The sequence below is a fragment of the Streptomyces sp. NPDC058671 genome, assembly GCF_042716475.1.
Classification (GTDB): domain Bacteria; phylum Actinomycetota; class Actinomycetes; order Streptomycetales; family Streptomycetaceae; genus Streptomyces.
Genome location: NZ_JBHXSA010000015.1, coordinates 56,893 through 100,539 on the forward strand (window position 1 = coordinate 56,893; position 43,647 = coordinate 100,539).

Annotated in this window: 40 protein-coding genes and 1 pseudogene; 31 read left to right on the forward strand and 10 right to left on the reverse strand. The window is 72.4% G+C overall.

The annotated features are described in order from the left end of the window. Positions 1–23 precede the first annotated feature (23 nt). The 12 genes from pafA to ACFWV2_RS19895 all read left to right on the forward strand — a co-directional run bounded on the left by pafA (position 24) and on the right by ACFWV2_RS19895 (position 12,550). Positions 24–1,385 carry a Pup--protein ligase gene (gene pafA, locus ACFWV2_RS19840; protein ID WP_359214521.1) on the forward strand — a complete coding sequence of 454 codons (1,362 nt, stop codon included), beginning with the start codon at positions 24–26 and terminating at the stop codon, positions 1,383–1,385. A 114-nt stretch (positions 1,386–1,499) separates the two neighbouring features. Further along, complete coding sequence (locus ACFWV2_RS19845; RefSeq protein WP_384406299.1) at positions 1,500–2,441, forward strand: FKBP-type peptidyl-prolyl cis-trans isomerase; 942 nt, start codon at positions 1,500–1,502, stop codon at positions 2,439–2,441. A 43-nt stretch (positions 2,442–2,484) separates the two neighbouring features. Further along, positions 2,485–2,865: an FKBP-type peptidyl-prolyl cis-trans isomerase gene (locus ACFWV2_RS19850; RefSeq protein ID WP_384406300.1), complete on the forward strand. Its 381-nt coding sequence runs from the start codon at positions 2,485–2,487 to the stop codon at positions 2,863–2,865. A gap of 154 nt (positions 2,866–3,019) precedes the next feature. Beyond that, a complete protein-coding gene (locus tag ACFWV2_RS19855) occupies positions 3,020–3,976 on the forward strand; it encodes a WYL domain-containing protein (protein ID WP_360792388.1) in 957 nt (318 codons plus the stop codon). Between the two features lie 16 nt (positions 3,977–3,992). Then, positions 3,993–4,958 carry a helix-turn-helix transcriptional regulator gene (locus ACFWV2_RS19860; RefSeq protein WP_384406301.1) on the forward strand — a complete coding sequence of 322 codons (966 nt, stop codon included), beginning with the start codon at positions 3,993–3,995 and terminating at the stop codon, positions 4,956–4,958. A 57-nt stretch (positions 4,959–5,015) separates the two neighbouring features. Continuing rightward, on the forward strand, positions 5,016–5,279 hold the full coding sequence (locus ACFWV2_RS19865) for a hypothetical protein (protein ID WP_384406302.1): 264 nt from the start codon (positions 5,016–5,018) through the stop codon (positions 5,277–5,279). A gap of 82 nt (positions 5,280–5,361) precedes the next feature. Further along, positions 5,362–5,559: a hypothetical protein gene (locus ACFWV2_RS19870; RefSeq protein ID WP_384406303.1), complete on the forward strand. Its 198-nt coding sequence runs from the start codon at positions 5,362–5,364 to the stop codon at positions 5,557–5,559. Between the two features lie 185 nt (positions 5,560–5,744). Next, positions 5,745–6,041, forward strand: a complete 297-nt coding sequence (gene tatA / locus ACFWV2_RS19875) for a Sec-independent protein translocase subunit TatA (RefSeq protein ID WP_384406304.1) — start codon at positions 5,745–5,747, stop codon at positions 6,039–6,041. Between the two features lie 106 nt (positions 6,042–6,147). After that, entirely contained in the window at positions 6,148–7,050 is a 903-nt protein-coding gene (tatC, locus tag ACFWV2_RS19880) for a twin-arginine translocase subunit TatC (protein WP_384406406.1), read from the forward strand. 41 nt (positions 7,051–7,091) lie between these two features. Then, complete coding sequence (locus ACFWV2_RS19885; protein ID WP_384406305.1) at positions 7,092–8,090, forward strand: diacylglycerol kinase; 999 nt, start codon at positions 7,092–7,094, stop codon at positions 8,088–8,090. Between the two features lie 44 nt (positions 8,091–8,134). Further along, complete coding sequence (locus tag ACFWV2_RS19890; protein ID WP_384406306.1) at positions 8,135–10,963, forward strand: DEAD/DEAH box helicase; 2,829 nt, start codon at positions 8,135–8,137, stop codon at positions 10,961–10,963. 189 nt (positions 10,964–11,152) lie between these two features. Continuing rightward, positions 11,153–12,550, forward strand: a complete 1,398-nt coding sequence (locus tag ACFWV2_RS19895; RefSeq protein ID WP_384406307.1) for a cytochrome P450 — start codon at positions 11,153–11,155, stop codon at positions 12,548–12,550. A gap of 25 nt (positions 12,551–12,575) precedes the next feature. Here ACFWV2_RS19895 and ACFWV2_RS19900 read toward each other — a convergent pair whose 3' ends face one another. Beyond that, a complete protein-coding gene (locus ACFWV2_RS19900) occupies positions 12,576–13,514 on the reverse strand; it encodes an ADP-ribosylglycohydrolase family protein (RefSeq protein WP_384406308.1) in 939 nt (312 codons plus the stop codon). Between the two features lie 4 nt (positions 13,515–13,518). Then, positions 13,519–13,806 (reverse strand): annotated as a pseudogene (locus ACFWV2_RS19905) (abscisic acid-deficient protein Aba4 family protein); the annotation flags it as partial. Between ACFWV2_RS19905 and ACFWV2_RS19910 the strand changes: the two are divergent. Further along, positions 13,775–14,320: a MerR family transcriptional regulator gene (locus ACFWV2_RS19910; RefSeq protein WP_384406309.1), complete on the forward strand. Its 546-nt coding sequence runs from the start codon at positions 13,775–13,777 to the stop codon at positions 14,318–14,320. The pseudogene ACFWV2_RS19905 and the gene ACFWV2_RS19910 overlap by 32 nt on opposite strands. A gap of 293 nt (positions 14,321–14,613) precedes the next feature. On the opposite strand, the gene ACFWV2_RS19915 is transcribed toward ACFWV2_RS19910, so the two are convergent. After that, positions 14,614–15,450 (reverse strand): siderophore-interacting protein, encoded by an 837-nt coding sequence (locus ACFWV2_RS19915; protein ID WP_384406310.1) that lies wholly within the window; start codon positions 15,448–15,450, stop codon positions 14,614–14,616. A gap of 198 nt (positions 15,451–15,648) precedes the next feature. After that, positions 15,649–16,554 carry a 5'-3' exonuclease H3TH domain-containing protein gene (locus ACFWV2_RS19920; RefSeq protein ID WP_384406407.1) on the reverse strand — a complete coding sequence of 302 codons (906 nt, stop codon included), beginning with the start codon at positions 16,552–16,554 and terminating at the stop codon, positions 15,649–15,651. Positions 16,555–16,864: 310 nt separating this feature from the next. Here ACFWV2_RS19920 and ACFWV2_RS19925 point away from each other — a divergent pair, with 310 nt between their 5' ends. From ACFWV2_RS19925 to ACFWV2_RS19940, 4 genes are all read left to right on the forward strand, one after another. Beyond that, complete coding sequence (locus ACFWV2_RS19925) at positions 16,865–17,917, forward strand: glycine betaine/L-proline ABC transporter ATP-binding protein (protein WP_384406311.1); 1,053 nt, start codon at positions 16,865–16,867, stop codon at positions 17,915–17,917. Then, positions 17,910–19,721, forward strand: coding sequence for an ABC transporter permease/substrate binding protein (locus tag ACFWV2_RS19930; RefSeq protein WP_384406312.1), 1,812 nt, complete (start codon positions 17,910–17,912; stop codon positions 19,719–19,721). Before ACFWV2_RS19925 ends, ACFWV2_RS19930 begins: the two co-directional genes overlap by 8 nt. A 162-nt stretch (positions 19,722–19,883) precedes the next feature. Then, the gene (locus ACFWV2_RS19935) at positions 19,884–20,435 is read left to right on the forward strand and encodes an XRE family transcriptional regulator (protein WP_360792418.1); all 552 of its coding nucleotides are present in this window, start codon (positions 19,884–19,886) and stop codon (positions 20,433–20,435) included. A gap of 134 nt (positions 20,436–20,569) precedes the next feature. Continuing rightward, positions 20,570–21,298, forward strand: coding sequence for a helical backbone metal receptor (locus ACFWV2_RS19940; RefSeq protein ID WP_384406313.1), 729 nt, complete (start codon positions 20,570–20,572; stop codon positions 21,296–21,298). Here the strand turns inward: ACFWV2_RS19940 and ACFWV2_RS19945 are convergent. Continuing rightward, positions 21,246–22,397, reverse strand: coding sequence for a TDT family transporter (locus ACFWV2_RS19945; RefSeq protein WP_384406314.1), 1,152 nt, complete (start codon positions 22,395–22,397; stop codon positions 21,246–21,248). The two genes, ACFWV2_RS19940 and ACFWV2_RS19945, sit on opposite strands and share 53 nt — an antisense overlap. Positions 22,398–22,467: 70 nt before the next feature. On the opposite strand from ACFWV2_RS19945, the gene ACFWV2_RS19950 reads away from it, so the two are divergent. After that, on the forward strand, positions 22,468–23,520 hold the full coding sequence (locus tag ACFWV2_RS19950; protein WP_384406315.1) for a LysR family transcriptional regulator: 1,053 nt from the start codon (positions 22,468–22,470) through the stop codon (positions 23,518–23,520). A gap of 44 nt (positions 23,521–23,564) precedes the next feature. Here the strand turns inward: ACFWV2_RS19950 and ACFWV2_RS19955 are convergent, their stop codons facing one another. From ACFWV2_RS19955 to ACFWV2_RS19965, 3 genes are all read right to left on the reverse strand, one after another. Further along, a complete protein-coding gene (locus tag ACFWV2_RS19955) occupies positions 23,565–24,251 on the reverse strand; it encodes a gamma-glutamyl-gamma-aminobutyrate hydrolase family protein (RefSeq protein WP_384406316.1) in 687 nt (228 codons plus the stop codon). 54 nt (positions 24,252–24,305) lie between these two features. Continuing rightward, on the reverse strand, positions 24,306–25,790 hold the full coding sequence (gene eat / locus ACFWV2_RS19960; RefSeq protein ID WP_384406317.1) for an ethanolamine permease: 1,485 nt from the start codon (positions 25,788–25,790) through the stop codon (positions 24,306–24,308). 254 nt (positions 25,791–26,044) lie between these two features. Continuing rightward, a complete protein-coding gene (locus ACFWV2_RS19965) occupies positions 26,045–26,773 on the reverse strand; it encodes a FadR/GntR family transcriptional regulator (RefSeq protein ID WP_384406318.1) in 729 nt (242 codons plus the stop codon). Between the two features lie 89 nt (positions 26,774–26,862). On the opposite strand from ACFWV2_RS19965, the gene ACFWV2_RS19970 reads away from it, so the two are divergent. Genes ACFWV2_RS19970 through ACFWV2_RS19980 form a run of 3 tightly spaced genes read left to right on the forward strand, consistent with a single transcriptional unit; the run spans position 26,863 to position 30,403 of the window. Beyond that, positions 26,863–28,227, forward strand: coding sequence for a glutamine synthetase family protein (locus tag ACFWV2_RS19970; protein ID WP_384406319.1), 1,365 nt, complete (start codon positions 26,863–26,865; stop codon positions 28,225–28,227). 32 nt (positions 28,228–28,259) lie between these two features. Then, positions 28,260–29,624, forward strand: a complete 1,365-nt coding sequence (locus ACFWV2_RS19975; RefSeq protein ID WP_384406320.1) for an aldehyde dehydrogenase family protein — start codon at positions 28,260–28,262, stop codon at positions 29,622–29,624. Beyond that, a complete protein-coding gene (locus tag ACFWV2_RS19980; protein ID WP_384406321.1) occupies positions 29,621–30,403 on the forward strand; it encodes a 3-oxoacyl-ACP reductase in 783 nt (260 codons plus the stop codon). Before ACFWV2_RS19975 ends, ACFWV2_RS19980 begins: the two co-directional genes overlap by 4 nt. An 87-nt stretch (positions 30,404–30,490) precedes the next feature. Here the strand turns inward: ACFWV2_RS19980 and ACFWV2_RS19985 are convergent, their stop codons facing one another. After that, positions 30,491–31,693: an amino acid deaminase/aldolase gene (locus ACFWV2_RS19985; RefSeq protein WP_384406322.1), complete on the reverse strand. Its 1,203-nt coding sequence runs from the start codon at positions 31,691–31,693 to the stop codon at positions 30,491–30,493. A gap of 110 nt (positions 31,694–31,803) precedes the next feature. Between ACFWV2_RS19985 and ACFWV2_RS19990 the strand changes: the two genes are divergently transcribed. The 3 genes from ACFWV2_RS19990 to ACFWV2_RS20000 all read left to right on the forward strand — a co-directional run bounded on the left by ACFWV2_RS19990 (position 31,804) and on the right by ACFWV2_RS20000 (position 35,188). Continuing rightward, positions 31,804–33,183 carry a hypothetical protein gene (locus ACFWV2_RS19990; protein ID WP_384406323.1) on the forward strand — a complete coding sequence of 460 codons (1,380 nt, stop codon included), beginning with the start codon at positions 31,804–31,806 and terminating at the stop codon, positions 33,181–33,183. Continuing rightward, entirely contained in the window at positions 33,180–34,358 is a 1,179-nt protein-coding gene (mycP, locus tag ACFWV2_RS19995) for a type VII secretion-associated serine protease mycosin (protein ID WP_384406324.1), read from the forward strand. Before ACFWV2_RS19990 ends, mycP begins: the two co-directional genes overlap by 4 nt. A 98-nt stretch (positions 34,359–34,456) precedes the next feature. Continuing rightward, entirely contained in the window at positions 34,457–35,188 is a 732-nt protein-coding gene (locus ACFWV2_RS20000) for an SseB family protein (protein WP_384406325.1), read from the forward strand. A 56-nt stretch (positions 35,189–35,244) separates the two neighbouring features. Here the strand turns inward: ACFWV2_RS20000 and ACFWV2_RS20005 are convergent, their stop codons facing one another. Then, complete coding sequence (locus tag ACFWV2_RS20005; protein WP_360792446.1) at positions 35,245–35,622, reverse strand: DUF1844 domain-containing protein; 378 nt, start codon at positions 35,620–35,622, stop codon at positions 35,245–35,247. A 356-nt stretch (positions 35,623–35,978) separates the two neighbouring features. Here ACFWV2_RS20005 and infC point away from each other — a divergent pair, with 356 nt between their 5' ends. From infC to pheT, 7 genes are all read left to right on the forward strand, one after another. Further along, positions 35,979–36,650 (forward strand): translation initiation factor IF-3, encoded by a 672-nt coding sequence (gene infC, locus ACFWV2_RS20010; RefSeq protein ID WP_384406408.1) that lies wholly within the window; start codon positions 35,979–35,981, stop codon positions 36,648–36,650. A 121-nt stretch (positions 36,651–36,771) separates the two neighbouring features. After that, positions 36,772–36,966, forward strand: a complete 195-nt coding sequence (gene rpmI, locus ACFWV2_RS20015) for a 50S ribosomal protein L35 (protein WP_030316087.1) — start codon at positions 36,772–36,774, stop codon at positions 36,964–36,966. A 107-nt stretch (positions 36,967–37,073) separates the two neighbouring features. Then, positions 37,074–37,460, forward strand: a complete 387-nt coding sequence (gene rplT, locus ACFWV2_RS20020; RefSeq protein WP_351164937.1) for a 50S ribosomal protein L20 — start codon at positions 37,074–37,076, stop codon at positions 37,458–37,460. A 142-nt stretch (positions 37,461–37,602) separates the two neighbouring features. Next, positions 37,603–38,442: a TrmH family RNA methyltransferase gene (locus tag ACFWV2_RS20025; RefSeq protein ID WP_384406326.1), complete on the forward strand. Its 840-nt coding sequence runs from the start codon at positions 37,603–37,605 to the stop codon at positions 38,440–38,442. Between the two features lie 81 nt (positions 38,443–38,523). Next, a complete protein-coding gene (locus tag ACFWV2_RS20030; RefSeq protein WP_384406327.1) occupies positions 38,524–39,702 on the forward strand; it encodes an ATP-binding protein in 1,179 nt (392 codons plus the stop codon). A 144-nt stretch (positions 39,703–39,846) separates the two neighbouring features. Further along, on the forward strand, positions 39,847–40,986 hold the full coding sequence (gene pheS / locus ACFWV2_RS20035) for a phenylalanine--tRNA ligase subunit alpha (RefSeq protein WP_384406328.1): 1,140 nt from the start codon (positions 39,847–39,849) through the stop codon (positions 40,984–40,986). Continuing rightward, positions 40,986–43,514: a phenylalanine--tRNA ligase subunit beta gene (gene pheT, locus ACFWV2_RS20040; RefSeq protein WP_384406329.1), complete on the forward strand. Its 2,529-nt coding sequence runs from the start codon at positions 40,986–40,988 to the stop codon at positions 43,512–43,514. Before pheS ends, pheT begins: the two co-directional genes overlap by 1 nt. Positions 43,515–43,647: the final 133 nt, after the last annotated feature.

The window sequence follows — 43,647 nt, forward strand, 5'->3', positions numbered from 1 at the left end:
GCCGTCAGGCGTAATGTTCAGACATGGACCGCCGCATTTTCGGGCTGGAGAACGAGTACGGCGTCACGTGCACGTTCAGGGGACAGCGCCGACTGTCTCCTGACGAAGTGGCGCGCTACCTCTTCCGCCGTGTCGTGTCATGGGGCCGCAGCAGCAATGTCTTCCTGCGGAACGGCGCCCGCCTGTACCTGGACGTGGGATCGCATCCGGAATACGCCACACCGGAATGCGACGACGTGACCGAACTGGTCACCCACGACAAGGCCGGCGAGCGCATTCTCGAGGGCCTGCTCGTCGACGCCGAACGCCGCCTGCACGAGGAGGGAATCGCAGGCGACGTCTACCTCTTCAAGAACAACACCGACTCGGCCGGAAACTCCTACGGATGCCACGAGAACTATCTCGTCGCCCGTCACGGAGAGTTCTCCCGGCTCGCGGACATCCTCATTCCGTTCCTGGTCACCCGGCAGCTCATCTGCGGCGCGGGGAAGGTCCTCCAGACCCCGCGGGGCGCGGTGTTCTGCGTCTCCCAGCGCGCCGAGCACATCTGGGAGGGCGTCAGCTCCGCGACCACCCGCTCGCGGCCCATCATCAACACCCGCGACGAGCCGCACGCCGACGCCGAGCGCTACCGCCGGCTGCACGTCATCGTCGGCGACTCGAACATGTCCGAGACGACCATGCTGCTCAAGGTCGGCGCCACCGACCTGGTGCTCCGCATGATCGAGGCGGGCACGGTGATGCGCGACCTCACCCTGGAGAACCCCATCCGGGCCATCCGCGAGGTCAGCCACGACATCACCGGACAGCGCAAGGTCCGGCTCGCCAGCGGCCGCGAGGCCTCCGCCCTCGAGGTCCAGCGCGAGTACTACGAGAAGGCCGTCGACTTCGTGGACCGGCGGGGCATCCGGACCGGCACGGTCGCCCAGGTCCTGGAGCTGTGGGGCCGCACGCTCGACGCGATCGAGAGCGAGCGCCTCGACCGCATCGAGACCGAGATCGACTGGGTCATGAAGCACCGGCTCATCGAGCGCTACCGGGCCAAGCACAACATGACCATGTCGAACCCGAGGGTCGCGCAGATAGACCTCGCGTACCACGACATCCACCGCCGTCGTGGGCTCTACTACCTGCTCCAGAAGAACGGGCAGGCGGCGCGGATCTGCAACGACCTGAAGATCTTCGAGGGCAAGTCGGTGCCCCCGCAGACCACTCGGGCCAGGCTGCGCGGCGATTTCATCCGCCGCGCACAGGAGCAGCGGCGGGACTTCACCGTCGACTGGGTCCACCTCAAGCTGAACGACCAGGCGCAGCGCACGGTGTTGTGCAAGGACCCGTTCCGCTCCGTCGACGACCGGGTCGAAAAACTGATCGCCGGAATGTAGGCAGGTCGTACCGGCCAGGGCCCCGCACGTTTGGCGTGCGGGGCCCTCGACGTGACAGGAGGGTCCCCTAGAGTGTCGGCACAACTACTGTGCCGTCTGAGATCTGAGGAACACGTGCGCCGACTTGCCGGCCTTCTCGTCGTCCCGCTGCTGCTGCTCTCGACAGCGGCGTGCGGCAGCGACGACAAGGGCTCCGATTCCGCCTCGATGAAGAACGGACTGCCCGCCATCACCGCGGGTCAGAAGTTCGGGGAGAAGCCGACCCTCTCCAAGGGCGAGGGCGACCCGCCCAAGGAACTCGAGGTCAACGTCATCAGCGAGGGCAAAGGCGCGGTGACGAAGAAGGGCGACTCGATCCAGGTGAACTACCTGGGTCAGGCCTGGGACTCCACCACCCCCTTCGACAACAGCTTCGACCGCGGCGAGCCGTTCAGCCTGACGCTCGGCGAGGGCGGCGTGATCAAGGGCTGGGACCAGGGCCTGGAGGGCCAGAAGGTCGGCAGCCGCGTCGAGATCGGCATCCCGCCGGAGCTCGGCTACGGCGAGAAGGGTTCGCCGCCGAAGATCGGGCCCAACGCCACCCTCGTCTTCGTCGTGGACATCCTGAAGGCCGTCACGATCCCGAAGTCCGCCACGGGCACCCCGGTCGCCCAGGAGAACAAGGACCTGCCGAAGGTCGGGGTGAACACCGACGGCAAGGCGCCCACGCTGACCGTCCCGAAGGTCGCCCCGCCGACGAAGCTCGTCTCGAACTACGTGATCGAGGGCGGCGGCGAGGCCGTGAAGGCCACCGACACGGTCGTCGTGAACTACGTCGCCGCCCTCTGGAAGGACGGCAAGGTCTTCGACTCGACGTACACCGGCGGCAAGCCCGCGACCTTCCCGCTCGCCAACCTCACGCTGAAGGGCCTCAAGGACGGCCTCGTCGGCAAGAAGGTCGGCAGCCGCGTCCTGATCGTCGCCCCGCCGGCGACGGCGTTCGGCGACAAGGAGCAGCAGGGGATTCCGAAGAACTCCACGCTGGTGTTCGCCATGGACATCCTCACGAAGGTGTAAGACTGTCCCGATCACGCAGTTCATCAGCATGAGGAGCAGTTCAGTGAGCATCGAGAAGCCCGAGATCGACTTCCCGGGTGGCGAGCCGCCGAAGGACCTGGAGATCAAGGACATCTGGGAGGGCGACGGCGAGCTCGCCGAAGCCGGTGACTTCGTGAAGGTCCACTACGTCGGTGTGTCCTTCGACTCCGGCGAGGAGTTCGACGCCTCCTGGAACCGCGGCGCCCCGCTCGACTTCAACCTCGGCGCCGGCCAGGTCATCCAGGGCTGGGACCGTGGCGTCCAGGGCATGAAGGTCGGCGGCCGCCGCCAGCTGGTCATCCCCGCGGACCTCGCCTACGGCGACCGCGGTGCCGGCGGCAAGATCGCCCCGGGCGAGGCGCTGATCTTCGTCTGCGACCTCGTGGGCGTCACCAAGCGCTGACCCCCAACCCGGCCGGGCACCGTCCCGGCCCGTGACGGTCCTGTGAGGGCCCCCGCCGTCCACGGCGGGGGCCCTCGGCTTGGGCCCCGACACCCCGGGGCGGTACGGTCGGACGTCCGACAAGTGGATCCGGCAAAAGAGGTGCGGGGCGTCGATGGCGATTGCCAAGTCCGAGCGGCTGATGAATCTCGCGCTGTGCCTCCTCGGGACACGCCGTCCGCTGAGCAAGCGGGAACTCCGCGGCTCCATCGAGGCCTACCTCGAAGCCGGCGGCGACGACGCCTTCAACCGTATGTTCGAGCGCGACAAGGACGATCTGCGCGAGCTCGGCCTCGTCATCGAGACCGTGGAGAACCTGGAGGGCGAGACCGGCTACCTCGCCCGCCGCGACTCCAACCGGCTGCCGCCCATCACCCTCGACGCCGAGGAGGCCGCCGCACTCGGCCTCGCCGCGAAGGTCTGGCAGCAGGCCCGCCTCGCCGGCGCCGCCAGCGGCGCCCTGCAGAAGCTCCGCGCCGCCGGCATGCCGGAGGCGGAGGACTCGTACGACACCCAGCCCAGCGCCCTCGAACCCCGCATCCCCGTCCACGAGGCCGCCTTCGAACCGCTGATGCTGGCCTGCCGCGACCGCCGGCCCGTCGTCTTCGACTACCGCAAGGCCAACGCCGCCCGCCCCGGCACCCGCCAGGTCGAGCCCTGGACCCTCGAATGCTGGCGCGGCCACTGGTACCTGGCCGGCTGGGACCGCGACCGCGGCGCGGAGCGCGTCTTCCGCCTCTCCCGGATCACCGGCAAGGTCCGCTCCCGGGCCGGCGCCTTCACCGCACCCGTGCCCGACGTCGTCACCGTCCGGGAGACCGTGGAGAGCTGGGCGGGGGAGACCGCCACCCGCTCGGCCAGGATCCGGCTGCGCACCGGCTGCGGTTACCCCCTGCGGGCCCGCGCCCAGTCCGTACGCGAGGGCACCGACGGCTGGGACGAGCTGGAGATCCCGTACGGGCACGGGCTCGACGCCTGGCTCGTCGAGTTCGGTCCCGATGTCGTCGTACTGGAACCGGCCGATCTGCGCGCCGATGTGGTGGACCGGCTCCGTGCCGTGGCCAAGGGCTGAGGGGAAGACGAACCGCATGGCTGCCAACGCGATCGACCAGACGAGGCGGATGCTCTCGCTCGTCACCTACCTCCGCGAGCGCCCCGGCGCCCACGTCGCCGACGTCGCGCGCGCCTTCGGGATCACCGAGGACGAGCTGATCTCCGACCTGGACGTGCTGCCCATGTGCGGGACCAGTTTCCGCGGCGGCGACCTCCTCGACATCGACACCGACGGCGACCGGATCTGGTGGCGCAACCCGAGCGCGCTCAGCGCGGAGGCCGCCGCGCCGCTGCGGCTGGCCGCCGACGAGGCGACGGCCCTCCTCGTCGCCGCGCGTGCCGTCGCCACCCTGCCGGGACTCCGCGAGAGCGACCGGGAGGCGCTGCTGCGCGCCACCGCCAAGCTGGAGGCCGCGGCAGGCGAGGCAGCCGGGGCCAGCTCCCGGCTCTCGGTGACCTTCGAATCGGAGGGCGGGGTATTCGCCGAGGTCGACCGGGCGATCTCGGAGCGCCGCCGCCTGTGGGTGCGCTACTACTCGCCGGCGCGCGACGAGCTCACCGAGCGCGAGGTCGACCCGATCCGCCTGTTCGCCGTCGGTCACACGTACATGGAGGCGTGGTGCCGGCTCTCCGAGGCGCGCCGCACCTTCCGGCTGGACCGTGTGGCCGAGATCCGCATCCTCGACGAGCACGCGGCGCCGCCGGAGCTGGAGCTGCGCGACCTCTCCGCGGGTCTCGTCCAGCCGTCCGCCGACGACCCCGAGGTGGTGATCGAGGTCGGCCCCGGCGGCCGCTGGGTCGCGGAGTACTACCCCCACGACCGGGCCGACGAGCTGTCCGGCGGAGGGCTGCGGATCACCCTCCGTACGCCGGACCCGGCGTCGCTGCGGCGGCTCGCGCTGCGGCTCGGCAGCGACGGGCGGATCGTCGCGCCGCAGGAACTCGCCGACAACGCGAGGACGGCGGCCGCCGCCGCGCTCGCCGCCTACGAAGGCGAGTGACGTTCTCCCCCGAGGGGACGCAGTGACGGACGTAGCCGCTGACGCGGGAGTCGAGAGATGAGGGAAATCTCCGTGATGCACGGTTCTGTGGCGACGATGGCCCCGGTCCTCTTCAAGGCCGCCTGTCCCGACTGCCGCTCCCGCTTCGAACTCTCCGCGAGCGCCCTGCGCCTCGCCATCGGCGCCAGCAGCCGCACCACCTTCTACTCCTTCACCTGCCCCGAGTGCGGCAGCTCCGTCCGCAAGCCCGCGGGTGAACGCATCGTCGAACTCCTCACCGGCGGCGGCGTCCGGACCCTGCGCCTCCACACCACCGTCTGAGCGGCCCACCACGGCCCCTCCACCCCTGCCCGAGCGGGCCACGCCCCGGCCGCCCCCCCCGCCCAACGTCTAGGCTCACCACATGTTCTGGCCCATGCTCGCCATCGCCCTCGGCTTCCTCGGCCTCGCCGTCCTCGGCGTCCTGGCCGTCAAGGTCTTCCTCGAAGTCCAACGCCTCGGCCGTCAAGTGGCACTCACCACACAGCGGATCAACCAGGCCGCCGAAGAGCTGGAGACCGCCGCCGCCGGACTGGCCGGATCCGCCGAGAACCTGCGCTGAGTCCGTGCCGTACGCTGCACGAAGCGGCCCTGGACCGGGCACGCGGGACGCAATCGGGAGTATGCACGGGCATTGCCCTGTGTTTACTCCTGCGGGTTACGATCGCAGGCAGCGCGGTGGCCGGACACCCGTCCGACCCGCCGGGCACGCACTCCATGTCGCCTCGGTGAAGAAGGTACACAGCTATGGGTAGGCTCGGCCCCACCGAGATCATTCTGATCCTCGTCGTCATCATCCTGCTGTTCGGCGCCAAGAAGCTCCCGGACATGGCTCGCTCGCTCGGCAAGTCCGCCCGCATCCTCAAGAGCGAGGCCAAGGCGATGAAGTCGGACGACCAGCAGAGCGCCCCCGCCGACCCGCCGCACGCCGGCACCGGCACCACCGCCACGGACCAGCCCGCCCCGCGCACCATCCAGGCCGCTCCCGGAGACGTGACCAGCTCGCGTCCCGTGACCGAGCCCTCGGACACCACCAAGCGCTGACCCGGTCCGCCGCGGCCGCCGCGCCCCGGCGGCGGTCTGCCGCACGAGATGAGGACGTGGGTTGCCCAAGTCTGCCCGCAAGCAGGAGAAGGATCCCGAGGGCCGGATGCCCCTCGTGGAGCACCTGCGTGAACTCCGCAACCGACTGGCGAAGGGTCTCCTCGCCGTCTCAGCGGTGACGATCGTCGCCCTCGTGTACAGCGAGGAGCTCATGCAGTTCCTGACGAGATCGGTGCCCACCTGCGCACCGCACGTCACCAGCGACGGTGGCAACTGCGCGATCGTCTCCTTCAACACGCTGATGGCGCCGTTCAGCACGACGATCCAGCTGTCGCTGACCGCGGGCCTCGTCGTCGCGAGCCCCATCTGGCTCTACCAGCTCTGGGCCTTCGTCGCGCCCGGACTGCACAGGAGCGAGAAGAAGTACACGTACGCCTTCGTCGGCGCGGCCGTACCGCTCTTCTCCGCAGGCGCCTACCTCGCCTACCTCATCCTTCCCATCAGCGTGAAGGTTCTCATCAGCCTCACGCCCAGCGGCTCCGCGAACATCCTCTCCCTCGGTGACGTCCTCGACTTCACCCTGCGCATGGTGCTCGTCTTCGGTCTCGCCTTCGAGCTGCCGCTCGTCCTGGTCATGCTCAACCTCACCGGCGTCCTCACCGGCCGCCGCATGGCCGGCTGGTGGCGCGGTGTGATCATGGGCGTCTTCGTCTTCGGCGCCATCATCACCCCCACCACCGACCCCATCGGCATGATCGCCCTCGCCGGCCCCATCACCGTCCTGTACTTCGGCGCCGTCGGCTTCTCCCTCCTCAACGACCGGCGACGCCGGCGCCGCGACCCCGACGCCGAACTCGACGACGACGAGGCGTCCGCCCTCGACCTCAGGCCCGAGGCCGTCGCCGCCGTCGAACCGGTCGCCGCCTCCCGCGCCTTGCCCGAGCAGGCCACCGGAGAGCACGGCGCGATCAGTCCGCACCGGGTCAACGGGTACGACGACATCACCTGATCTTGTAGGGTCCCCCCAGACTCCGTCCGGGGGGACCGCCCATGACCAGCGACATCACCCTCTTCGTCAACCCCACCGCGGGCCGCGGTCGCGGCGCCCACGCCGCCCGGCCCGCCGCCCGCGCCCTCAGGGACGCGGGCTTCGCCGTCCGTACCGTCCTCGGACACGACGCCGCCGACGCCCTCAGCCGCGCCCGTGAGGCCGTCGCCGAGGGCACCGGCGCCCTCGTCGCCGTCGGCGGCGACGGCCTGGTCTCCCTCGCCCTGCAAGCCGTCGCCGGCACCCGCACCCCCCTCGGTGTCATCGCCGCGGGCACCGGCAACGACTTCGCCCGCACCCTCGGCCTGCCCGTCCGGGACCCGGGCGCCGCGGCCGGGGTCACCGCCGAGATCCTCAAGACCACCGGCGGCCGGACCATCGACCTGGGGCGGATCAACCGCGGCCCCGCGGCCGCGGGAGCCCCGGCCGGCGGCCCCACTGCCCCCACCGTCCCCGGCGGCCGCCCCCTCAGCCGCTGGTACGGCACCGTCCTCGCCTCAGGTTTCGACTCGCGCGTCAACGACCGGGGCAACCGCATGCGCATCCCCGCCGGACGCTTCACCTACGACCTCGCGATCATCGCCGAACTCGCCGGCTTCCGGCCCGTCCCCTACCGCCTCACCCTCGACGACGGACACGTCGTCGAGACCGACGCCACCCTCGTCGCCGTCGGCAACGGCAGCTCCTACGGCGGCGGCATGCGCATCTGCGCCGACGCCCGCACCGACGACGGACTCCTCGACGTCACCGTCGTCGGGGACTGCGACCGCACCACCCTGATCAAGGTCTTCCCCCTCGTCTACAAAGGCACCCACCTCGACCACCCCAAGGTGACCACGTACCGCGTCCGCTCCCTCACCCTGGACGCCCCCGGCACCACCGGCTACGCCGACGGCGAGCCCCTCGGCCCGCTGCCCCTCACCGTGGAATGCGTACCCGCCGCCCTGCGCGTCCTGGCCCCCTGCCCGGGGCTCTCCACATCCGCCCGATCCCCTCGATAAAGATCGCGTCACTGTCACAGGGGGCGGGTAGGCTCGACGACAAGATGACAGAGGACCTCACACCAGCCGAGGCGTACGCGGCCGCCCGCGCCCGCAACGCCGAGCAGGCCACCGCGCTCGCCCCCTTCCGCGAGATGTACGAGTTCGATCTGGACCCCTTCCAGATCGAGGCCTGCCAGGCCCTCGAAGCGGGCAAGGGCGTGCTCGTCGCAGCGCCCACGGGCTCCGGCAAGACCATCGTCGGCGAGTTCGCCGTCCACCTGGCCCTCACCCAGGGCCGCAAATGCTTCTACACGACACCCATCAAGGCACTGTCGAACCAGAAGTACGCCGACCTCGTCAGGCGCTACGGCGCCGACAAGGTCGGCCTCCTCACCGGGGACAACAGCGTCAACGGCGACGCGCCGATCGTGGTCATGACCACCGAAGTCCTCCGCAACATGCTGTACGCGGGATCGCAGGCCCTCTCCGGCCTCGGATACGTCGTCATGGACGAGGTCCACTACCTCTCCGACCGCTTCCGAGGCGCCGTCTGGGAGGAAGTGATCATCCACCTCCCCGAATCCGTCACCCTCGTCTCGCTCTCCGCCACCGTGTCGAACGCCGAGGAGTTCGGCGACTGGCTCGACACCGTCCGCGGCGACACCGAGGTCATCGTCTCCGAGAGCCGCCCCGTCCCACTCTGGCAGCACGTCCTCGCCGGCCGCCGGATGTACGACCTCTTCGAGGAGGAGACCGACCACGGCGGCCGCGGCGCCTCCCGCCGCGAGGTCAACCCCGACCTCCTCCGCCTCGCCCGCACCGAGAACACGCGCACGTACAACCCGCGCGACCGGCGCCGCGGCAAGATGGTCCGCGAGGCCGACCGCGAGCGCGAGCGCCGCCAGCGCTCCCGCATCTGGACCCCCGGCCGCCCCGAGGTCATCGAGCGCCTCGACGCCGAAGGGCTCCTGCCCGCCATCACCTTCATCTTCAGCCGCGCCGCCTGCGAGGCCGCCGTCCAGCAGTGCCTCTACGCCGGACTCCGCCTCAACGACGACGACGGACGCCGACGCGTCCGCGAGATCGTCGAGGAGCGCACCGCCACCATCCCCCGCGAGGACCTCCACGTCCTCGGCTACTACGAGTGGCTCGAAGCCCTGGAGCGGGGCATCGCCGCCCACCACGCCGGCATGCTCCCCACCTTCAAGGAGGTCGTCGAAGACCTCTTCGTCCGCGGCCTCGTGAAAGCCGTCTTCGCCACCGAGACCCTCGCCCTCGGCATCAACATGCCCGCGCGAACCGTCATCCTCGAAAAGCTCGTCAAGTGGAACGGCGAACAGCACGCCGACATCACCCCCGGCGAGTACACCCAGCTCACCGGCCGCGCCGGACGCCGTGGCATCGACGTCGAAGGCCACGCCGTCGTCCTCTGGCAGCGCGGTCTCGACCCCGAGCACCTCGCCGGACTCGCCGGCACCCGCACGTACCCCCTGCGCTCCAGCTTCCGGCCCTCGTACAACATGGCGGTCAACCTCGTCGACCAGTTCGGCCGGCACCGCTCCCGCGAACTCCTCGAAACCTCCTTCGCCCAGTTCCAGGCCGACCGCTCCGTCGTCGGCATCTCCAAGCAGGTGCAGAGGAACGAAGAAGGACTCGACGGCTACCGCGAGGGCATGACCTGCCACCTCGGAGACTTCGAGGAGTACGCACGGCTCCGCCGCGACCTCAAGGACCGCGAGACCGAACTGGCCAAGCAGGGCGCCGCCCAGCGCCGCGCCCAGGCCGCCGGCTCCCTGGAGAAGCTCAAGCCCGGCGACGTCATCCACGTCCCCACCGGCAAGTTCGCCGGACTCGCCCTGGTCCTCGACCCCGGCATCCCCGCGGGCCGCACCAACGGCCACCGCGGCTTCGAGCACCACGACGGGCCACGCCCCCTCGTCCTCACCGCGGAACGACAGGTCAAGAGGCTCGCCTCCATCGACTTCCCCGTCCCCGTCGAGGCGCTGGAGCGCATGAGGATCCCCAAGTCCTTCAACCCGCGCTCCCCGCAGTCCCGCCGCGACCTCGCCTCCGCGCTGCGCAGCAAGGCCGGACACATCAATCCGGACCGCCACCAGAAGCAGCGCTCCGCCGCCGCCGACGACCGCGAGATCGCCAGGCTCCGCACCGAGATCCGCGCCCACCCCTGTCACGGCTGCGACGAGCGCGAGGACCACGCCCGCTGGGCCGAGCGCTACCACCGTCTCCAGCGCGACACCCAGCAGCTGGAGCGGCGCATCGAGGGCCGCACCAACACCATCGCCCGCACCTTCGACCGGATCGTCGCCCTCCTCACCGAGCTCGACTACCTCCGGGGCGGCGACGTCACCGACAACGGCAAGCGGCTCGCCAGGCTCTATGGCGAGCTCGACCTGCTCGCCAGCGAGTGCCTCCGCGACCGGGTCTGGGAAGGTCTCACCCCGGCCGAACTGGCCGCGTGCGCCTCCGCGTTGGTGTTCGAGGCCCGCCAGTCCGACGACGCCGTCGCACCCAAGCTGCCCGCCGGCAACGCCAAGGCGGCACTCGGTGAGATGGTCAGGATCTGGGGCCGCCTCGACGCCCTCGAAGAGGAGTTCAAGATCAACCAGGCGGAGGGGGTGGGCCAGCGCGAACCCGACCTCGGATTCGCCTGGGCCGCCTACCAGTGGGCCTCCGACAAGAGCCTCGACGAAGTGCTGCGTGAGGTCGAGATGCCCGCCGGAGACTTCGTCCGCTGGTGCAAGCAGGTCATCGACGTCCTCGGACAGATCGCTGCGGCAGCGCCCAGGGAGAACAGCACCGTCGCCAAGAACGCCCGCAAGGCCGTGGACTCACTGCTGAGGGGTGTCGTCGCGTACAGCTCGGTGGGCTGACGACCGCTCCTCTCCTTTCCTACCCTTCGGGGCGAGTGCCCGTGGCGACCAGGCCACGGGCACTCGCGTTCCCGGGAACCCCACCCCTCGCCGTTGTCCACAGGCCGTTGTCCACAGGGGTGGCGCCCGCAGGACCCTTCCGCTTGCATGGACTCACCAGCAGGACAGGCAAGTTGGGGAGGGACGCACATGACCACGCGAGCCGGTCATCCGCACACCGGGACACGCGGCGACACGGCACCGCCGTCGCCGGGAATCGCGAAGGGCCCCCGAGGAGTACCCCTCCTCGGAAACCTGCCCGCGTTCGGCAGGGACCCCCTCGGCTTCTTCGAACGGCTCAGGGACCGCGGCGACTTCGTCCACTGGCGCTTCGGACGCAAGCCCTGTCTGTTCGTCGCCCACCCCGACACCGTCGGCGAACTCCTCACCGAAGTCGAGCGAAGCTTCGACCAGCCCGACCTCGGCATCGCCTTCCGCACACTCCTGGGCAACGGCGTCATCGTCTCCAAAGGAGCCGACTGGCGACGCAAACGCTCCCTCGTGCAACCCTCCGTGCGCCCCAAGCAGGTCCGCTCCTACGCCACGACCATGACCGACTGCGCCGTCGCACTCGCCGACCGGTGGACCGACGGACAGCAGGTCGACATCAAGAAGGACATGGCCGCCCTCACCCAACTCATCGCCGTCCGCACCATCTTCGGCGTCGACACCGCCGCCGACGCCGAAGCCATCGGCCAGGCCATGGACATCGCCCAGAAGGAGATAGGGGCCGAGTTCAGCGGCATCGGAGCCGTCCTGCCCGACTGGATCCCCACCCCGGGCCGCGCCCGCATCAAACGCGCCACCGCCGTCATCGACGCGGAGGTCTCCCGCGTCGTCTCCCGGCACCGGGACGGCGAGACCGAGCGCCCCGACCTGCTCAGCCGGCTCCTCGCCGCCCGCGACGAGACCGGAACGCCACTCACCGACCAGGAGATCCGCGACGAGACGGTCACCCTGTACATCGGCGGCCACGAGACGACCAGCTCCACCCTCGTCTGGGCCTGGTACCTGCTCTCCCGCAACCCCGGGGTCCGCGACACCCTCACCGAAGAACTCGACCGGGTCCTCACCGACCGCGAACCCGGCTACGACGACTACGCGTCCCTCACCTACACCCAGGCCGTCATCAAGGAGACCCTGCGGCTCTACCCGACGATCTGGCTCATCACCGGACTGGCCGGGGAAGGCGCCACCCTCGGCGGCAGGGCCGTCCCGGTTGGCACCCGCGTCTGGACCAGCCAGTGGGCCACCCACCGCGACCCCCGCTGGTACGGCGACGCGGAGGCCTTCCGCCCCGAGCGCTGGCTCACGACCGAGGACGGCGAACCCGCCGAGGACATACCCGAATACGCCTGGTTCCCCTTCGGCGGCGGCCCCCGCGTCTGCCTCGGCACCCGCTTCGCCCTCGTCGAAGCCGTCCTGGTCCTCGCCGTCCTCGCCCGCCGCCACCACCTGGACCTCACCACCGACGACATCCGCCCGGTCCCCAGCCTCACCCTCCAACCGGACCGCGATGTCCTGGCAACGGTCCGCGCGCGGCGCTGAGGCGTACGCGACGGAGGGCAGCCGATCAGGAAGGACGGGTGCCCACCGCCAGGGCCACCGCCAGGTCCCGCAGGTCGTCGGCGCGCAGGACCCGGCCGTTCGAACCCGGCAGAGGCACATGCAGCGTGGACGTCCAACGGCGGGGAATCGCGGCGGCACCGTGCACAGCGCCCGCGAGCATGCCGGTCACCGCAGCCACGGTGTCGGTGTCCCCGCCCAGGTCGACCGCCGCGACAAGGGCCTCCTCGAAGGAGCCGGTCGTGCGCAGCGCCCACACGGCCGAGCCCAGGCAGGGCCAGACCGCGCCGTTGAACTCGGTGGCGTGGTCCGGGTGCCAGCCGGGGGCGAGGGCCGTCGCCCAGCGCTCCCGGTGCGCCGGAGCGACCCGGGCGAGGGACGCGGGCACGGCGGCCACCGGGTCCTCGCCGAGGAGGGCGACACGGATCAGCTCGTGGAGGATGGCCGTCCCTTCCCAGGCCGCGGCGTCACCATGGGTCAGGGCGCTGATCCGGCGGGCGGCGTCCATCGTCGCGGTCCTACCCCGCGCCGCGAAGTTCACGGCGGAGGTGGAGGCCCGCATCAGCGACCCGTTGCCTGCGGCGCGCGCGTTGATCTGGAAGTGCAGCGCGGCCGCCATGTCCCAGGGGTCTCCGCCGAGCAGGACCTGTTCCGTCTGCAGGCCGATGTCCTTCGGCTCGGCCGCCGCCCAGCGGCGGAACCGGTCGAAGAGGTCCCGCAGGTCGAGACCGCCCCGTTCGAGCAGCGAGTCCCCGACGAGGACGGCCATCTGCGTATCGTCCGTGGCCTCGCCGGGATCCCAGCCGCCACCCCCGCACATCGTGCCGACGCCGTCCGGGAAGCGTTCCCGGAAGGCACCGGGAAGCCCGAACTCGAAGGGAGCGCCCAGGGCGTCACCCGCGGCTGAGCCGAGGACGACGCCCGTCACCCGATCGATTTCCCGCACGCGGTCAGCGTAGAGCGGGTTCCTCCGCCCGGTCGACGGCCCGGGACGCCCAGACCGACCGGATCGCCAGGAACAGGGGCAGGCCGACGGGGGAGAGGAGGATCGCCAGGAGGAGGAGCGGGGCCATCAGGAGGGGTGGGACCGAGAGACGTCGGCCTTCGCGGTACATCCACTGGCCCAGCAACAGGTCCCAGGCGATGATCTGCGCCCAGATCGTCCCGGCACCGTTCGCGAGCGCCGCCAGCTCCCGGAAGGTGTCGATGTCGGGGCTGCTGACCGCCGTCCACAACTCGGAGATGCACGTCCAGCGCCTCCGCCTGATCCGGGCGCTCCTCGATGTGGGCGGCCTGTCGGTCGCGGGCATCCGCGAGGTGATCGTCGCGGTCGACGACCCGGAGCGGTCGGTGCACAAGGTGTTGGGCGCGGCGGCCGACCGGATGGTGCCGCGCTACGAGCGCGAGCCGGGCGGCGGAGTCGAGGAGGCGCGCGAGCAGGTCGCGGCCCTGATCGCCGCGCGGGGCTGGCGGGTCCACCCGGAGAGCCCGGCGTCGGAGGCCCTCGCCGTGGCCCTGGCGGTTCTCGGTGAGGTCGGCCACGGCACGTTCGCCGAGGTCCTTGACGTGTACGCGGACGCGGCGGAGCGGGTGGCGGTGACGGACCTGGAGTACGTGGCGCACCGTGTGGCACGCGAAGAACTCGTGGAGAGCGTCGTCGTCGGCACGGTCATCGGCGACGTGATCTTCTCGGCTCTGCGGCGCATGGCCCAGATCGACGCGTCGGACCGCGTCTTCGGTGGGGCGACGTAGGCCCGCGGAAAGGGGCTTCGGTGGCGCGACGTCGTCCCTCGGACCGTGTCTTCGACGGCACGGCACCGTCACATGGGCCGCGATGTCCCCGGCGCGACGTGCGGCCCTCCGGATCGCTGTGCCTGCGCCGCGAGGTGGCGAGGGCCGGGGCCGGGTCGGGCGGGGAACGGGAGTGGGGCCGGGGCCACCTCGGCCCCGGCCCCACTCCCGATCCCCTCGGCCACTTCCCCTGAGGTCACTTCTCCCAGGTCACTTCACCCGGGTCTCTTCCCCCGAGGTCACGCCCCCCCGGCTCAGCTCTCCTGCTCGCGCTCCACCTGGTCGTTCCACTCGCGCTTGATCGCGCGCCACGCCTCGTCCGACTTGCCCAGGCGCCAGTAGCCCGAGATCGAAAGCCGCTCGCGCGGAACCCCGCGGTCGAGACGCAGGTGGCGGCGGAGCTCCTTCACGAAGCCCGCCTCGCCGTGGACGAAGGCATGCACGTCGCCCGCCGGGAAGTCCAGGGCCTGCACCGCCTCCACGAGGGCCTCGCCCGTCCGGCGGTCGCCCCGGTGCAGCCACGTCACGTCGACCCCCGCGGCCGTCGCGAACTTCTGCTCCTCGGCCGCGCCCGCGATCTCCACGAAGGCGTGCACCCGCGCCCCGGCGGGCAGCGCCTCCAGGGCCACCGCGATGGCCGGCAGCGCGCTCTCGTCGCCCACGAGCAGGTGCCAGTCCGCAGCCGGGTCCGGCGTGTAGCCGCCGCCGGGCCCCAGGAAGCGCACCGTCTCGCCCGCCGTCGCCCGCGCCGCCCAGGGGCCCGCGAGGCCTTCGTCGCCGTGGACGACGAAGTCGACGGTCAGCTCGCGGTGGACCGGGTCCCAGGCCCGTACCGTGTACGTCCGCGTCGTCGGCCACTGGTCGCGGGGGAACTCCGCCCGGATCCGCTCCATGTCGAAGGGCTCCGGGTAGGCGACCCCCTCCGGGGCGAACAGCAGCTTCACGTAGTGGTCGGTGTACTCGCCGACCTCGAAGCCGTCGAGGCCGGAGCCTCCCAGGACCACCCGCACCATGTGCGGGGTGATCCGCTCGGTACGGACCACACGCGCTTCGGTGGCCTTGGGTGTCTTGCGGGCCGGCTGCTCTGCCACGAGGGGCTCTCCTGACTCGACGTGCTCGACGTCCTTGGGTCTCGACGTCCTCGGGTCTCGACGTCCCCGGTGGGCTCGACGTGCGTCGACGGACGCGAAGCACTCGAAGGACACGAGGTATGCGGGGTACACGGTTACTTAGGTATGCCTAAGCTAGCATCCCGACGCCCGGTCACCCAGTACGCCCGCTCCCTCCGCTCAGCGCTCCAGGACCGGCAGCAGCCGTCCGACCGCGCCGCCGAGGCCCCAGCGCTTCACGAGGGCGTCGAGCGCCGCCGGGTCGCGGGGGGCCGTCGGCAGGGCCGGGTCGAAGTCCGGCAGGGGCGCGTCCCCGGCGACCCGTACCACCGTCGGCGCCACGTCCAGGTACGCGGCCGCCTCCACGATCCCGCGCCGCTTCGCCGGGGTCAGCTTGGACGTCCGGTCCTCCGCCGCCGCCCGCACGCCCGCCAGATCGCCGTACTCCGTGATCAGCTGCGCCGCCGTCTTCTCGCCGATGCCCTTCACCCCGGGCAGCCCGTCACTGGCGTCCCCGCGCAGCGCCGCGAAGTCCGCGTACTGGTCGGGGCGCACCCCGTACCTGGTACGGATCAGTGCCGCGTCCACCAGGTCGCAGTCCCCGACACCCTTGCGCGGGTACAGCACCCGTACGCCCCGCGCGTCGTCCACCAGCTGGAACAGGTCCCGGTCGCCCGTCACGATGTCCACCGGGCCCCCGGCGCGTGCCGTCAGCGTCCCGATCACGTCGTCCGCCTCGTACCCCGCCGCTCCCACCCGGGCGATGCCGAGCGCCCCGAGGACCTCCTCGATCACCGGCACCTGCGGCGACAGCGTGTCCGGGATCTCCTCCTCGTCCGGGCCGCTCTCCGTCAACACGGCCACCCGGTGCGCCTTGTACGAGGGGATCAGGTCCACCCGCCACTGCGGCCGCCAGTCGTCGTCCCAACAGGCCACGAGGTCGTCCGGACGGTGGTCCTGGACGAGTCGGGTGATGAAGTCGAGCAGCCCGCGCACGGCGTTCACCGGGGAGCCGTCGGGGGCACGGACGGAGTCCGGTACGCCGAAGTAGGCGCGGAAGTAGAGGCTTGCGGTGTCGAGAAGCATCAGGCGTCGGGTCACCCCCATCATTTTAGGGCTCGGTCGTCTCCGGGGTGCTGGCGCCGGGCTCGCACGCCCGACCGCGTTCACACCCGAAACCTGCCCGCGGCCTTAGCCCCACCCGCGTGACCCCCGTCACCTTTGCGTTTGCACCCTGTGAAGCCGGGCATGCGCGAGCCCGGAGCGGAGCCCGGTACGGGATCGAAGGATGAGGAATCCCCTGTACGCGACGGGTCCGCGGGCCGATCCCGCCCGCTCCACGGCCCGGCCGCGCGGGGGTGGCGGGCCGTTTCTCGTTGCTATCCGTGAGGTGTATGTGTCCAGGCTCCAGGCCGACCACCTGTTCAAGGTGTTCGGCAGACGACCCGACGAAGCCGTCCGCAGGCTCGTCGACGGTGCCGACCGCGAGGAGCTGCGCGCCGAGGGGACGACAGCAGCCGTCGTGGACGCCGGTTTCACCGTCGACCCCGGTCAGATCTTCGTCGTGATGGGGCTCTCGGGGTCCGGCAAGTCCACCCTCCTGCGCATGCTCAACGGCCTGCTCGAACCGACGGCGGGACGGGTCCTCTTCGACGGCCGTGACCTCACCGCGCTCTCCCCCCGCGAACTGCGCACCGTCCGTTCGACCAAGATCAGCATGGTCTTCCAGCACTTCGCGCTCTTCCCGCACCGGAACGTCCTGGAGAACGCCGCCTACGGCCTGGAGGTCCAGGGCGTCCCCCGCGCCGAGCGGGAGACCCGGGCCACCGAGGCCCTCGAACTGTGCGGACTCGCCGGCTGGGAGAAGTCCTGGCCCGACGAGCTCTCCGGCGGCATGCAGCAGCGGGTCGGTCTGGCCCGCGCCCTCGCCACCGACGCCGACCTGCTCCTCATGGACGAGTCCTTCAGCGCGCTCGACCCGCTCATCCGCCGCGACATGCAGGACCAGCTCCTCGTCCTCCAGCAGCGGCTGAAGAAGACGATCGTCTTCATCACCCACGACCTCAACGAGGCCATGCGCCTCGGCGACCGGATCGCGGTCATGCGGGACGGCAGGATCGTGCAGCTCGGCACCGCCGAGGACATCCTCGTCCGGCCGGCCGACGACTACGTCGCCTCCTTCATCCAGGACGTCGACCGCTCCCGGGTGCTCACCGCCGCCGCCGTCATGACCGACGGGGCCGTCCCCGCCGACTGCCCCGCCGACTGCACCTGTCAGGCCGTCGGACCGGACACGCTCGTCGCCGACCTGTGCGCCGTCGCCGCCCGTGCCCCGCACCCCGTGACCGTGGAGGACTCCGACGGCAGCGTCCTCGGAGTCGTACGGCAGGAACGGCTCCTCGCCGCCATGGGCGGTCTCACCGGCGGGGCGGTGACCGCTCGTGCCTAGGCTTCCCCTCGGCCAGTGGGTCGACAGTTCCGTCGACTGGCTCCAGGCCCGGTTCTCGTGGCTCTTCGACGCCGTCAGCACCGGCGTCACCGGCCTCTACGACGGCATCGACGCCGTCCTGTCCGCGCCCCATCCGCTGCTCTTCGCCGGCATCCTCGCCGTCGTCGCCTGGTGGCTGCGCGGCTTCGCCGCCGGCGTCCTCGCCTTCGCCGGATTCGCGCTCGTCGACTCGGTCCAGCTCTGGGACGAGGCCATGGCGACGCTCTCGCTCGTCCTCGTCGCCACCCTGGTGACCCTGGTGATCGCCGTACCGCTCGGCATCCGGGCGGCGCGCTCGAAGACCGTCAGCGCCGTCCTGCAGCCGGTCCTCGACTTCATGCAGACCATGCCGGCGATGGTCTACCTCATCCCCGGCATCATCTTCTTCGGCGTCGGCGTGGTCCCCGGCATCATCGCCACCATCGTCTTCGCGCTGCCCCCGGGCGTCCGCATGACCGAGCTGGGCATCCGTCAGGTGGACGGCGAACTCGTCGAGGCGGCCGAGGCCTTCGGCACCACCCCGCGCAACACGCTGCTGCGCGTCCAGCTGCCCCTCGCCCTGCCGACGATCATGGCCGGCGTCAACCAGGTCATCATGCTGGGCCTGTCCATGGTCGTCATCGCCGGCATGGTCGGCGGCGGCGGGCTCGGCGGCGCGGTCTACCGGGCCATCGGCAACGTCGACATCGGCCTCGGCTTCGAGGCGGGGGTCTCCATCGTCGTCCTCGCCATGTACCTGGACCGGATGACCGGCGCCCTCGGCCGCCAGGTCTCCCCGCTGGGCCGCCGCGCCGCCGCCAAGGCCCGCGCGGCGCTGAGCGCGAAGCGGCCCGGCGCGAAGCTCTGGGCGCACCGTCCGCAGCCCGTCACCGCTCTCGTCGGTGTCGTCGTCCTCGCCCTCGTCGCCGGCGGTACGGGCCTCTTCGGCGGCTCCGGTGCCACGTCCACCGCAGCCTCGGGCCCGGACGGCGGCAACGGCAAGAAGATCAGCATCGGCTACATCCCGTGGGACGAGGGCATCGCCTCCACGTACCTCTGGAAGGAACTCCTGGAGCGCCGGGGCTACGAGGTCGACACCAAGCAGCTGGAGGCCGGCGCCCTCTACACGGGCCTGGCCGGCGGGCAGCTCGACTTCCAGACGGACGCCTGGCTCCCCGTCACCCACGCCCAGTACTGGGAGAAGTACCGGAACAAGCTGGAGGACCTCGGTTCCTGGTACGGCCCCACCTCCCTGGAGCTCTCCGTCCCCTCCTACGTGAAGGGCGTCGACTCCCTCGACGACCTCAAGGGCAAGGCGGGACAGTTCAAGGGCCGGATCGTCGGCATCGAGCCCAGCGCCGGAATGATGGGCATCCTCAAGGACAAGGTGCTGAAGGAGTACGGCCTCGAGGGTGAGTACGAGGTCGTCGACGGCTCCACGCCCGGCATGCTCGCCGAGCTGAAGCGCGCGTACGAGCGCAAGGAACCCGTCGTCGTCACCCTCTGGTCGCCCCACTGGGCCTACTCGGCCCACGACCTGAAGAAGCTCGCCGACCCCAAGGGCTCCTGGGGCAAGGGCGACGGCGTCCACACCCTCGCCCGTAAGGGATTCACCGGGGACAACCCCGAGGTCGCGGCCTGGCTGAAGGACTTCGCGCTGACCGAGAAGCAGCTCACGGACCTGGAGGCCGTCATCCAGGAGACCGGCAAGGGCAAGGAACAGCAGGCCGTCCGCGACTGGCTGGACCGCGACCCCGGCCTCGCCGAGAAGCTCGCCCCGCGGTAGCTCTTCCAGGGGACAGCCGAGCGCTGTCCGGAAAGGGGTGGTCGCCGAACGTGTTCGGCGACCACCCCTTTTCGTCACGACGCGAAACCCCGCCCCAAAGCTGCGTAAGGTTCAGGTAACCGCCCGGTACGGGACGCGCGAGGCACGAGGGAGGGAGCCGACATGGACGAGAAGGAATCAGCCCGCGTTGGCGCGGCCGTCAAGAGACGACGCAGAGCGCTCCAGCTCACCCTGGCCGTCGTGTCCTCCCGCAGCGGTCTCTCCGTGCCCTTCCTCAGCCAGGTCGAGAACGACCGGGCCCGCCCCAGCAACCGTTCCCTGGAGCTCGTCGCCGAGGCCCTGGAGACGACCGCGGGTGAACTCCTGGCCGCCGCCGAGGCCTCCCGCACCGTCGACGTCGTCCGGTCGGACGACCACTCCCCGGTCCTGCCCGCGGGCGTCCGGGCGCTCGTCCGCGGCCGCCACCAGCTGCACGCCCTGGAGTTCACCGGCGAGCAGGACGCGGGGCGCGAGTTCCAGCACCGCAACGACGAGCTGCTGTACGTGGCCGACGGTGCCGCGGAGGTCGAGGCCGAGGGTCGCGCGTACCGGCTGGGCCGGGGCGACACGCTCTACCTCTCCGGCGGGGTCCGCCACCGCTGGCGCGCCACCGAACCCGGCACGCGCCTGCTCGTCGTCGCCGTCGCCGACCACGTCGAGGCCGAGGTCGAATGAGGGTCCCGGGGCGATGAGGGCCGGTCGGGCCACGGTGGCGGGACACCGGCGATGACGGGGGCCGGTCGCGGCGCGGTGGCGGGGCACCCGCGATGACCGGGGCCGGTAGCGGCGCGGTGGCGGGGCACCCGCGAATGAGAGTCGTCTCCCTCGTCCCTTCCCTCACCGAGGCCGTCGCCGTCAGCGCGCCCGGGGTCCTCGTCGGCGCCACCGACTGGTGCACTCACCCCGCGGGCCTCGACGTCGTACGGATCGGCGGCACCAAGAACCCCGACGTCCCCGCGATCACCGCCCTCCGTCCCGACCTCGTCCTCGCCAACGAGGAGGAGAACCGGCCCCCCGACCTCGCCGCCCTGCGCACCGCGGGACTCGACGTCCTCGTCACCGAGATCCGCACCCTCGACCAGGCCCTGCGGGAGCTGGAGCGGGTACTCGCCGCGTGCGGCGTCGACCGGCGGCCCCGCTGGCTCGACGAGGCGGAGGCGGCGTGGGAGGCGGTGGCCCCGGACGTGACCGCCGCGGGACCGCTCACCGCCGTCGTGCCGATCTGGCGCCGCCCCTGGATGGTCCTCGGCCGCGACACCTTCGCCGGCGACCTGCTCGCCCGCCTCGGGGTGCGCAACCTGTACGCCGAGCACCCGGAGCGCTACCCGCGCCTGCCGCTCGATACCCTCCGCGCCGCCGCGCCCGATCTGGTCGTGCTGCCCGACGAGCCGTACCGCTTCACGCGCGACGACGGCCCCGAGGCCTTCCCCGGGACCGCGTCCGCCCTCGTCGACGGACGACTCCTCACCTGGTACGGGCCCTCCCTCACCGAGGCGCCGGGGGCGCTGGCGCGGGCCCTGCGAGCAGCGCGCCGCTGACGAGTCCGCGCACGGTGTGCCGCCCGGCCACCAGCCAGGCCGTGACGAGGAACGCGTACAGGCCGACCGCGAGCCAGCGGAACACGGCGAGACCGGTGTGCTGGGCGAGCCCCCCGGCGCCCGTCACGCAGGTGCCGACCGGGAAGGTGAACGCCCAGAAGGTCATCGCGAAGCCCATGCCCTGGCGGCGCGCCCGCAGCACCATCGCGCCGGCGAGGGCCAGCCACAGGAGGGCGAAGCCCATGACGGGCACCCCGTAGAGGACGGCGAAGGCGGTGAAGCCCTGCGCGTACGGGTCGGGCAGGACGCCCGGGGCGATGTCGGCGAACGTGTTCGCGGCGGTCGTCGACTGGCCGAGCGGACCGAGGACGAGGAAGAGGGTGGGGGTGAGTGCCGACGGCGGCGGCCCGCCGGTCACGAGCCTGCCGAACACCAGCGGCAGCATGACCAGGGTCGCGAGCAGACTCACGCCGAACATGGCCCAGCAGACGACGAGGAGCGTCTCCCGCGCCTGCCCCGCGGGCAGATGGGGCACGAGCAGCGGGCCTAGGGCGGCCGAGACCATCGGGGCGACGACGGGCAGCAGCCACACCGGTGACGCGGTCTCGATCCGGTGGTGCACCACCATGAGGTACGGGACGGCCACCGCCGCCGCGAGACCGATGACCGTACCGACGGTGAACAGGACGGTGTCGAGCGCCACGGCCGCCGGGAGTCCGATCCAGTCCCGGCCCACGATCACCGCCCCGCCGCCGACGGCGAGCAGCGCCATCGAGACACAGCCGTAGAACGGCGCCACGGCGGGGTCCAGGAGGTGGGCGCGGGCCTGGTCGCGGTGGCGGATCCAGTGCACCGCGCGGGCGGCGACCAGGACGAGCAGCATCGCGAGCGACAGCGTCCACACCGCCGCGCAGACCGTACGGAGACCGGGGACGCTCACCGGGAGGCCGGCGCCGGCGTTGGCCACGACGGCCGTCCCCATCACGGAGGCGTACCAGTGGGGTCCGAGGTGACGGACGGTACGGGCGCGGGGGCCGGCCGACCGGGCGCCGGGGGTGGTGACGCGGAAGGCCGGACGGAGAGGTGCGAGGCTTGCCATGGCTCCACCGTCCCCGGACTCCTCGGCCCCCACCAGGGATCATGTGGCTATGACGTCATAAGCTGGCTTTATGAGCGAGCGCAGGCGGGGCGGCGAGACGCACGGCGGTGACGCGCGCGGGAGCGAGGCGCGCGGGGGTGACGCGCGCGGGAGCGAGGCGCGCGGGGGTGACGCGCGCGGCGGTGACACGTACGGCGGTGACGCCTACGGGGGCGGGGTCCGGGCCCAGCTCCACCACCGGGTCCCGGACCTCGGCGCGCTCGAACTGCTTCTCGCCGTCGCCCGGCACGGCAGCCTCGGCGCAGCCGCCCGCGAGGTCGGCATCACCCAGCCCGCCGCCAGCAGCCGCGTCCGCTCGATGGAACGGCAGCTGGGCGTGGCCCTGGTCGACCGTTCGCCGCGCGGCTCACGGCTCACCGACGCGGGCGCGCTCGTCACCGACTGGGCGCGGCGGATCGTGGAGGCGGCGGAGGCCTTCGACGCGGGCGCCCAGGCCCTGCGCGGGAGACGGGACTCGCGGCTGCGGGTGGCCGCGTCCATGACGATCGCCGAGTACCTGCTGCCGGGCTGGCTGATCGCGCTGCGCGCCGACCGCCCCGACACGGCGGTGTCGCTCCAGGCCGGGAACTCGGCCGTGGTCGCGGAACGGCTCCTCGCGAACGAGGCGGACATCGGTTTCGTGGAGGGGCTCGCCGTGCCGGACGGCCTCGACGGCGTGGTCGTCGCCCATGACCGGCTCGCGGTCGTCGCCGCCCCCTCACACCCGTGGGCGCGCCGCCGCGGCCCGCTGGACCCGGCGGAACTGGCGTCGACCCCGCTGGTCCTGCGGGAGCGCGGCTCCGGCACCCGGCAGGTCCTGGACGCGGCGCTGTCCGACCACGGCGGCCTCGCGCAGCCGCTCCTCGAACTCGCCTCCACGACCGCGGTGAAGGCGGCCGCCGTCACCGGAGCCGGACCGGCCGTCCTCAGCGAACTGGCGATCGCCGAGGAGCTGGCCTCCCGCCGACTGGTCGCCATCCCCGTCCGTGGCGTTCAACTGCGCCGCGATCTCCGAGCCGTCTGGCCCACCGGCCACCGCCCCACCGGCCCGGCCCGCGACCTGCTGTCGCTGACGCGGGGCTGAACGGCTGTCCGGAGAAGTCCCGCCCGGCGGGCGCACGCCCCCTGTCAGACCCGTCCCATGGCCGCCTCCACCAGCCCCCTCATCACCCGTCGGTCCTCGCCCAGCTCCGGGTGCCACTGGACACCGAGGGCCCAGGCGGGATCGGCCAGTTCCACGGCCTCCACCGTGCCGTCCTCCGCGTGCGCCGAGGGCGCCAGGCCCGTGCCCAGGCGGTCCACGGCCTGGTGGTGGTAGGTCGGGACCTCGGCGAGTTCGGGGACGAGGGAGGCGTACCGGCTGCCCGGCACCGGCTTCACCGCGTGCCGGCCGATCACCCCGACGGCCTCCACGTGCCCGTCCAGGTGCTGGACCAGCGTCCCGCCCAGGGCCACGTTCAGGAGCTGCATGCCCCGGCAGATGCCGAGCAGCGGCGTCCCGGAGGCCAGGGCCGCGTCGATCAGGGCCAGCTCCCAGGAGTCCCGCTCCCGGGCCGGCGGGCCGGTGCGGGGGTCGCGCTCAGCCCCGTACCGTACGGGCTCGACGTCCGCCCCGCCCGCGACGACCAGTCCGTCGAGCCGGGCCACGACCGCCGCCGCGGCGGCCGGCCCGTCCGGCGGCAGCATCACCGCGAGCCCGCCGCTCTCCTGGACCAGCCGTGGGTACGGGGCGGGGAGCAGGGCGGCCCGCATGTCCCACACGCCCCAACGAGCCTGGTCGAGGTAGGTGGTCACGCCGATGAGCGGCTTGGACACGGGAGTTCCTCCAGACGGGACGGGAGAGACGGGAGAGCCGGGCGGGACGGGCCGTCAGTCGCGTGCGAGGTCGGCCTCGGCCGCGGCGAGCGCCGCGAACTCCTCCTCGGGCGCCCCGGCCACCAGACGGTGCCGACTGTAGAACGCGAAGTAGGCGAGGGCGATCACGTACACCCCGAGCGCCATGAACGCCGCCGTCCGGTCCACCAGGAAGGTCGCGACCAGGGCCGCCAGGGCCAGGACGAAGGCCACGGAGGAGGTCACTGTCCCGCCGGGCGTGCGGTAGGGCCGGTGAAGTCCTGGTTCGCGGCGCCGCAGCACGATGTGGGAGAGCGCCATCAGGGCGTACGAGATGGTGGCGCCGAAGACGGCGATGTTGAGCATCCGGGCCCCGTTCCCGGTCCCGGCGGCGAGGGCGAAGCCGATCGCGCCCGGGATGAGCAGCCCCAGGTAGGGCGACTTTCGGCGGCTGGTCAGGGAGAGGAAGCGGGGCAGGTAGCCGGCCCGGGAGAGGGCGAAGAGCTGGCGCGATCCGGCGTAGATGAGGGAGAAGAAGGAGGCGACGAGGCCCGCGAGGCCCGCGTAGTTCACGAACCGGCTGAGCCCCGTCGGCTCCCCCCTGCCCTGGAGCGCCGTGACCAGCGGGTTGCCGTCCGTCTGGATGATCGCCGAGCCGCGCGCGCCGGTGGCGGCGAGGAAGGTCACGACGGCGAGGAGGACCAGGATGCCCAGGGAGATCGCGAGCGCCTTCGGCATCGACCGCACCGGGTCCTTCGCCTCCTCGGCGGCGAGCGGCACGCCCTCCACGCCGAGGAAGAACCACATGCCGAAGGGGAACGCGGCCCAGATCCCGAGCAGGCCGAACGGCAGCCAGGAGGTGGACCCGAAGGCCTCCCCGTCGACCGGGATGTCGTTCAGTCCGCCGACGTGGAAGTCGGTGAACGCGCCGAACGCGAAGACGACCAGCGCCGCGACGGCGATCGCCGTCACGATCAGGCTGAAGCGCAGCGCCTCGCCCACCCCCCACAGGTGGATGCCGATGAAGAGCGCGAAGCAGACCAGGTAGACCGGCCAGCCGGAGGTCAGGCCGAAGAGACCGAGGGACTCGACGTAGTCGCCGATGAAGATGCAGATCGCGGCGGGGGCCAGGATGTACTCGATGAGGATCGCGGTACCGGTGAGGAATCCGCCCCAGGTGCCGAGGGCCCGGCGGGCGAAGCCGTAGCCGCCGCCCGCCGTGGGCAGGATGGCGGAGAGTTCGGCGAGCGCGAAGACCAGACAGGCGTACATGGCGCCCATGAGGACCATGGCGACGGCGAGTCCGCCGAAGCCGCCCTTCGACAGGCCGGTGTTCCAGCCCGCGAAGTCGCCGGAGACGACGTACGCGACGCCTAGGCCGGTGAGCAGCAGCCAGCCGGCGCTGCCGCGGCGCAGCGCCCGGCGTTCGAGATAGTCGTCCTTCGGTGGGACGGCGGTCCCGGGCGGCGCGCCTCCGGGCTTGTCCCCGGACGCGCTCCCGGTCGTGTCTTCGAGCGTCATGGCAGCGTCAGCTCCCCGCAACGGACCCAATGGATTGGAGCCATACCTTTGCGGTGGTCGACGGGGGAGCGCAACCCCTCTGCGCGACTTTCGGGTCACGCGGGGAGGGCCTGCTCCCGGGCGGGGAGGGGGGCGGTGGCGTGCGCGGGACGAACCTGCTCCTCACGCCGGGGCGGGGGCGGCTCCTCGCGGGGGAAGGGCATGCTCCTCGCGCCGGGCGGGGGCGGCCCCTCGGGCGGGGAGGCGCGGCGCCCTCACGTCAGGAACCCCCGCAGCAGCGCCGCCGTCCCCGCGCAGTGCTCCCGCATCACCTCCCTCGCCGCGTCCGCGTCCCCGTCGAGGACCGCTTCCACGAGCGCGGTGTGCTGGTGCTGGGAGTGCTCCAGATTGCGTACGAGCAGGGGGATGCAGTCCAGGAGGTCGTTCACCGTGGCCCGGACGGCCGCGTACTGGGCCGTCAGCGTCGGCGAGCCGGAGAGCTCGGCGAGCGTGAGGTGGAGCAGGGTGTCCTGGCGGCGGTAGTCCGCCAGGGGCGCGTCGTGCGTGGCCGCCACCGCGGCCCGCAGCCGGTCGGCGCCCGCCGCGTCCAGACCGTGGGCCGCGCAGAGTCCCGCGGCCCCCACCTCGAGCACCTCCCGGAAGCGCAGGGTGTCCTCCATGTCGACCGTGGCGATCCGGCGGCGCAGCTCGTCCTCGTCGCCGGTCTGGACCCGGGGCAGCACGAACGTTCCGCCGTACCGGCCGCGCCGGCTCTCCACCAGCCCCTGCTCCTGGAGGACCTTCAGGACCTCGCGCAGGGTGACCCGGCTGATCCCCATCCGGTCGGCCAGCTCCCGCTCGGCGGGCAGCCGCTCACCGCCCGGCACGAGCCCGAGCCGTACCACCTGGAGGATCTGTTCCAGGGCCTCCTCGAAGCCGTTGCCCGCCCGCACCGGGCGCAGCACGGGCGTCAGCCGGTCCGCCGATTCACTCGTACTGGCCACGTCGTCGTTTCCCCTTCTCGAGACCTTCCCAAGTAAAGGTCTTCCGCAATACCTTATGACTTCCGGCAGGCCGAAGGAGGAGCATTCCCGTGGCAGACCGCAAACCCCCGCTCACCGTCGAGGAGCTCCGTGCCCTCGTCGCGAGCGGCGAGATCGACACCGTCGTCCTGGCCTTCCCCGACATGCAGGGGCGGCTCCAGGGCAAGCGGTTCGCCGCCCCGTTCTTCCTGGACGAGGTACTCGGCCACGGCTCCGAGGGCTGCAACTATCTTCTGGCCGTCGACCCCGAGATGAACACCGTCGAGGGCTACGAGATGTCCTCCTGGGAGCGCGGCTACGGCGACTTCGCCATGCACCCCGACCTCACCACCCTGCGCCGGCTCCCCTGGAACGAGGCCACCGCCGCGGTGACGGCGGACCTCGCCTGGGGAGACGGCACCCCGGTCGTCGCGGCACCCCGTCAGATCCTCCGCCGCCAGCTGGAGCGCCTCGCGGAGCACGGCCTCACGGCCCACGTCGGCACCGAACTCGAGTTCATCGTCTTCAAGGACAGCTACGAGCATGCCTGGGACGCGAACTACCGCGGGCTCACCCCCGTCAACCAGTACAACATCGACTACTCCGTCCTCGGCACCGGCCGCGTCGAACCGCTCCTGCGCCGCATCCGCAACGAGATGACCGGCGCCGGGCTCACCGTCGAGTCCGCCAAGGGCGAGTGCAACCCCGGCCAGCACGAGATCGTCTTCAGGTACGACGAGGCCCTCGTCACTTGCGACCAGCACGCCGTCTACAAGACGGGCGCCAAGGAGATCGCCGCGCAGGAGGGCTACTCGCTCACCTTCATGGCGAAGTACGACGAACGCGAGGGCAACTCCTGCCACATCCACCTCTCGCTCCAGGACGGAGAGGGGACGAACGTGATGCCTGGGGACGACGAGCACGGGATGTCCGCGACCATGCGGCACTTCCTCGCCGGGCAGCTGTCCGCCCTGCGCGACTTCTCCCTCCTCTACGCCCCAAACATCAACTCCTACAAGCGGTTCCAGCCCGGTTCCTTCGCACCGACCGCCGTCGCCTGGGGACACGACAACCGCACGTGCTCGCTCCGGGTCGTCGGCCACGGCCGCTCCACCCGATTCGAGAACCGCCTCCCCGGCGGAGACGTCAACCCCTACCTCGCCGTCGCCGCCATGGTCGCGGCCGGACTGCACGGCGTCGAACAGCAGCTCGAACTGCCGCCGCCCTGCGCCGGAAACGCCTACACCGCCGAGTACGCGCACGTGCCCACCACCCTGCGCGAGGCCGCCGAACTCTGGGAGACCAGCGAGATCGCCAAGGCCGCCTTCGGCACCGAGGTCGTCGCCCACTACCGCAACATGGCCCGCGTCGAGCAGGAGGCCTTCGACGCCGCGGTGACCGACTGGGAACTGCGCCGCTCCTTCGAACGCCTGTAACGAAAGCGCCTGCCACAGAAGAGAGAAGAGAGTTGCTCCAGGTACTGAACCCGGCGACCGAGGAGCTGGTCGCCACCGTCCCCGCCGCCACCCCCGCCGACGTCGACGCCGCCGTCGCGCGGGCCGCCACCGCCCAGCGCGGCTGGGCCGCCGCCGCGCCCGCCGACCGGGCCCGGCTGCTCCGCCGCTTCGCCGCCGTCGTCGACGAGCACGTCGAGGAACTCGCCCGCCTGGAGGTCACCGAGGCCGGCCACACCCTCGGCAACGCCCGCTGGGAGGCCGGCAACGTCCGCGACCTCCTCGACTTCGCCGCCGGGGGAGTGGAGCGCCTCAACGGGCGGCAGATCCCGGTCGCCGGCGGCCTGGACATCACGATCCTCGAACCGCTCGGGGTCGTCGGCGTCATCGCCCCCTGGAACTTCCCCATGCCGATCGCCGCCTGGGCCACCGCACCCGCCCTCGCCGCAGGCAACGCCGTCATCCTCAAGCCCGCCGAGACCACTCCGCTCACCGCGCTCCGCCTCGCCGAACTGGCCCTGGCGGCGGGACTGCCCGAACACCTCTTCCAGGTCCTGCCCGGCACCGGCCCGGTCGCGGGGAACGCCCTCGTCGAACACCCCGACGTCGCCAAGATCGTCTTCACCGGCTCCACCCGGGTCGGAAAGTCGATCATGGCCACGTGCGCCGCCCAGGTGAAGCGGATCACCCTCGAACTCGGCGGCAAGAGCCCCAACATCGTCTTCGCCGACGCGGACCTGGAGGCCGCGGCGGCGGCCACGCCGATGTCCTTCCTCGACAACAGCGGCCAGGACTGCTGCGCCCGCACCCGCATCCTCGTCGAGCGGAGCGCGTACGACCGCTTCCTGGCGCTCCTCACCCCCGCGATCGAGGAGATCGTCGTCGGCGACCCCCTCGACGAGCGCACCCAGATGGGCCCGCTCATCTCCCGCGCCCAGCTCGACCGCGTCCGCTCCTACGCCACCGACGGACTCGACGGCATCCGGGGCAAGGCACCCGAGGGCCCCGGCTTCTGGTTCCCGCCGACCGTCCTCACCGGCGTACCCGAGGACGCTCCCTGCGCCGTCGAGGAGATCTTCGGCCCGGTAGCCGTCGTCCTCCCCTTCGACGACGAAGCCGACGCGATCCGCCTCGCCAACGCCACGGAGTACGGCCTGTCCGGCTCCATCTGGACCCGGGACGTCGGCCGCGCCCTGCGCACCTCCCGCGCCGTCCGGGCCGGCAACCTCTCCGTCAACTCCCACTCCAGCGTCCGCTACTGGACCCCGTTCGGCGGCTACCGACAGTCCGGCCTCGGCCGCGAACTGGGCCCCGACGCCCTGACCGCCTTCACCGAGACCAAGAACGTCTTCATCAGCACGGAGGGCCCCGCACTGTGAGCAACGAGTTCATCTGCCGCCGCCTGGTCGGCCGCACCGCCGTCATCACCGGGGCCGGCAGCGGCATCGGCCTGGCCACCGCCCGCCGCCTCGCGTCCGAAGGCGCGAACGTCGTCTGCGGCGACATCGACGAGAAGGCCGGCAAGGCCGCCGCCGAGGAGGTCGGCGGCACCTTCGTGAAGGTCGACGTCACCGACCCGGAGGAGGTCGAGGCGCTGTTCAGGACCGCCTTCGACACCTACGGCTCCGTCGACATCGCCTTCAACAACGCCGGTATCTCCCCGCCCGACGACGACTCCATCCTGGAGACCGGCCTGGAGGCCTGGAAGCGCGTCCAGGACGTCAACCTCACCTCCGTCTACCTCTGCTGCAAGGCCGCGCTGCCCTACATGCGCCGCCAGGGCAGGGGCTCCATCATCAACACCGCGTCCTTCGTGGCCATCATGGGCGCGGCCACCAGCCAGATCTCCTACACCGCCTCCAAGGGCGGCGTCCTCGCCATGTCCCGCGAACTCGGCGTCCAGTTCGCCCGCGAGGGCATCCGCGTCAACGCCCTCTGCCCCGGGCCGGTCAACACCCCGCTCCTCCAGGAGCTGTTCGCCAAGGACCCCGAGCGGGCCGCCCGCCGGCTCGTCCACATCCCGGTCGGCCGCTTCGCCGAGGCCGACGAGATCGCCGCCGCCGTCGCCTTCCTCGCGAGCGACGACTCCTCGTTCGTCAACGCCAGCGACTTCCTGGTCGACGGAGGCATCGCGGGCGCGTACGTGACACCGATCTGACCCGGCGCACCGCTCCCGCACCACGGGACGGCCGGACGTCGCGAGACGCCCGGCCGTCCCTCGTACGCGATCCTCCGCGTGAGGCCGTCAGAGGAAGGTCCGGCCCTCGCCCCGGTACGTCGGCACCGTCGCGGTGATCCGGTCGCCCTCGATCAGCCGAAGGCTGTCGAACCGCTCGCACAGCTCGCCGGCCTTCGCGTGCCGGAACCACACCTTGTCGCCGATCCGCAGATCGTCGGCCGGCGACCCGAGCAGCGGGGTCTGCACCTCGCCGGGGCCCTCCCGCGGGTCGTACCGCAGCCCCTCCGGCAGATACGGCACCGGCAGCCGGTCCCGGCCCGCCGCCCCGGACGCCGGATAACCGCCCCCGAGCACGGTCACCACCCCGACGCCCGGACGGCGGACGACGGGCTGCGCGAAGAGCGCGGCCGGCCGGCCGCTGAACGAGGTGTAGTTGTCGAAGAGACGCGGCACGAACAGCCCCGAACCCGCGGCGATCTCCGTCACCGCGTCCTCGACGGCCGTGTGCTGCACGCTCCCGGTCCCGCCGCCGTTCACGAACTCCAGCTCCGGCGCCACCGCCCGGACCGCCCGCACCACGGCCGCCCTGCGCTCCGCCAGCTCCCTGCGGGCCGCCGCCTGCATCAGCCGGATCGCCCGCGAGCGCAGCGGCCGGCCCGCGACCGCGTCCCCGACCCCCGCTACATGCCCCTCGTACGCCATGATCCCGACCAGCCGGAACCCGGGTCGCCGCGCCACCGACCGGGCCAGCTCCGCCAGCTGGGCGGGCTCCCGCAGCGGAGAGCGCCACGCACCGACCCGTATCCGCCCACCGAGCAGTTGCAGCGCCGTGTCCAGCTCCAGGCAGACCCGCACCTCCTCCGTCCCGCCCGCCCGCGCGGCGTCGATGAGGTCCAGCTGCGCCACGTCGTCGACCATCACGGTCACGGCGGCGGCCAGCTTCGGATCCCGCGCCAGCTCACCGAAGCCGGACCGGTCCGCCGACGGATACGCGAGCAGGACGTCCTCGAAGCCGGCGCGCGCCAGCCACAGCGACTCGTCGAGCGTGAACGACATGATCCCCGCGAAGCCCTCCCGCGCCAGCACCCGCTCCAGGAGCGCCCGGCACCGCACGGACTTGCTCGCCACCCGCACGGGCTTGCCCCCGGCCCGGCGCACGAGGTCCGCCGCGTTGGCGTCGAAGGCCTCCAGATCGACGACCGCCACGGGCGCGTCGAGATGTGCGGTGGCCCGGTCGTAACGGGCCCGGTCGGCGGCACGGGGAGTCATGGCCCGAGCTTGCCAGACGGGTTTACGGGTGGGTAGCCCCTGGGTTCCCGCGCCGGGGGGAACAGCCCGTAGAGTGACGGGCATTGTCGACACGAGCGGGGGGAACGGGGATGACCGGCGAGCAGCGCCCCCGTACGCCCTCGCGCATCACGGACGCCCTCCTCCCGACGGAGACCACCACCCGTCTCCGCGCGATCCGCCCGAACGAACCGCGCACGGAGCCCGCACAGCCGAACACCGCCCCGGAGCCCGAGCGCGCGGACGCCGCGCACACGGGGGCGGGGGCGGGGACGGACGCGTCGGCGCGCCGAGCGACCGGGACCGAGACGCCGACGCGCCCGGCACACGGGGTCGCACGTCGGACGACCACGGGCGAGCCCCCGATACCGACGGCGCCCACCGCCGGGCCCGCGGGCCCGGCCGGTCGGGGGACGACCCCCGGAACTCCCGCGCCCTCGGGGCCGGCACGCCCCGCGTCGAGCCCGGGGACTTCGGCCACCACGGCGCCGGCACGCCCCGCGTGGAGCCCCGTCATCCCGTCCCCGTCGTCGCCGGCAAGCGCGTCCGCCGCCTCCGGGGCCGCCTCCGGGTACGCCCCCGCCCCGCCTCCGTACCCCGCGTCGCCCCTCACCCCGTACGGCCGCACCACCCCGTACGGCCCCTACGGTCACCACGCCCCGTCCCCCGAGGCTCCCGGTGAGACCACCACCCGGCTCCGGCCCGTACGGGAGCGGCGTACCGGGCGGGGGATCCTCGTCGCGGTCTGTGCCGTGCTCGGGGCCGGGCTCATCGGCGGCTCCCTCGTCGGCGTGTGGCTGGCCGCCGCCGAACCGGGGAAGCCGGCCGAACCCGCCGGGTACACCGAGGCCATGGACCTCTGGCACAACGCCCCGGTCGACACCCTCTTCCCCCGCACCCTGGCCGGACCGGGCGCCGGACCCGGCGCCGCCGCGCGCACCTGGACCCGGATCGTCGTCGCCCCGGACGCCGCCTGCTCACCCGCCGTCCTCGCCAAGGGCCTGCTCACCGCCCTCCGCCCGCTCGGCTGCGAGCGCGTCCTGCGCGCCACGTACACGGACGCCACCGCGAGCAGCGTCATCACCGTCGGCCTCGTCTTCACCCGAGCCGACGCGCACACGCAGCGCACCCTCGCCGAGGGCGGCGGCCTCACCCCCCGCCTGGGCGCGGACATCCCGCCGGCGCTCTCCGGCCACGGCACCGTCGCCGCCCGCTTCGGCGCCGCCCAGCGCGCCAGCTGGTGGCTGAACGCCCCCGCCGACCTGCCCGTCGTCGTCACGGCCGTCTCCGGCTTCGCCGACGGCCGGGCCGTCGACGGCCCGCAGCCCGCCGACCGGGCCATGGCCGCCGGCCGTACCGACGCCACGGCGCAGTCCGGCCTCGGCCACGAGGCCAAGGGCATCACGGCGCGCTTCGTAGGGCTGCTGCGCACGACGGTCGCCTCGGCCGCGAAGGAGAAGAACGCCCGGTGACGCGCCCCACCCGCCCCACCCGCACCACCGTGGCCGTCCTGCTCGCCGCCGCCTTCGCCGTCCTGCCCGCCACCACCACGCCCGCGTACGCCGACACCATCCGGGCCCGCCAATGGGGCCTCGACGCGCTCCACACCACGGAGGCCTGGCGCACCACCGAGGGCGAGGGCGTCACGGTCGCCGTCCTCGACACCGGCGTCGACGCCGAACACCCGGACCTGGAGGGTTCCGTACTCCCGGGACGCGACCTCATCGGCTTCGGCGCGTCCCGGGGCGACCGCGCCTGGGCCCGGCACGGCACCGCCATGGCCGGCATCATCGCCGGGCACGGCCACGGACACGACGGCGGGGACGGCGTCCTCGGCATCGCGCCCGACGCGAGGATCCTCCCCGTGCGGGTCATCCTCGAAGGCACCGACAAGGCCCGCGACAAGGCCCGCAAGACCCGGGGCACGGCCCTCGCGGAAGGCATCCGCTGGGCCGCCGACCACGGCGCCGACGTCATCAACCTCTCCCTCGGCGACGACTCCAAGTCCGCCCACCCCGACGCGGGCGAGGACGCCGCCGTCCAGTACGCGCTCGCGAAGGGCGTCTCCGTCGTCGCCTCCGCGGGCAACGGGGGCGAGAAGGGCGACCACATCTCGTACCCCGCCGCGTACCCCGGGGTCATCGCGGTCACCGCCGTGGACCGCTACGGCACCCACGCCTCCTTCTCCACCCGTCGCTGGTACGCCACCGTCAGCGCCCCCGGCGTCGACATCGCCATCGCCGACCCCGACCGCCGCTACTACGAGGGCTGGGGCACCAGCGCCGCCGCCGCGTTCGCCTCCGGAGCCGTCGCCCTCGTCCGCGCCGCCCACCCCGACCTCACCCCGGCCCAGGTCAAACAGCTGCTCATCGACACCGCCCGCAACCGGCCCAAGGGCGGCCGCAGCGACGCCAAGGGATACGGAACGGTCGACCCGGCCGCCGCGATCGAGGCCGGAGCCCGGATCGCGGGCGGCGACCCCAAGAACGCCAGCAGCGGCTACCGGGGCCGGTACTTCGGCCCCGGCCCCCTCCCCCCGGCCGAGGACAGCCGCCCCGTCGGCCTGCTCGCCCCCCTCGCGGGCGGGCTCGGCGTCCTGCTGCTCCTGACCGCCGTCGTCCTCCACCGCGCCCACCGGACCCCCTAGGGGATCCGGAAGCTCCTGGGCTCGGGCGGACGGCGCTGCTTCCCGGTGAGGCCCCAGGGGGTGTCCGGCCGGCCGGGCACGACGGTTAGGCTCGGTGCGTGGCGCTCAAGAACATCCCGGACCCCGGTTTCTCCGACGACGACGGCACCGCCGACCCGCGACTCGCCGCGGCCCTCGCGGCCTGGGCGGAGGACAGAACCGCCCACGGCCCGGTCCTCGACGCGCTGCGGACCGCCCGGCTGCTCGTCCCCGTCGTCGCCGTCCTCGGCGAGGTCGAGACCGACGAGAACGGCCTGCGCCGCGAGAAGACCAGCGACATGGCGGTCCCCACCCTCACGGCCGGGGACCGGCGGGCCCTGCCCGCCTTCACCTCGATCGCCTCCCTCGCCCTGTGGGACCCGGAGGCCCGGCCCGTCGCCGTCCCGCTCCACCAGGCGCTCCAGGCCGCCGCGCACGAGAGGGCGGACACGGTCGTCCTGGACCTCGCCGGCCCCGTGCCGTACCAGCTGACCGGCCCCGCCCTGCTCGCCCTCGCCGAGGGCCGCACCAGCGCGAACCCGCTCGACGACCCCGCCGTACGGGACGCGGTACGGGCCGCCGTGGCCGCCGAGCCCGCGGTGCTCCGCGCCCACCTGGGCCCCGGCGCCGCCGACGGCACCCTCGCCCTGGTCCTCGCGTCGGACACCCCTCCGGCGGAGGCCGCTCAGCGCGTGGCCCGGGCCCTCGCCGCCGACGAGACACTGAGGGCCCGCCTGGTGCGGGGCCTCGACCTGGCACTCCTGCCGGCCTCGGCCACGCCTCCGGGCGAGCCCTTCTACGTCAAGCGGTGAAACGGTGAGCGGTACGGGGCAGGGAGGCCCCGCCGCTCCAGCCGTACCCGGCCGTCCTAGCCGTACACCGGCCCGGTGTACTTCTCGCCCGGACCCTGGCCCGGCTCGTCGGGGACGAGGGAGGCCTCACGGAAGGCGAGCTGGAGGGACTTCAGGCCGTCCCGCAGAGGAGCCGCGTGGAAGGACGAGACCTCCGTCGCGCCGGCGTCGAGCAGTCCCGCCAGCGCGTGCACCAGCTTGCGGGCCTCGTCGAGGTCCTTGTACTTGTCGCCCTCCTCGGTGAGCCCGAGCTTCACCGCGGCGGCGCTCATCAGGTTGACGGCGACGGTCACGATCACCTCGACCGCGGGGACCTCCGCGATGTCGCGGGTCATGGCGTCGAAGTCGGGGGCGTCGGGGGAGTCCACGGACTCGTTCTGGGGCGTCTCGCTCATGCCTCATACGATAGGCCGGTCCCTGGTTCGCGGAGACCGCCGGGTCCTGCTAACCTTGTGTAACGACCGGCCGGACACCTGTGTGCCCGGCCCACAAGTGGAGGCTCCGATCTCCCACCTGACCACCCTCGCGGGTGGCGGGTCACCGGTCAGGTGGCGCCCATCGTTCCGTACGGACGATGGAGCCGCCCGATGTGCGCCCCGCGGTTGACCGCGGCGGTGCTCCGGTATTCCCATGGAGCCCCGCCTGTGTCCCGTCCGGGGCGTTTTTCATGCGCCGGTCCGGTTGGTCTCACAGAAACAGACGTTGCGCGTCCGTCCGCCAGGCGGTCGTGTAGTGCTACCTAGGAGGATCCATCAGCGCCGAGCCCCGCATCAACGACAGGATTCGCGTTCCCGAGGTGCGACTTGTCGGACCCAGCGGCGAGCAGGTCGGGATTGTTCCGCTTGCCAAGGCCCTGGAGCTCGCACAGGAGTACGACCTCGACCTGGTCGAGGTCGCGGCGACCGCCCGTCCGCCCGTGTGCAAGCTCATGGACTACGGGAAGTTCAAGTACGAGTCGGCCATGAAGGCCCGTGAGGCGCGCAAGAACCAGGCGCACACGGTCATCAAGGAGATGAAGCTCCGGCCGAAGATCGACCCGCACGACTACGACACCAAAAAGGGTCACGTCGTCCGGTTCCTCAAGCAGGGCGACAAGGTCAAGATCACGATCATGTTCCGTGGTCGTGAGCAGTCCCGCCCCGAGCTGGGATTCCGGCTGCTGCAGCGGCTGGCGTCGGACGTCGAGGAGCTTGGCTTCATCGAGTCCAACCCGAAGCAGGACGGCCGGAACATGATCATGGTTCTGGGCCCGCACAAGAAGAAGACCGAGGCCATGGCCGAGGCGCGTGAGGCCCAGGCCGCACGCAAGGCCGAGCGCCAGGGCGGCACCGCCGAGGAGACGTCCGAGGTTTCGGCCCCCGAGGCCGAGACTCCGGTCGCCGAGGCTCCGGCCGACGCTCCGGCCGAGACCCCCGAGGCGTGACCTAGGGGCTGCCATCCAGGCAGCCCCGGGCCCCGCCCGGACCCACCAGACGAAGACTGACGCTCCCGGATGTCCGGTGCCCGCACCGGGGGGAGCGCCACTGACGAGGAGATACGGCGCGATGCCGAAGAACAAGACGCACTCCGGTGCCAAGAAGCGCTTCAAGGTCACCGGCACCGGCAAGATCCTGCGCGAGCGCGCCGGCAAGCGCCACCTGCTCGAGCACAAGTCGTCCAAGCTGACGCGTCGCCTCACCGGCAACGCGGAGATGGCCCCGGGCGACGCGGCCAAGATCAAGAAGATGCTGGGCATCTGATCTGATCACCCGCCCCCGGCGACGGGGGCTACCGGCCAGGTCCGGGACCCATTCGTTTTTCGGGTCGTGTGAGTTCCCACCACGACCCCGCTACAAGGAGTCAACAAGTGGCACGCGTCAAGCGGGCAGTCAACGCCCACAAGAAGCGCCGGGCGATCCTCGAGGCGGCCTCCGGCTACCGCGGTCAGCGTTCGCGCCTGTACCGCAAGGCCAAGGAGCAGGTCACCCACTCGCTGGTCTACAACTACAACGACCGCAAGAAGCGCAAGGGCGACTTCCGCCGTCTGTGGATCCAGCGCATCAACGCCGCTGCCCGCCAGAACGGCATGACGTACAACCGCCTCATCCAGGGTCTGAACGCCGCCAACATCGAGGTGGACCGCAAGATCCTCGCCGAGCTGGCCGTCAACGACGCCAACGCGTTCGCCGCGCTGGTCGAGGTCGCGCAGAAGGCTCTGCCGTCCGACGTCAACGCCCCGAAGGCCGCCGCCTGATCTTCCAGGCCGCAGTACCTCCGCCCGGACCCGCACGCGCCCTCGCGCCTGCGGGTCCGGGTGCGTCAACCCCCGGAACACCGGACCGCGTCGCACCCCGATCCCGTAGTCCCCGGCATCGAAGAGAGAACCGCCGCACCTCATGGTCATCCCCGAGCTGATCTCCCCGCGTTCGCCGCGCGTCGTCGCCGCCCGGCGGCTCGCCAAGCGCAACTTCCGGGGCAAGGACCGCCTCTTCATCGCCGAGGGCCCGCAGGCCGTCCGCGAGGCCGTCGAGCACCGCGGCTCCACCGGGGAGCCGACGCTCGTCGAGCTCTTCACCACCGTCGAGGCCGCCGAGCGGTACGCACCGATCATCGAGGCCGCCCTCGCCGCCGGTGCCCGCGTCCACCACGCCTCCGACGCCGTGCTCGCCGAGGTCTCCCAGACCGTCACCCCGCAGGGGCTCGTCGGCGTCTGCCGGTTCCTCGACTCGCCGTTCGAGGACATCGTCGCCGCCCGGCCCAGGCTGGTCGCCGTCCTCGCCCACGTACGCGACCCCGGGAACGCCGGCACCGTGCTGCGCTGCGCCGACGCGGCGGGCGCCGACGCGGTCGTCCTCACCGACGCCTCCGTCGACCTCTACAACCCCAAGTCCGTACGCGCCTCCGTCGGCTCCCTGTTCCACCTGCCGGTCGCCGTCGGCGTCCCCGTCGAGCAGGCGGTCGCGGGACTGAAGGGCGCGGGCGTACGGATCCTCGCCGCCGACGGGGCGGGTCAGGACGACCTGGACGCCGAGCTGGACGCCGGCACCATGGGCGGGCCCACCGCCTGGATCTTCGGCAACGAGGCCTGGGGGCTGCCCGAGGAGACCCGGGCCCTCGCCGACGCCGTCGTCCGCGTCCCCATCCACGGCAAGGCCGAGAGCCTCAACCTCGCCACGGCCGCCGCGGTCTGCCTGTACGCCTCCGCCCGCGCGCAGCGCCCCCGAACCTCCTCCTGAAGGGCCGTTCCGCCCTCCCCGCCCAGTAGAGTGACGCACTCGGGGGGCCCACTGCGCTACACGGAGGGGTGGGGAACGGGGATGACGGTCGGTACGGACAGTCCCGCAGAGGCACGGAGCACCACAGCGCACGCCCCGGGACCGCCGGACGCCGCGACGACCGCCGGGCCGCCGCTAGGCGCTCCCGGGGACGGGGCCGAGGGATTCGCCGGGATCCACCCCGACGACCTGCCCGACGGCCTCGTCGTCGCCGACGAGACCGGCCGGGTCGTCTCCTTCAACGCCGCCGCGGGCCGTATCACCGCCGTCCCCGGCGACCGCGCCCTCGGCCTGCCCCTCGACGAGGCGCTGCCCCTCGAAGACCTCAAGGGACGCCGCTGGTGGACCCTGACCGATCCGTACGGCGGACTCGCCATCCGCCGCGGCCAGCCCGAGCGCAACCTGCTGCTGCCCGGGGGCCGCGAGGTCCTCGTCTCCGCCCGGTACGTCCGCGAGTACCCCACGGGGCCGGTCCGCCGGGTCGTGGTGTCCCTGCGCGGCACCGAGGCACGCCGCCGCACCGAGCGCAGCCACGCCGAGCTGATCGCCACCGTCGCCCACGAACTGCGCTCCCCGCTCACCTCCGTCAAGGGCTTCACCGCGACCCTCCTCGCCAAGTGGGAGCGGTTCAACGACGAGCAGAAGCGGCTGATGCTGGAGACCGTCGACGCCGACGCCGGCCGGATCAAGCGGCTCATCGCCGAACTCCTCGACATCTCCCGGATCGACTCGGGACGACTGGAGGTGCGCCGCCAGCCCGTCGACATCGCCGCCGCCGTCGGCCGCCACGTCCAGGTCCACACCACCGCCGGACAGTCCCCGGACCGTTTCTTCGTACGGATCAGGCCGGGGCTGCCCGCGCTCTGGGCGGACCCCGACAAGATCGACCAGATCCTCGGGAACCTCCTCGAAAACGCGGTGCGCCACGGGGACGGAACCGTCACCATCGAGGTGGCACCCGCCAGGACCGGCGACGACGGAGAAGAGGGGACGGAGGTCACCGTGAGCGACGAGGGCCCCGGTATCCCCGAGGAGTCGATGAGCCGCGTCTTCACCCGCTTCTGGCGGGGCAGCAAACGCGGCGGCACCGGACTCGGCCTCTACATCGTCAAGGGCGTGGTCGAGGCCCACGGCGGCACCATCACCGTCGGAAGGGGCCCCCGAGGCGGGGCCGAGTTCCGATTTATCCTGCCCGTCGGCACCCCGGCCCATCTCATCTGACGAGACCAGACGAGATCAGGAGCCGCCCGGCCTGCCCACGGGCTCATTCGCGTCCCCCCACCCCGTTAGACTCGTCCTTTGGCACGTTTGCGCCCTTGACGTCGAGCGGGGCCGCCCAGCCAGCCAACGGAAGCACGGGAAGAGATGTCCGCACCCAATAAGTCGTACGACCCGGTTGAGGTCGAGGCACTGAAACCGGAAGAGATCGAGCGCATGCGGGACGAGGCGCTCGCCGCCTTCGCCGCCGCGGGCGACCTCGACGCGCTCGCACAGGCGAAGACCGCGCACACCGGTGGCACCTCGCCGCTGGCGCTCGCCAACCGGGAGATCGGCGCCCTGCCCCCGCAGGCCAAGGCCGCCGCCGGAAAGCTCGTGGGCCAGGCCCGCGGCGTCGTCTCCAAGGCGCTCGCCGCCCGCCAGACCGAGCTGGAGGCCGACCGTGACGCCCGCGTCCTCGTCGAGGAGGCCGTCGACGTCACCCTGCCGTACGACCGTGTCCCGGCCGGCGCCCGTCACCCGCTGACCACGCTCATGGAGCGCGTCTCCGACGTCTTCGTCTCCATGGGGTACGAGGTCGCCGAAGGCCCCGAGGTCGAGGCGGAATGGTTCAACTTCGACGCCCTCAACTTCGTCCCGGACCACCCGGCGCGCCAGATGCAGGACACCTTCTTCGTCCAGGGGACCACCGCCGAGGGAACGGTCACCACCGGCGACGAGTCCGGTGTCGTGCTCCGTACGCACACCTCGCCGGTCCAGGCCCGCACCCTCATCGACCGGGAGCCCCCGGTCTACGTGGTGTGCCCCGGCCGCGTCTACCGCACCGACGAGCTCGACGCCACGCACACCCCGGTCTTCCACCAGATCGAGCTGCTCGCGGTCGACGAGGGCCTGACCATGGCCGACCTCAAGGGCACCCTCGACCACATGGTCCAGGCGCTCTTCGGCCCGGACATGAAGACCCGGCTCCGCCCGAACTTCTTCCCCTTCACCGAGCCGTCCGCCGAGATGGACATGCTCTGCTACGTCTGCCGCGGCGAGTCCGTGGGCAACCCGGACCGCCCCTGCCGCACCTGCGGCAGCGAGGGCTGGATCGAGCTGGGCGGCTGCGGCATGGTCAACCCGAAGGTGCTCGTCGCCTGCGGTGTGGACCCGGAGAAGTACAGCGGATTCGCCTTCGGGTTCGGCATCGAGCGGATGCTGATGTTCCGCCACAACGTCGACGACATGCGAGACATGGTCGAGGGTGACGTCCGGTTCACCCGGCCGTTCGGGATGGAGATCTGATGCGGGTCCCGCTTTCTTGGCTGCGGGAGTACGTCGACCTGCCGGCGACGGAGACCGGCCGGGACGTCCAGGCCAAGCTCGTCGCGGCAGGCCTCGAGGTCGAGACCGTGGAGCAGCTCGGCGCCGGCCTGACCGGCCCGCTGGTGGTCGGCAAGGTCCTCACCATCGAGGAGCTGACGGAGTTCAAGAAGCCCATCCGCTTCTGCACCGTCGACGTCGGCCGCGCCAACGGCACCGGCGAGCCCCAGGAGATCATCTGCGGCGCCCGGAACTTCGCCGCGGGCGACAAGGTCGTCGTGGCCCTGCCCGGCGCCGTGCTCCCCGGTGACTTCCGGATCGCCGAGCGCACCACGTACGGCCGGGTCTCCCGGGGCATGATCTGCTCCGGCGACGAGCTCGGCATGGGCGACGACGGTACGCACGGCATCATCGTGCTGCCGCCGGAGCACGAGGTCGGCACCGACGCGACGGTCCTCCTGGAGCTGTTCGACGAGGTCCTCGACATCGCCGTCACCCCGGACCGCGGCTACTGCCTCTCGATGCGCGGTGTCGCCCGCGAGGCGGCCACCGCCTACGGTCTGCCGCTGCGCGACCCGGCGCTGCTCGACGTGCCCGCGCCGAACTCGTACGGCTACCCGGTCCAGATCACCGACCCCATCGGCTGCGACCGCTTCACCGCGCGCACCGTCGTCGGCCTGGCCCCCGAGGCCCGCTCGCCGATCTGGCTCCAGCGGCGCCTGCAGAAGGCCGGCATGCGGCCCATCTCGCTGGCCGTCGACGTCACCAACTACGTGATGCTGGAGCTCGGCCAGCCGCTGCACGCCTACGACCGCAGCCGGCTCGACGGCCCCATCGGGGTCCGCCGTGCCGACGCCGGGGAGAAGATCACCACCCTCGACGGCACCGTCCGCGTCCTGGACGCCGCGGACCTGGTCATCACCGACAGCCGCGGCCCGATCGGCATCGCGGGCGTCATGGGCGGTGCCGACACGGAGATCGCCGACCCGGTGACCGACCCGCAGACCGGTCTCGTCACCGGCACCTCCGAGGTCGTCATCGAGGCCGCGCACTTCGACGCGATCTCGATCGCCCGCACGGCCCGCCGCCACAAGCTGTCCTCCGAGGCGTCCAAGCGCTTCGAGCGCGGCGTCGACCCGCAGGCCGCCGCCGCGGCGGCGCAGCGCACCGTCGATCTGCTCGTGCTGCTCGCGGGCGGCACGGCCGAGGCCGGCGTCACCGAGGTCAGCGCCCCGTCCGCGCCGCGCACGATCACCCTGCCGGCGAACCACCCGGACAAGGTCGCGGGCGTCGACTACGGCCGTGAGACCGTCGTGCGCCGCCTCCAGGAGGTCGGCTGCGACGTCTACGGCCAGGACGACCTCGTCGTCACCGTTCCCTCGTGGCGCCCCGACCTCGCCGAGCCGAACGACCTCGCCGAAGAGGTCATCCGCCTGGAGGGCTACGAGAACCTGCCCTCCACGCTGCCGAAGCCCCCGGCCGGCCGCGGGCTCACCGAGCGCCAGCGCGTCCACCGCCGGGTGGGCCGCGCCCTCGCCGGCGCCGGCTACGTCGAGGCGCTGAGCTACCCGTTCATCGGCGAGCAGGCCCTCGACCACCTCGGTCTCGACGCGGACGACGCCCGTCGCCGCCTCGTGAAGCTGGTCAACCCGCTCTCGGACGAGGAGCCCGCGCTCCGTACGACGCTGCTCCCCGGCCTGCTGGGCGCGCTCCGTCGCAACGACAGCCGTGGCGCTCACGACCTGGCGCTCTTCGAGACCGGTCTGGTCTTCCGGCCCGAGGACCGGCGCGGTGTCGCCGTCCGGCTGCCCGTCGACCGGCGTCCCAGCGCCGAGGAGATCGCCGAGGTCAACGCCGCGCTGCCCGCGCAGCCGCGCCGCGCCGCCGTCGTCCTCGCCGGTGCGCGCGAGCAGGCCGGCTGGTGGGGCAGGGGCCGTCCGTCCGACTGGGCGGACGCGGTCGAGGCCGGCCGGACCGTGGCCGCGGAGGCGGGGGTCGAGCTGATCGTCAGCGCCGACCAGCACGCCCCGTGGCACCCGGGCCGCTGCGCCGCGTTCCACGTCGAGGTGGACGGGGAGAAGGTCCTCGTCGGCCACGCGGGTGAACTCCACCCGCGCGTGGTGAAGGCGTTCGGTCTGCCGGCGCGCAGCTGCGCCATGGAGATCGACCTGGACCTCCTGGAGAAGGCGAACGAGGGCCCGCTCAGGGCCCCCCGGATCTCCTCCTTCCCGGTTGCCACCCAGGACGTCGCCCTGGTCGTCGCCCACGACGTCCCGGCCGCCGACGTGCAGGCCGCCCTCACCGAGGGCGCGGGCGAACTCCTCGAGTCCGTCCGGCTGTTCGACGTCTACACCGGCGACCAGCTCGACGAGGGGACCAAGTCCCTGGCGTACGCCCTGAGGTTCCGCGCCCCGGACCGCACCCTCACGGTCGACGAGGCCACCGCGGCCCGCGACGCGGCCGTGGCCCTCGCCTCCGAGCGCACGGGAGCCACCCTGCGCGGCGCCTGACACACGGGCACCACACCAGGAGGGCCGCCCCCGGGGGTGCCCCCGGGGGGCCCGCCCGCCGTGACGGACCCCCCCGGGGGGGCGGGGCCCCACCACCCGGGCGCGGGGGGGCGTCGAGGCGGCGGGCGGCGGG

Bases quoted from the DNA above. Each gene is read 5' to 3' on its own strand.
- pafA (WP_359214521.1), top strand. From the start codon at position 24: ATGGACCGCCGCATTTTCGGGCTGGAGAACGAGTACGGCGTCACGTGC.
- ACFWV2_RS19945 (WP_384406314.1), bottom strand. From the start codon at position 22,397: ATGGCAAGCCTCGCACCTCTCCGTCCGGCCTTCCGCGTCACCACCCCC.
- ACFWV2_RS19935 (WP_360792418.1), top strand. From the start codon at position 19,884: ATGGACGAGAAGGAATCAGCCCGCGTTGGCGCGGCCGTCAAGAGACGA.
- ACFWV2_RS19870 (WP_384406303.1), top strand. From the start codon at position 5,362: ATGTTCTGGCCCATGCTCGCCATCGCCCTCGGCTTCCTCGGCCTCGCC.
- ACFWV2_RS19990 (WP_384406323.1), top strand. From the start codon at position 31,804: ATGACCGGCGAGCAGCGCCCCCGTACGCCCTCGCGCATCACGGACGCC.
- ACFWV2_RS19985 (WP_384406322.1), bottom strand. From the start codon at position 31,693: ATGACTCCCCGTGCCGCCGACCGGGCCCGTTACGACCGGGCCACCGCA.
- pheS (WP_384406328.1), top strand. From the start codon at position 39,847: ATGTCCGCACCCAATAAGTCGTACGACCCGGTTGAGGTCGAGGCACTG.
- ACFWV2_RS19890 (WP_384406306.1), top strand. From the start codon at position 8,135: ATGACAGAGGACCTCACACCAGCCGAGGCGTACGCGGCCGCCCGCGCC.
- rpmI (WP_030316087.1), top strand. From the start codon at position 36,772: ATGCCGAAGAACAAGACGCACTCCGGTGCCAAGAAGCGCTTCAAGGTC.
- tatA (WP_384406304.1), top strand. From the start codon at position 5,745: ATGGGTAGGCTCGGCCCCACCGAGATCATTCTGATCCTCGTCGTCATC.
- ACFWV2_RS19865 (WP_384406302.1), top strand. From the start codon at position 5,016: ATGAGGGAAATCTCCGTGATGCACGGTTCTGTGGCGACGATGGCCCCG.
- pheT (WP_384406329.1), top strand. From the start codon at position 40,986: ATGCGGGTCCCGCTTTCTTGGCTGCGGGAGTACGTCGACCTGCCGGCG.
- ACFWV2_RS19920 (WP_384406407.1), bottom strand. From the start codon at position 16,554: ATGCTTCTCGACACCGCAAGCCTCTACTTCCGCGCCTACTTCGGCGTA.
- ACFWV2_RS20025 (WP_384406326.1), top strand. From the start codon at position 37,603: ATGGTCATCCCCGAGCTGATCTCCCCGCGTTCGCCGCGCGTCGTCGCC.
- ACFWV2_RS19940 (WP_384406313.1), top strand. From the start codon at position 20,570: ATGAGAGTCGTCTCCCTCGTCCCTTCCCTCACCGAGGCCGTCGCCGTC.
- ACFWV2_RS19860 (WP_384406301.1), top strand. From the start codon at position 3,993: ATGGCTGCCAACGCGATCGACCAGACGAGGCGGATGCTCTCGCTCGTC.
- tatC (WP_384406406.1), top strand. From the start codon at position 6,148: ATGCCCCTCGTGGAGCACCTGCGTGAACTCCGCAACCGACTGGCGAAG.
- ACFWV2_RS19950 (WP_384406315.1), top strand. From the start codon at position 22,468: ATGAGCGAGCGCAGGCGGGGCGGCGAGACGCACGGCGGTGACGCGCGC.
- ACFWV2_RS20030 (WP_384406327.1), top strand. From the start codon at position 38,524: ATGACGGTCGGTACGGACAGTCCCGCAGAGGCACGGAGCACCACAGCG.
- ACFWV2_RS19895 (WP_384406307.1), top strand. From the start codon at position 11,153: ATGACCACGCGAGCCGGTCATCCGCACACCGGGACACGCGGCGACACG.
- ACFWV2_RS19885 (WP_384406305.1), top strand. From the start codon at position 7,092: ATGACCAGCGACATCACCCTCTTCGTCAACCCCACCGCGGGCCGCGGT.
- ACFWV2_RS19910 (WP_384406309.1), top strand. From the start codon at position 13,775: ATGTCGGGGCTGCTGACCGCCGTCCACAACTCGGAGATGCACGTCCAG.
- ACFWV2_RS19855 (WP_360792388.1), top strand. From the start codon at position 3,020: ATGGCGATTGCCAAGTCCGAGCGGCTGATGAATCTCGCGCTGTGCCTC.
- eat (WP_384406317.1), bottom strand. From the start codon at position 25,790: ATGACGCTCGAAGACACGACCGGGAGCGCGTCCGGGGACAAGCCCGGA.
- ACFWV2_RS20005 (WP_360792446.1), bottom strand. From the start codon at position 35,622: ATGAGCGAGACGCCCCAGAACGAGTCCGTGGACTCCCCCGACGCCCCC.